Here is a 56,959-nt window from a genome sequence, read left to right on the forward strand (position 1 = left end):
CGTGTCCTGCACGGCGCGCTCCTCCTCGGTCAGCAGGGAGCGGGTGTCGTACAGGTCGTAGGGATTGAGGGACATGGCGGACTCGTGCGCGAAAACGACCATTGTAAGCAGCGCGCCCGATTTAGCGCACGTCTCACACAACACGCAAAACGCGAGGGGGCCGGAATATCCGGCCCCCTCGATAGGTCATCCGCTGTGGCAACAACGATCAGCCACGCGGTGTGCCGGCCACGGAAGCGGTCTGCACCACGACTTCCCCGTCGATCACCGGCAGGCGATCACCGGGGCGATCGTTCATCCGCACGGTGCGCTCCTGACCTTCGAAGCGGTAGGTGACGTCGTAGCCCACCACCTCGTCCCGGCTGCCAAGCGAGATGCGATCGCCGGGCTTGCTGCCCATACGCTTGCTGCCGGTCGTGCCATCCGGGTTGCGGAAGGACACGTCATACCCCACCACGCGGCTGGACTGGGAGGTGTCGGACACCGTGCGGCACTGCCGGTCCACCCGCTCCACTACCCGGCCACCCACGTGGTTACGGTCGACCCGGTTACCAACAAAGCCGCCTGCCACAGCGCCCGCCGCCGTGGCCGCCCTGCGCCCTCTGCCCTTGCCGACCTGGTTGCCCAGAACACCGCCAATCACAGCGCCCGCAACGGTGCCGCCGACATTGCCATCGCGCTCAGGTAGGCGCTCCTGCACAACAACGTCCTCACACACCTGGCGCGGACTGGATACGGTGCTGGTTTCGCGAACCGGCTCGACCCCGGTAACGACAGCGTACAGGTCTTCTTTCTTCGTCACTTCGTCGATATCGATCACATCCGCGTAATCCAGACGCGCCGCGGGCGCCTGAGCCAGCGTCGCAATGGATCCGTCCGCCCCCGCATCACCGCTGAAGGAGGCCACGCCGGCTTCTCCGGCGACAGGCGAAAGATTCGCTCCAGCGACATCCTGCCTCGCCGGCTGGTCGAAGGAATTGTAGGCGGCGACCGCAACGCCGCCCACCAGCAACGCGGCAACAGCAACGGCAAGCATGTTCTTGTTCATCTCTCCACCTCATCCAAGCGGGGACGCCCGCGACGTCAACTGTGCCCATTCCACCATCACCGCGCTGAACGGACCCGCACTTTGCGTCACATATTGCCAAATCACGTCTGCACAGCCACGACATGGCGACTGCGATACTGATGGCAGACGATCACGCATCCACGAGGACACCCATGGCCAACCCCCTTTTACTGCCATTTCTCGGCTGGGCGCGGAAGCTCCGCTTCCCGACCCTGTTCAAGGTCACCGCCGCGCTGTTCGTCCTGTCGGTACTGATCCCGGACCCACTGCCTCTCGTCGATGAAATCCTGCTGGGGCTGGGGACCCTCCTGCTGGCGCAATGGAAACAGCGCGGGCAGGTGATCGACGCGCCTCCCGAGGCGCGTCGTTGATGTGGCCGGGCGGGTAGATGCACTGTGCTCGTAGACACGCATTGCCATCTCGATGCTCCCGAATTCGATCAGGACCGCGCGGCGGTGATCGAGCGCGCCCGCGCTGCCGGTGTCAACCGGCAGGTGATCCCGGCGACGATCGCCGCCGGCTGGCCGGGACTGCGTGACGTGTGCGCCTCCGGCGCGGGCCTGCATCCCGCCTACGGCCTGCACCCGATGTTCCTGGACGCACACCGGCGCAAACACATCGCTGAGCTGAAGCAGTGGATTGAAAGCGAGAAGCCGGTGGCTGTGGGGGAATGCGGGCTGGACTTTTTCATCCCGGATCCGGATCGCGACGAACAGGCCTGGTACTTCGAGGCCCAGCTCAAGCTTGCCCGCGACTTCGACTTGCCGGTGATCGTCCACGCGCGCCGCGCCGTGGACCAGGTCATTGCAGCCATCCGCAGGATCGGCAATCTTCGCGGCGTCGTCCACAGCTTCCCAGGCAGCCTTCAGCAGGCGGAGATCCTCTGGGAACATGGCTTCATGCTCGGGATCGGCGGGCCCGTCACCTACGAGCGCGCCAAGCGACTGCGGAAGATCGTGGCAACGATGCCGCTGGAGTGGCTGCTGCTGGAAACCGACGCACCCGACCAGCCGGACGCCGCCCGACGCGGCAGGCGCAACGAGCCCGCGCGCCTCACCCACGTGCTGGAAACCATCGCCCTGCTGCGGGACATGTCCCCCGAGGACCTGGCCGCTGCGACCACGGCCAACGCCGAACACCTGTTTAGCCTGCCCCGCACCCCGCAGCCTTCCTGAGACGCCACCACCCCCGCCGCTCGTGCACAATCGGCTGAAGCGAGGGGAGCGGACATGCGATCAGTAGAGGGAAGAATCGTTCTGGTAACCGGCGCCGCGATGGGCATGGGACGGCTGTACGCAGAGCGTGCGATCTCCGAGGGGGCGAAGGCTGTGGTGCTCTGGGATCTGGACGGGCCAGCCCTGGCGGCCACCCGGGACGAAATTGGCAAGCCGGGCACGCAGGTGCACGCATACGTTGTCGATGTCGCCTCGCTGTCTGACATTACGACCGCCGCGGCCCGCGTACGCAGCGAGGTGGGCGACCCCGACGTGGTCATCAACAACGCCGGCATCGTGCGCAGCAAGCTGTTCTGGGAACACGACCACACACGCGACATCGCTGCCGTCATGGACGTCAACGTGCTCGCATTGATGCATATCGCACGCGAGTTCCTGCCGGCGATGATCGGGCGCCCCGGGCCGGCGCGACTGCTCAACGTGGCGTCCGCGTCGGGCATGCTCGCGGTGCCCCGGATGAGCGTCTACACCGCGTCCAAATGGGCGGTGATTGGCTGGAGCGATTCGGTGCGGCTGGAGCTGCTGCGCGCAGGTCACGGCCACGTGCGCGTGACGACGCTGATCCCCAGCTACACCACCACCGGCATGTTCGCCGGCGCGCGGGCGCCGCTGCTGACACCACTGATGGCGCCCGAAGACGTCGTCGATCGGGCCTGGCAAGCCATGAAACGCGGCAAGCCACGACTGATGATGCCGTGGTCGGTCTGGTTCAGCGGCGCCCTGCGGGGGGTGCTGCCGCAGCCCGTGTGGGACGTGCTGGCTGACAAGGTGTTCCGCGTGTACTCGTCGATGGACTACTTCACCGGGCGCGGACCCAAACGCGGCCCATGAAAAAAGCGGGCCGAAGCCCGCTTTTCTGCAATCAAGCGATGGCGCCCGGACGGATCACTCCGCCGGCGTGCCCTCACCTTCGTCCACTGCCTTCATCGACAGGCGGATGCGACCCTGCTTGTCGACTTCCAGCACCTTGACCTTGACCACGTCGCCTTCCTTGAGCACATCGCTGACCTTCTCGACGCGATCGTTGGAAATCTGCGAGACGTGGACCAGCCCGTCCTTCCCGGGGGAGATCGTCACGAACGCACCGAAGTCCATGATCTTGGCGACCTTGCCCTCGTAGATGCGGCCCGGCTCGACGTCGGAGGTGATCTGCTCGATGCGATCCTTGGCGGCCTGACCGGCAATCGCATTGACCGAAGCGATCGTGATCGTGCCGTCGTCCTGGATGTCGATCTGGGTGCCGGTTTCCTTGGTGATCGCCTGGATGACCGAGCCGCCCTTGCCGATCACTTCGCGGATCTTGTCGGGGTGGATCTTGATGGTGATCAGACGCGGCGCGAACTCGCTCAGCTCGCCGCGCGGGCTGGTCATCGCATTGGCCATCTCGCCCAGGATGTACAGACGACCGGCCTTGGCCTGCTCCAGTGCGGTCTTCATGATCTCCTCGGTGATGCCCTGGATCTTGATGTCCATCTGCAGCGCGGAGATGCCTTCACTGGTACCGGCCACCTTGAAGTCCATGTCGCCCAGGTGATCCTCGTCACCGAGGATGTCGGACAGCACGACGTAGTCATCGCCTTCCTTGACCAGACCCATCGCGATACCAGCCACCGGCGCCTTGATCGGCACACCGGCATCCATCAGCGCCAGCGAGCTGCCGCAGACAGACGCCATCGAGGAGGAGCCGTTGGATTCGGTGATTTCCGAGACCACGCGGATGGTGTACGGGAAAGCTTCCATGGTCGGCATCACGGCCAGCACGCCGCGCTTGGCGAGGCGGCCGTGGCCGATTTCGCGACGCTTTGGACCCATCATGCGGCCCGCTTCGCCCACCGAGTAGGGAGGGAAGTTGTAGTGGAACAGGAAGTGGTCCTTGTACTCGCCGCCGACGGCGTCGATGACCTGGCCATCACGCGCGGTGCCGAGGGTGACCGCAACGATCGCCTGGGTCTCACCACGGGTGAACAGCGCCGAGCCGTGCACGCGCGGCAGGATGCTGACCTTGGAGCTGATTCCGCGCACAGCGTCCGGCGCACGGCCGTCGATGCGGACCTTGGTGCTGAGCACGGTGTCACGCAGGGTGCTGTATTCCAGCTCCGAGAACTGCTTGGAAACCTCGGCACTGGTCCAGCCGTTGGCTTCGATCTGCTCGGCCATCGACGCGATGACGTCCTTCTTCAGCGCCGAGATGGCGTCCTTGCGCTCCAGCTTGTCGCGCACGGCGAAAGCCTGGGTCAGACGGTCGCCCAGCGCGGTCTTCAGCGCAGCGACCAGCGACTCGTCGGCCTCCGGGGCGGACCAGGTCCACTTGGGCTTGCCGGCTTCTGCAACCAGCTCGTTGATCGCATTGATCGCGACCTGCATCTGCTGGTGCCCGAACATCACCGCGCCAAGCATGACGTCCTCGGACAGTACGTCGGCTTCGGACTCGACCATCAGCACGGCGTCGGCGGTACCGGCGACGACCAGCTCGAGCTTGGAATCTTCCAATTCCGAGACGGTGGGGTTGAGCAGATACTCGCCGTCCTTGTAACCGACCTTGGCAGCCGCGATCGGGCCGTCAAACGGCGCGCCGGAAAGGGCCAGCGCGGCGGAGGCACCGATCAGGGCCGGGATGTCGCCGTCGATTTCCGGGTTCAGCGACATCACCGTGGCGATGATCTGGACCTCGTTGCGGAAGCCATCGGGGAACAGCGGGCGGATCGGGCGGTCGATCAGTCGGGAGATCAGCGTCTCCTTCTCGGTCTGGCGACCTTCGCGCTTGAAGAAGCCACCGGGAATGCGGCCGCCGGCGTAGAACTTTTCCTGATAGTCGACGGTCAGGGGGAAGAAATCCTGGCCCTCGCGCGCGGTCTTGTTGGCAACCGCGCTGACCAGCAGCACGGTGTCTTCAACGCGGACGATAACGGCACCGCCGGCCTGGCGGGCGATCTCACCGGTCTCCAGGGTGACCTGGTGTTTTCCGTACTGGAAGGTCTTGGTAATTTTTGACACGTTGAATTCCTATCGGTGCGGGTGCGATCCGGCTGTGGTCCGGGACTGGCCCGGTCGGTCGCCGGCTAGCGACCTGTTGCTGGTTCTACCACGGCCTTCCGACCGCGGAAACGCATCGCGGCGCTCTGAAGCGCCGCGATGGGAAAAGTTTAGCGACGAAGGCCGAGCTTCGCGATCAGTGCCTTGTAACGAGCCACGTCCTTGCGGTGCAGATAGTCCAGCAGGCTGCGACGGCGGTTCACCATCATCAGCAGGCCACGACGGCTGTGGTGGTCCTGTTTGTGCTCCTTGAAATGGCCCTGGAGCGTCTCGATGCGCGCGGTCAGCAGGGCAATCTGGACTTCCGGGGAGCCGGTGTCGTTCTCACCGCGCTTGTTCTCTTCAATGACTTTCTGGGTATCAATGGACATTTTGCTGCCTCGTAGACGCGCGACCCGCAGAACGCAACCGGCACTGGAAAAAAGTGCCGGCGCACCACAATGGTCCGCCGCTGGATGGTAGGAAATTGTTGGAACGGAGGTTGCCTGAAAAAGGCAAGGCGAATTGTAGCCTTCCGCCAAGGTGACAACAAGGCGCGGGGAACGATTTTACCGCTGTGGGGCGATCGCCCAGGCGAACAGCCGTTGCGGATGGACCCAGCCGGCATGGTCGATGCGACCAATCCCGAGCACGCGGCGATCCTGATCGTGGACCGCGACCGTGGTGCCCGCGGCCACTTGCGGCTTCGTTGCCGGTAGCGCCGGCTGCCCGTAACTGAGCGTACGGGTCTGGGCCTCGTCCAGGTCCACCCGTGCGAAGTCAGCAAGGCCAGCCTCAATGGGCAGCAGTGCGGAATCCAGGACGGCATCACCCTGCCCCGCCAGCGCTTCCAGCTCTTCCAGGGTGAACATCCGCGGCTGCCGGAACGGATCCACCCAGGTACGCCGAAGCTGCTCGACATGCGCACCGCACCCCAACGACTCGCCCAGGTCACGCACGAGGCTGCGAATGTATGTACCTGAACCGCACTCCACACTGAGCTGCAGGCGCTCGTTTTCGCGCTCCAGCAACCGCAGCGAGTGCACTGTGATATTGCGCACAGGTGCCTCGATCGCCTCGCCGCGGCGCGCCTTGGCATACAGGGGTTCGCCGCCCTGCTTGAGCGCGGAATACATGGGGGCACGCTGCTCGATCTCGCCGCGCAATGGCACAAGCGCTGCCTCGATGTCGGCATCGTCCAGTGGCGGAACGACGCGCTGACGCAACGTTACGCCGTCCGCATCATCGGTATCGGTGGTGATGCCCAGTACCGCCGTCGCCAGATAGGCTTTGTCGGCGCCGAGCAAAAGCCCGGCGATCTTGGTCGCCTCCCCAAAGCAGATCGGCAACAGGCCTGTCGCCAGTGGATCAAGGCTGCCGGTGTGCCCCGCCTTGCGGGCGCGAAAGATGTGGCGTGCGCGCTGCATCGCCTGGTTCGAGCTGAGGCCAGCAGGCTTGTCCAACAGGAGCAGGCCATCCAGCGGGCGAAACCGGGTACGGGGACGTTTTCCCGCGCCGGTCATTCGTGCGGATCTTCCCCGTCATCGGTGGCCAGAGGCGGATTCTCCCGCAGCAACGTGTCAATGCGCTCGCCGCGGTCAACCGAGTCGTCGTAGTGGAAGTGCAGTTCCGGGACGTGGCGCAACTTCATCGCCCGCCCCAACTCGTAGCGCAACGGCTTGACCAGTTCCTTCAAACCGGCCATCGCCTCTTGCGCACGCTCGGCCTGCAACGCAGTCACAAAGACCTTGGCGTGGGCCAGGTCGCGTGTCACTTCTACATCAGACACGCTCACGGAAGGCAGACCGTGCTCGCGCACGGCTGCATGCACCAGCGTCCCCAGCTCACGCCGGAGCTGGGCTGACACGCGGTCGGAGCGATGGAAGGTCTTCATCGGCTCAGAGCGTGCGCTGGACTTCGATGCGCTCGAAGCACTCGATAACGTCGCCCACCTGGACGTCGTTGTACTGCTTCACGCCGATACCGCACTCGGTACCACTGCGGACTTCGTCCACGTTCTCCTTGAAGCGGCGCAGCGATTCCAGCTCGCCCTCGAAGATCACGACACTGTCGCGCAGCACGCGGATCGGCTTGGTGCGCTTGACCACGCCCTCGGTGACCATGCAGCCGGCGACCGCACCGAACTTGGAGCTGCGGAACACATCGCGGACCTCAGCGTTGCCGATGATCTCCTCGCGGATTTCCACGCCCAGGATGCCGGACGCGACCTGCTTCACCTGATCGATCACGTCATAGATGATCGAGAAGTAGCGCAGGTCGACGCCGTTGGTCTCGATGACCTTGCGCGCGGAGGCGTCGGCACGCACGTTGAAGCCGATGATGGTGGCTTTGGAGGTCGACGCCAGCTGGGCGTCGGACTCGTTGATTCCGCCCACGCCCGAACCGATGACGTTGATGCGGATATCGTCGGTCGACAGCGCAGTCAAAGCCTCGCGCAGCGCCTGCACGGAGCCCTGCACGTCCGCCTTGATGATCAGCGGAAGACTCAGCTGATCGCCCTGGCCGATCTGGGCCATGATGTCTTCCATCCGGTTGCCGCTCTGGGCTACCAGACGCGACTCCCGGCGCTGGGCGTCACGCTGTTCGGCGACATCCTTGGCCAGCCGCTCGTCCTCGACGACAACGAAATCATCGCCGGCATCGGGCACGCCTGACAGGCCCAGCACCTGGACCGGGATTGATGGCCCCGCGGAGTCGACCTGTTCGCCGGCCTCGTTGAACAACGCCCGCACGCGACCATATTGCACGCCGCACACCAAGTAGTCGCCCTTCTTGAGTTCGCCCTGCTGGACCAGCACGGTGGCCACGGCGCCGCGACCCTTGTCCAATGCGGATTCGATGACGACACCGCTGGCGCGGCCATCGGCAACCGCCGACAGCTCGAGAACCTCGGCCTGCAGCGTGATGGCGTCCAGAAGGCCGTCGATGTTCTGACCGGTCTTGGCCGACAGCTCGACGAACTGGGTGTCGCCACCGAACTCCTCGGCGACGACCTCATGCTCGAGCAACTCGTTCTTGACCCGCAGCGGGTCCGCCTCGGACTTGTCGATCTTGTTGATGGCCACGATCAGCGGGACGCCGGCAGCCTTCGCATGCTGAACCGCTTCCACGGTCTGCGGCTTGACTCCATCATCGGCGGCAACCACCAGCACGATGATGTCCGTCAGCTTGGCGCCGCGGGAACGCATCGACGAGAACGCGGCGTGACCCGGGGTGTCCAGGAAGCTGATGATGCCCTTGTCGGTTTCGACGTGGTACGCACCAATATGCTGGGTAATGCCACCCGCTTCGCCGGTCGCGATCTTGGTGCGACGGATGTAATCCAGCAGCGAGGTCTTGCCGTGGTCGACGTGACCCATGATCGTCACGACCGGCGGGCGGGGCGTCTGCTCGCCGTCGAGATTCTCGACGTGGGCCAACAGGACGTTCTCCACGTCGGCGGCATCGGCACGGACCACGTTGTGGCCCAGCTCCTCGGTGACCAGCGCCGCGGTGTCGTGATCGATGCTCTGAGTGATCGTCGCCATGACGCCCATCTTGAACAGCGCCTTGACCACTTCACCGCCCTTGAGCGACATCTTCTGCGCGAGATCGGCGACAGTGATGGTCTCGCCAATGGCGACATCACGCACGATCGGCGCCGTGGGACGCGTGAAACCGGTGCCGGTGCGGCTCTGGTCGCTCTGGCGACGCGGCTTGGCGCGGCCACGGGTATTGGTGGAACGGCGCGCCCGGTCCGACGCGCTCAGGTGCATCTGGCCGGCGAAACGCTTCGCGCCACGGTCATCATCGCGGCCAGCCGGCGCCACGGCGCCACGACCCTTACGGGGCGCTGCCGGGCGGTCATCACCGCGCGCGGGAGGCTTGGGATGGCCGTGGCCATGCGTTGGTGTCGGCTCAGGAATCTCGTCGGGCGTTGCAACAACCGGCGCTGCTTCGGCAGCCTTGGCTTCTTCGATCTTGCGGCGCTTGGCCTCTTCGGCTTCGCGCTTGGCCTGCTCGGCCTCTTCAGCGCGGCGCTTGTCGGCCTCGGCGAGTGCCTTCTGCTCGGCCAGATTGCGCTGACGCGACTCCTCCAGCTTGCGCAGGATCTCGGCGCGCTCATCATTGGGATCCACCACGCCGGCATCGGGCCGCACCACGGTGACCTTCTTGCGCACGACGACGTCGACCGTCGAACGGCTCTTGCCACCGCCGACGGTCAGTTCCTGCCGGCGGCTGCGGTTGAGAGTGATCTTTTTCGGGGCCTCGCCCTTGGCGCCCGAAGTTTCCGGCTTGCCATGGGTGCGACGCAGGAACCCGAGCAATTTGACCTTCTCGGTACTGGTGACGGCCTGGTCCGGGCCACTGAAGGGCATGCCGGCCTCGGCCAACTGCTCCAGTAGCTTCTCGACCGGCGTATTCACCAGTTCGGCCAACTTGCGGATGGTGGTTTGCTGCGACATTCGGTTTCCGTGTCCTGTGGCACGGACCAGTGCCCGTGCGTGATGATGCATTGTAGCGGCTGGGTTGCTTGAACCCGGTCAAAAAACCTCGCCGCGTTACTCGAACCAGTGTTTGCGCGCTTCCATGATCAATGCGGAGGCGCGTGCCTCTTCCAGGCCTTCCACGTCGGCGAGCTCGTCGGTGGCAAGGTCGGCCAGGTCATCCCGGGTGACGATGCCCCGCGCAGCGAGCGCCAGGGCCAGATCCTCGTCCATCCCCTCAAGCGTGAGCAGGTCCTGGGAAGGCGCGCCGTCGTCATCCACCGCCTCTTCCGCGGCCAGCGCGTCATCCAGCAGCGCATCGCGGGCGCGGGTGCGGAGTTCTTCGACGATGTCCTCGTCGAAGCCTTCCACTGCCAGCAACTCGCCGACCGGGACGTAGGCGATCTCCTCGACTGTGCTGAAGCCTTCGGCGACGAGGATCGATGCGATTTCCTCGTCGACCTCCAGCTTCTCCTGGAACAGCTGGCGCGCGGCCGACTGCTCCGCTTCCGACTTCTCAGCAACCTGGTCCTGGGTCATCACGTTGAGCTGCCAGCCCGACAAACGGCTGGCAAGGCGCACGTTCTGGCCGCCCTTGCCGATCGCCTGGGCGAGGCGATCTTCAGCGACCGCCAGGTCCATCGAGTGCTTGTCCTCATCGACAATGATCGACTGGACCTCGGCCGGCGCCATCGCGTTGATCACGAACTGGGCCGGGTTGTCGGACCACAGGACGATGTCCACGCGCTCGCCATTGAGCTCGTTGGTGACCGCCTGCACGCGTGAACCACGCATGCCGATGCAGGCACCGATCGGATCGGTACGGTTGTCGTGCGCGAGCACCGCGATCTTGGCGCGGTCGCCGGGATCACGGGCGCAGCCCATGATCGACACCAGACCCTGGCCAACCTCGGGAACCTCAAGCTTGAACAGTTCCATCATGAACTCGGGAGCGGCGCGGCTGATGAACAGCTGAGGTCCGCGCGGCTCGCTGCGCACGTCGTAGAGGTAACCACGAACGCGATCGCCGGCACGCAGGACGTCGCGGGGGATGCCCTTGTCCTTGGTGATGATCGCCTCGGCGTTGCCGCCCAGGTCCACATAGATGTTGCCGCGCTCGACGCGCTTGACGATGCCGGTCACCAGCTCGCCGACGCGATCCTTCCACGCATCGATGACCTGCGCGCGCTCGGCCTCGCGCACACGCTGCACGATGACCTGTTTGGCGGCCTGCGCTGCGATGCGCCCGAACTCCGGATTGTCGATCTGCTCGTCGATGTAGTCGCCCACCTCGACGCCCTCGACCTCGTCAACGGCGTCCATCAGCCGGATCTGCCGGTCGGGTGACTCCATGACCACGTCATCGGCGACCACTTCCATGCGCCGGAAGGTCTCGTAGCTGCCGTCGTCGGGATTGATCTTGACCCGGACCAGCACGTCTTCATCGAGGTAGCGCTTCTTCGCCGCGGACGCCAGCGCCGCCTCGATGGCCTCGAGGATCACTGACTCCGGCACGCCCTTCTCATGGGCGACCGCGTCCACGACCAGCAACAATTCCTTGCTCATCTCGTCACTCCGCCGTGGGCGGTTCATCCGCCGTGGGCTTGTTGGTTGATTTTCTGGTTGGATTCTTTCGAACGCCCGGCTTGGCGCCGGGCTTGCTTGGCGCCAAACCCAGCGCGGCCCAATCGGGAACCAGGCGCGCCTTGTCGATATTGTCTGCGGCGACCGCGAACTCAGCGCCATCCACGAGGAACGATACGCCCTCAGCATCGACCCGGCTGATCACGCCGGTGAGTCGACGGCGTCCGTCAATCGGCAGTCGCAGGGTGACCTTGGCGGTCTCGCCAATGAACCGGGAGAACTGCTCCTGGCTGAAAAGCGGCCGATCCAGTCCGGGCGATGACACCTCGAGCGTGTAGTTGCCGGCGATCGGGTCCTCCACATCGAGCTGGGCGGAGACCTCGCGGCTCACCGCCTCGCAGTCCTCGATCGACACCGATCGCGGCAGTTCGTCACCGTTGCCGGTCCCGGCGGGAGCAGCCTCGTCGGCCGGCACGTCGATGTACAGCCGCACCACGGCACCGCCCGGTGAAGGGAGGTACTCGATGCCAAGCAGCTCGACTCCCAACGAAGACACAGTGGGAGCGAGAAGGCGGCTGATTTCGGCGGCTTTGTCCGTCACGCGTGGCTGACTCCTGCGATGGCGAGTGGCACGTGGATATCTGCAAACCATTCCAGCAAAAACAACAAAGGACCCAATGGGCCCCTTGTCCAAATACCTGGATGTCGGTGTGACACGCGAGCAGAGCGCGTCACCAAGCCCAGGCTTCGATCATCACGAGCGAGACTCCATGTGGTGTCTGGCACGCGGATCGCCGATAGTCCGGCAATCGTGATCTGAAGCTGGTAGCGGGGGCAGGATTTGAACCTGCGACCTTCGGGTTATGAGCCCGACGAGCTGCCAGACTGCTCCACCCCGCATCAGGCCGCCCATTGTATCGGCGGACTTGAAACTTCGCAAGACCCCAACAAGACACTGGAGGGATTTCCCGCTCGACGGACGATGTCCGCCGGTGTTGCCCGAAGCCCGTTTTATCGGACGTCGTACCCTCTCGGGCCGAGCATCATAACCGTTCGCCGCGGAAATAGAAACTTCAATCGTCTTTCCAAGCTATGTGCGCAGGATCTGGCACCGGGCGCAACCGGCAGGGCGTGTTCAGATGCCGAACGAGCGCTGGCACCACTCCATCACCGGGCTCCAGGCCAGGCCCAAGGCGAGCAGGATCATCGCGTTGACCCCGAACACGATCCGCAGCGGCCGGTTGCTGGAAGGAGGATGCACCGCACCTACCGGCTCGTCGAAGTACATGACCTTGACCACGCGCAGGTAGTAGAACGCGCCAATGACCGCGAAAACGATACCGACGATCGCCAGCCAGAGCATATCGCCCTGCACCGCCGCCTGGAGTACGGCCAGCTTGGCCCAGAAGCCGATGAACGGAGGCACGCCGGCGAGGGAGAACATGACCAGCAGGATCATCCCCGCCATCCACGGATTGCGCGAGTTCAAGCCACGGTAATCGATGATCTCGTCAGCCTCGAAACCGCGACTGGACATCACCACGATCGCGCCAAAGGCAGCAGCCGCCATGAGGGCGTAGCTGATCGCGTAGAACATCGCCGCCGCGTAACCGCCGGGGGTAGCGGCGGCGAACCCGATCAGCAGGAAGCCCACGTGGGAAACGGTCGAATACGCCAGCATCCGCTTCAGGTTGACCTGCATGAGCGCGCCGAGGTTGCCGATGGCCAGGGACAGGACGGCAAGAACGCCCAGCATGATCCGCCAATGGTCGTCCAGCGGACCCATGCCCTGCTCCAGCAGCCGGTAGGTCAAGCCGAAGGCCGCCAGCTTGGGCGCCGAGCCGATGAACAGGCTGATGGGGGTGGGCGCGCCGTGGTACACGTCCGGCAGCCACATGTGGAACGGCGCGGCGCCGAACTTGAAGGCGATGCCCGCAACCACGAACACAAGCCCGGTCGCCAGCAGCATGGGCGACTCGGTAACCTGCGCGGCCATCGCGACCGCTTGGATGTCCAGTACGCCAGTGGCGCCGTAGATCAGCGACAGGCCGTAGAGCAGCAAACCGGAAGCCAGCGATCCCAGCACGAAGTACTTGATGCCCGCCTCGGACGCCATGGAGTTGTCGCGGTCTATCGCCACCAGCGCGTAGGAACACAGCGCGAGCATCTCCAGGCCGATATAGATCATCACCAGGTTGCCGGCCGACACCAGCAGCATCATGCCCAGCGTCGCGAACAGCATCAACACGGACATCTCGCCCTTGTAGATGCCCCGCTCACGCATGAACGGCCACAGGTAGACCATCGACAACGCCGACGCCAGCGCGATGCCGATCTTCAGCACATCCGCCAGTGTGTCCCGCACGAACATGCCGTCGAACACGACTCCCTGACCTCCCACACCGGCGGCCAGCATCGCCGCCACGGCCAGCAACAGGGCAATCGACAGGACATGGATGACGGCGCGGCGGGTCTCGTCCAGGAATAGATCGAGCATCAGCAGCGCGAAGGCACCGCCAACCAGGACCAGCTCTGGGAGCAGCGGCAGCAATTCGGCGGCGGAACGTACGTGGATCATTGGCTATCTCTGATTGGTCAGGCGCAGGTCGCGCGATTGGCCGACTGGACTGGTTGCAACTTGCTTAGAACTTGGACGCGGCGATCTGCATCGCCAGATTGGCGATCGTGGGTTCCATCATGTCGGTCAGCGGCTGGGGCCACACGCCCAGCGCCAGGGTAAACACGGCGAAAACACCCAACACGAACATCTCGCGGCCGTTGAGGTCCTTCATCGCCGCGACCTTTTCATTGGCCACCGGGCCCCACAGCACGCGCTTGACCAGCCACAGGCTGTAACCGGCGCTGATGATCAGGGTCAGCGCAGCCACAAGGGCGATCAATGGGTGCTTCTGGAAGCTGGCGACGATGACCATGAACTCGCCGACGAACCCGGAGGTTCCAGGGAGCCCGGAGTTGGCCATCGCGAACAACACGTAGAACACCGCGAAAGCAGGCATCAGGTTCGCGACGCCGCCGTAATCGCTGATCCGGCGGGTGTGCAGGCGGTCGTAGAGCACACCAATGCTGGTGAACAGTGCCGCGGAGATGAATCCGTGGCTGACCATCTGCACCATCGCGCCCTGCAGGCCGAGGCGTGCGGCATCGACGTTGCCGAATTCGCGCACCAGGCCAAATGCGATGAAGGTACCCAGGGTGACAAAACCCATATGGGCGACCGAGGAGTACGCAATCAGGCGCTTCATGTCCGACTGTGCCAGTGCGACCAGCCCCACATAGACCACCGCGATCAGGCTGAGCGCGATCAGCAACCACGCCCACTCGGCGCCGGCGTCCGGCACGATTGGCAGCGCGAAACGGAGGAATCCGTAGCCACCGATCTTCAGCATGATCGCGGCCAGGATCACCGAGCCCGCGGTCGGGGCCTCGACGTGCGCATCCGGCAACCAGGTATGTACCGGGAACATCGGAATCTTGATCGCGAAGCCGAGCAGGAAGCCGAAGAAGATCCAGGTCTGCTCCGTGGCCGACAGCGACAGCTGCACCATGTCGGCGATCTGCCAGCTGCCACCCTTCATGTACAGGTAGATCAGCGCGATCAACATGAACACCGACCCGAGGAAGGTGTAGATGAAGAACTTGAGCGCAGCGTAGACCCGGCGCGGCCCACCCCAGACGCCGATGATGATGAACATCGGGATCAGCATGCACTCGAAGAACACGTAGAACAGCATCGAATCGAGCGCACAGAAGATGCCAACCATCAGCCCTTCCAGAATCAGGAAGGAGGCGTAGTACTGGCTGACGCGCTTGTCCACGCCCCAGGCGCCGATCAGCACCAGCACCGAGGTCAACGTGGTCAAGCCGATCAGCGGCACCGAGAATCCGTCCACACCGAAGTGGTAGCGGATGTCGAATGCCGGGATCCATGGCTTGTTCTCGACGAACTGCATTGCCGCAGTGCTGTAGTCGAACCCGGTGAACAGCAGGAGGCTGAGCACGAAGGTGAGGGCGGCGACACCGGTGGCAAACCAACGGGCGGGAACGGCCCGCTCGTTGCCAAGGGCGAGGGTAATCAGGCCACCGATGATCGGCAGCCAAACAAGCAGGCTCAGCAAAGGAAGCGCGCTCTGGAAGGGCTCGGGGGTCACGTCGCGGTCCTTGTCAGATCAGGTTACGGATGAGAGCGGCCAGCATCACGATCAGGCCGATAATCATCACAAAGGCGTAGTGGTACAGGTAGCCGGACTGGATCCGGCGGCTCAGGGCGGCAACCAGCTCGACAACCCGGACGCTGCCGTTGACAAACACCCCGTCAATCAACTTGCTGTCCACCGCGCTGGAGGCCTGGCCCACCTTGAGGCTGCCACCGGCCAGGCCCTTGATCCACAGCGTGTCGAAACCGTACTTCTCCTCCAGGATGCGGACCGGCACGGAAAATGTTGCGCGGGCCTTGGCAGGCAGCTCGGGCTTCCACACGTACATCACTGTCGCCAGGGCGAACCCACCCAGGGCGAGCCAGAACGTCGGTGCCGTGAGGCCATGCAATGCGAACTTGACCGGGCCATGCCAGACCTCGGCGGCAAGCGCGGCGACCACGTCGCGCGCGGCACTCACGTCGATGGAGCCGAGGAAGAACGGCGCCTGTTCGATGCTGCCGCTCCAGTTGGTCCCGAACAGCATCGGCCCGGCGGTGAAAAAGCCGATCAGCACCGAGGGAATCGCCAGCAGGACCAGCGGCAGCGTCACCGACAGCGGAGACTCATGCGGCTCGTGGACTTCGTGGTCGGCGTGCGGCAGGGCGTCGCCGTGGACGGCGGCCGGGATCTGGCGGAAACGTTCCTCGCCGTGGAAGGTCAGGTACAGCAGGCGAAAGCTGTAGAACGCCGTAACGAACGCACCCAGCAGCACCGCCCAGTAGGCGTACTGGTGAACCCAGCTGCCACCGGCGCTGGCATGGTGTGCCGCCTCGATGATGGTGTCCTTGGAGTAGAAACCGCTGAGGAACGGCGTACCGACCAGGGCGAGCGTGCCGATCAGCATGGTCCAGTAGGTAACGGGCATGTATTTACGCAGCCCACCCATCCGACGCATGTCCTGCTCGTGGTGCATGCCGATGATTACCGAGCCCGCACCGAGGAACAGCAGCGCCTTGAAGAACGCGTGGGTCATCAGGTGGAAAACACCCGCGCTGTACGCCGACACGCCCAGGGCAACCGTCATGTAGCCCAGCTGGGACAAGGTGGAATACGCGATGACGCGCTTGATGTCGTTCTGAACGATGCCGATCAGGCCGGTGAAGAACGCTGTCGTCGCACCGATGAACAGGATGAACTGCAGTGCGGTGTCGGAGAGCTCAAACAGCGGCGACATCCTCGCCACCATGAAGATCCCGGCCGTGACCATGGTCGCGGCATGGATCAGGGCGGAGATCGGCGTCGGGCCCTCCATGGAGTCCGGCAGCCACACGTGCAGCGGCACCTGTGCCGACTTGCCCATGGCGCCGATGAACAGACAGATGCCGATCACCGTCGCTATCGACCACTCATGCCCGTCGATCACCGACATGGTCTGGCCGACCAGGCTGGACGAATTGGCAAACACGGTCGCGTAGTCCAGCGAGCCGAAATGCCACGCCACCGCGGCGATACCGAGAATGAAGCCGAAATCGCCCACCCGGTTGACCATGAACGCCTTGAAGTTGGCGAACACCGCCGTCGGGCGCTTGAACCAGAAACCGATCAGCAGGTACGACACCAGGCCCACTGCTTCCCAGCCGAAGAAAAGCTGGAGGAAGTTGTTGCTCATCACCAGCGCCAGCATGGAGAAGGTGAACAGGCTGATGTAGCTGAAGAAGCGCTGGTAGCCGTCGTCGCCGGCCATGTAGCCGATGCTGTAGATGTGGACCAGCAGTGATACGAAGGTCACCACCACCATCATCATCGCGGTGAGCTTGTCGACCATGAAGCCAATGTGGGCCTCAAAGCCGCCCACCTTGAACCAGGTGTAGAGGTTCTCGTTGAACGGCGCAGCACCCTGCCCTACCAGCTGCCACAGCACCCAGACCGACAGTGCGCAGCTGATCGCCACGCCCAGGATGGTGACGCTGTGCGCCCCAGCCCGGCCGATCCTGCGACCAAAGAACCCGGCACTGATCGTGCCCACCAGTGGCGCGAGGACGATGGCCAGCAGCGCCGACTTGGAAACGACGAATTCCATACCCGACATCGGATCAGCCCTTCATCAAATCGATTTCGGCGACGTTGATCGTGCGCCTGTTACGGAACAGCGTGACGAGGATCGCCAGGCCAATGGCGGCTTCAGCCGCAGCCACGGTCAGGATGAAGAACACGAACACCTGACCGGAGGGATCGCCAAACTGACGCGAGAAGCCGACGAAATTGACATTGACGGCGAGCAGCATCAGCTCGATCGACATGATCAGGACGATGACGTTCTTGCGGTTGAGGAAGATGCCCGCGACCGAGATGCAGAACAGCACCGCGCCCAACGCAAGGTAGTGGCCCAGGGCCAGGCTGGAATCGACCATTTCCATTACGCGCCCTCCTCCGGGTTGACGTCGGGGGCAACCGCATCACGCAGGTTTGCCGGCGTTGACGAATCCATCTTCACCATCCGCAGGCGATCGGCGACGCGCACCTTGACCTGCTCGCTGGGGTTCTGCTTCTTGCCACCCTCGCGAATCGGCCGCAGGGTCAGTGTCACCGCCGCGATTACCGCCACCGTCAGGATCACCGCCGCGGTTTCAAACGGCAGCAGGAATCGGGTGAAGAGCTCGGTGGCGACCCACTGGGTATTGCCTATTCCTGCCGCCTCGGCCGCATCGACCGGGAAGGGCTGCGCCATCTTGGCCCGCGCGCCGATCAGCATGAGCATCTCGATCAGCATCACCACGGCAACCACCAGGCCAACCGGGAGGTAACGCACATAGCCCTCGCGCATGCCCACGATATCGATGTCCAGCATCATGACCACGAACAGGAACAGGACCATCACCGCGCCGACGTAGATGACGACCAGGGCCACGCCGAGGAACTCCGCGCCACCGACGATCCACACGCAGGCGACCGAGAAGAAGGTGAGAACCAGCGAAAGCGCGGAATGCACCGGGTTGCGGACGCTGATGACTGCGACCGCCGCCGCGGTGGCAGCGATTGAAAAAGCGATGAACGCGATGAAGACGAAATCCATGGGGTGCACTCAGCGGTAGGGCGCGTCGGAGGCGCGACGTTCGGCGATTTCGGCCTCGAGCCGGTCGCCAATTGCCAGCAGCTGTGGCTTGGTGACGATGTTCTGTCCGCGCTGGTCGAAGTGGTATTCGTGGATGTGGGTCTCGACAATCGAGTCCACCGGGCACGACTCCTCGCAGAAGCCGCAATAGATGCATTTGAACAGGTCGATGTCGTAACGCGTGGTGCGACGGGTGCCGTCCTCGCGTCGCTCCGAATCGATCGTGATCGCCAGTGCCGGGCACACCGCCTCGCAGAGTTTGCAGGCGATGCAGCGCTCTTCACCGTTGGGATAGCGGCGCAGCGCATGGATGCCGCGGAAGCGGACCGACTGCGGCGTCTTCTCCATCGGATACATGAGCGTGTACTTGGGCTTGAACGCATACTTGAGCGTCAGGCCCATGCCTTGCAGCAACTCGATGAGCAGCAGGCTTTTGAAGAAGGAAACGATGCGATTCATGCCTCTACCCTATTGCCCCGGCTCGAAGACGCCGAAATACGCCATGACCGCAACCACCGCGATCCATGCGATCGCCAGCGGAACGAAGACCTTCCAGCCCAACCGCATGATCTGGTCATAGCGGTAGCGCGGGAACGAGGCGCGGAACCAGATGAAGCAACTGGCGAAGAAGAACACCTTGGCCGCCAACCACCACCAACCGTCCACCGACAGCAGCGGGATGCCCATTCCCTGGAACGGGCTCAGCCAGCCGCCGAGGAAGAAGATCGGGACCAGGAAGCTGATCAGGATCATGTTGGCGTATTCGGCGAGGAAGAACAGCGCGAAGCCGGCGCCGGAGTACTCGACCAGATGTCCACCGGTGATCTCCGATTCGCCCTCCACCATGTCGAATGGCAGACGGTTGGTCTCGGCAACCCCGGAGACAAAATAGATCACGAACAGCGGTAGCAGTGGCAACCAGAACCATTCCAGAAGGCCAGCGTTGCCCGACTGCGCCATCACGATCTCGGTCAGGTTCAGGCTGCCGGCGGCCAGCATCACGCCGACCAACGAGAAGCCCATGGCGATCTCGTAGGCCACCATCTGCGCTGCACCGCGCATCGCGCCAAGCAATGCGTACTTGGAGTTGGTCGCCCAGCCCGCAAGGATCACTCCGTACACGCCAAGCGAGGTCATCGCCAGTATGTAGAGCAGACCGGCGTTCGCGTTGGACAGGACCACCTTGGCATCGAACGGAATGACCGCCCAGACTGCGAGCGCCGGTATGAGTGCCAGCAGTGGCGCCAGCCGGTACAGGAACGGCGACGCGGCAGCGGGTTGCAGCATCTCCTTGAACAGCAGCTTGAACACGTCGGCGAACGTCTGCAGGAAGCCGCCAAAGCCAACGTACTTCGGCCCGACACGCACGTGCATCCAGCCGATCAGCTTGCGTTCCCACAACACGTAGAACGCGACCGCCAGGATCAGCGGCAAGCAGATCGCCACGATCATCAGCACCAGCCACGCGATCGTCCCTAGCGGACCGAACGACACCAGCCAGGCGTGAAACGGGTCGATAACGCTGTTCATCATGCCGACGCCCTCCCGACCGTCACCCGCCCGGATCCCAGCGGAGCAGTGGCGCCGTGGCCGCTCTCTATCCAGACCGTCCCGCGCGCCACCGTGTCTTTGACGAAGACCGGCAGTGCAGCCGTTCCGGCCGCCGTGCCGAACTTGCCTGTTGTTCCATCCTCCAGTCCAAGCTCGCGCGCATCCTCGGGGTGGAGGCTGGCGTGCGGGCCGACGTTCAAGGGATGTGCCTGCAGCGCAGCGGCGCGGCGGACCACAGAGTCGCAGCGGTAGATGGCGGTGGCCAGTGCCACTTCCAATCCGTCGCCGTTGACCATCGGCGCCTTGCCTGCCACGGGAGTTACCTCGCGCTTGACCAGACTGTCGCGCAGGCCGGCAAGATCAATGAAATCAAAGCCCGGCAGCGCCAGGTCGCCGGCCAATGCACGCAAAACGCGCCAGCCCGGCTCCGCCTGGCCCGGCAGCTTCCCGCCGGCGACGGAAACCTGTTCGCGACCTTCCAGATTGGTCAGGGTCGCATCGATTTCCGGCAGCAGGCCGATCGGCAGGATGACGTCGGCCACCGCCCGCGTTGATTCGCAGGCGAAGTGACTGAAAGCCACCACCTTGGCACCCGACAACGCCTTCAATGCCGTGGCGGTATCGGCAAAGTCGAGGCCCGGCTCGATGCCGTAGAGGACGTACGCGGCGCGCGGCTCGGCCAGCATCGCGTTCGCGTCGCGCGAGGTCGGCAACACGCCATGATCGGTCAGGCCGACGGCGTTCGCGCCCTGCGGAATGCGGCACACGTGGGCACCGGTTGCGGCAGCGAAGTCGGCAACCGCGCCGCGGAGGGCCGCGGCATGCGGACCGTTTTCCGCCAAGGCACCAACAAATACGGCCGCATTCTTCGCGCCTGCGATGGCATCGCGCAAACCGGCATCACCGAGTGCCGCGGCCATCTGCGACGGCGCCACGATGTGCTTGCCAACCACGTCAAAGGTCTGGTCGAAGTCGACCGGATTGACGACGTAAACCTTGGCACCCGCCTGCCACGCCTTCCGCACACGGACGTTGACCAGCGGTAGCTCGTGACGCAGGTTCGAGCCGACGATGACGATGGCGTCGGCGCTTTCGATGTCGGCAACACGGGTGGCGAACACCTCTGCCACCGCGGCATCCGACAGGTCGGCCTGGCTGAGGCGGTGATCGATATTGCCGGTCCCCAGCGCTTCGGCAAGGCGCGCCAGCAGCGCGCCTTCTTCGTTGGAAGTGGCCGGATTGACCAGCACGCCCAGATTGTCACCGGAATTGTCGCGAAGCACCCGGATGGCTTCGGCGAGCGCCTCTTCCCAGGTCGCCTCGCGCCACTGGCCGCCTTCCTTGAGCATCGGCGCAATCGCCCGATCAGCGGCGTACAGCCCCTGGTGCGAATAGCGGTCGCGATCAGACAGCCAGCACTCGTTGACCATCTCATTGTCGCGCGGCACGGTGCGCATCACCTCGCCCCGGCGCACGTGCAGGAACAGGTTGCTGCCCAGCGCATCGTGGTAACCCAGCGACTCGCGGGCAACCATTTCCCACGCGCGGGCGCGGAACTGGAACGGCTTGTTGGTGAGCGCGCCGACCGGGCACACATCGATCACGTTGCCGGACAGTTCCGTGGTCAGCGGCTTGCCGTCGTAGGTCCCGATCTGCAGGTTTTCGCCGCGGTACATACCACCCAGCTCGTAAGTGCCGGCAATCTCCGCAGTGAAGCGGATGCAGCGCGTGCAGTGGATGCAGCGGGTCATCTCGGTCGCCACCAGCGGACCGATGTCCTCGTCTGCCACCACGCGCTTGCGCTCGTTGAAACGGCTGACCGAGCGCCCGTAACCCAGCGACAGGTCCTGCAGCTCGCACTCGCCGCCCTGGTCGCAGACCGGGCAGTCCAGCGGATGGTTGATCAGCAGAAACTCCATCACGTTGCGCTGTGACTTGAGCGCCTTCTCGCTGCGCGTGCTGACCTTCATGTTGTCCATGACCGGCGTCGCGCACGCGGGCGCCGGCTTGCCCATCTTCTCCACGTCGACCAGGCACATGCGGCAGTTGGCGGCGATCGACAGCTTGTCGTGGTAGCAGAAACGCGGAATCGGAATACCGATCTTGTCGGCGGCCTGGATGATCATCGAACCCTTGGGCGCGAAGGTGGCCACGCCGTCGATCTCGATCGACACGTAGCCTTCCGGCACGACTGGCGCGTCTGCGGTGGGTTTGTCCGGAGTGGTGCTCATGCCGCTGTCTCCACAACCCGGCCGTCGCGCTGGTCATCGACCAGGAAACGCTTGTTCAAGATCGCGTACTCGAATTCGTTCCAGAAATGGCGCAGGAAGCCCTGCACAGGCCAGGCCGCAGCCTCACCGAACGCGCAGATGGTGTGTCCTTCAATCTGGCCGGCCGATTCGCGCAGGACATGCAGGTCCTCGACGGTCGCACGCATGTCGACCACCCGGCTGATCATGCGGTACATCCAACCGGTACCTTCGCGGCACGGCGTGCACTGGCCGCAGCTTTCCTGGTAGTAGAAGCGCGAGATGCGCTGGCACGCGCGGACCATGCAGGTGGTCTCGTCCATCACGATCACCGCGCCGGAGCCGAGACCGGAGCCGGCCTTCTGCAGCGCGTCGTAATCCATGGTCAGGCCCATCATGGTCTCGCCCGGCAGCACCGGCATCGAGGAACCGCCGGGGATCACGCCCTTGATCCGGTTGCCGTTGCGCACGCCGCCGGCGATCTCTAGCAATTCAGCAAAGGGCGTGCCCAGGCGGACCTCGTAGTTGCCCGGCTTGTTGACGTGGCCGGACACCGAGAACGCTTTCGCGCCACCGTTGTTGGGCTTGCCCAGGTTGAGGAACCAGTCGGCGCCGTTGCGCACGATTGCCGGCACCGAGGCATAGGTTTCGGTGTTGTTGATCGTGGTCGGCTTGCCGAACAGGCCGAAGTTGGCCGGGAACGGTGGCTTGTACCGTGGTTGGCCCTTCTTGCCTTCCAGCGATTCCATCAGCGCTGTTTCTTCACCGCAGATGTAGGCGCCCGCGCCAAGCGCGTTGTAGATGTCGACATCGATGCCCGAGCCAAGGATGTCCTTGCCCAGCAGCCCGTTCGCGTAGGCGTCCTTGAGCGCCTGCTCGATGCGCTCGAAAGGCTCATGGTGGAACTCGCCGCGCATGTAGTTGTAGGCGACGGTGGATCCGGTCGCGTAGCAGGCGATCGCGATGCCCTCGAGCACCGCGTGCGGGTTGTAGCGCAGGATGTCGCGGTCCTTGCAGGTGCCCGGCTCGGATTCGTCGGAGTTGCACAGGATGTACTTCTGCACCCCGTCGTCCTTGGGCATGAAGCTCCACTTCAGGCCGGTCGGGAAACCCGCGCCACCACGACCGCGCAAGCCGGATTGCTTGACCATCTCGATGACGTCAGCGCGCGGGATCTTCTCGGCGAGGATCTTGCGCCAGGCGCTGTAGCCGCCGATCTGGACATAGTTGTCGTAGGACCAGGGTGTGTCGAAGTGCAACGTGGTGTAGACCACGTTGTGCTCCTGGGGAGCCGGCCCGACCGGACCGGTGCTCTTGGAATAATCGTGGTGCGACATCTTCTGCCTCACTCCAGACCAGCGAGGATCGCGTCGACGGCGGCAACGTCGAGCTTCTCGTGGTAATGACCGTTGACCAGCATCACCGGGGCACCGCAGCAGGCGGCGACGCACTCTTCCTCGCGCTTGAGGAACACCCGGCCATCCGGGCTGGATTCGCCCAGCTTGCAACCCAGGGTCTTCTCGGCATGTGCGACCAGATCCTCGGCGCCGTTGAGCCAGCAGCTGATGTTGGTACAGAAAGCGACGTTGTTGCGACCGACCGGCTCGAGCACGAACATCGAGTAGAAAGTCGCGACCTCATAGGCCAGCACCGGGGGCAGCCCGAGGTAGCGGGCAACCGCGGCGATCAGCTCGTCGCTCAGCCAGCCGCCGTTCTGCTCCTGGGTCGCGAACAGCGCCTGGATCACCGCCGAACGCTTGCGGTCGGCCGGGAACTTGGCCACCCAGTGGTCGATGAACGCGCGCGTCGCATCGGACAGCACGACCATCGGGTCGACGTTTCGGCACGCCTCGAAATTTCCAGTCGCTTTCATTCTTTCAGATCCTCAGCGATCGCCTTGTCAGCGATCCACCTCGCCAAAAACGAGGTCATAGGTACCGATCATCGCCACCGCGTCGGCCAGCATGTGCCCGCGGATAACAGCGTCCATCGACGACAGGTGGGCAAAGCCAGGCGCGCGCAGCTTGACCCGGAACGGCTTGTTGGCGCCGTCCGACACCAGGTAACAGCCGAACTCGCCCTTGGGCGCCTCGACCGCGCAATAGGTCTCGCCAGCAGGCACGCAGTAGCTCTCGGTAAAGAACTTGAAGTGATGGATCAACGCTTCCATCGACTCCTTCATCTCCTCACGCGCCGGCGGCCGGACCTTGTAGTTGTCGACCATCACCGGACCGGGATTGACCCGCAGCCAGGCGACGCACTGCTTGATGATCCGGGTTGACTGGCGCATCTCGGCGATGCGGACCAGATAGCGGTCATAGCAGTCGCCGGCAGTGCCGACCGGAACGTCGAAATCCATCTCTGCGTACTTCGCGTACGGCTGCTTTTTGCGCAGGTCCCATTCGATGCCAGAACCGCGCAGCATCACGCCGGACATGCCCCACGCCTTGGCCAGCTCCGGGCTGACTACGCCGATACCGACGGTGCGCTGCTTCCAGATCCGGTTGTCGGTGAGCAGGGTCTCGTACTCGTCGACGCGGTGCGGGAAGTCGTCGCAAAAGGAGTCGAGGTAATCGAGCATCGAGCCTTCGCGCCAGGCGTTGAAGCGCTTGAGCTTGCCACCCTTGCGCCACGGCGATTCCTTGTAACGCGGCATGACGTCGGGCAGATCGCGGTAGACACCGCCGGGGCGGTAGTAGGTCGCGTGCATGCGCGCGCCCGACACCGCCTCGTAGACGTCCATCAGCTCTTCGCGCTCGCGGAACGCGTAGAGCATCACCGCCATCGCGCCCAGATCGAGAGCGTTGGAGCCCAGCCACATCAGGTGGTTCAGCAGTCGGGTGATCTCGTCGAACATGGTGCGGATGTACTGCGCGCGTTCCGGCACCTCCAGCCCCATCAGGTTCTCGATGGCGCGCACGTAGGCGTGCTCGTTGCACATCATCGAGACGTAGTCGAGGCGGTCCATGTAACCGATGGACTGGTTGAAGGGCTTGGATTCGGCGAGCTTCTCGGTGCCGCGGTGCAGGAGGCCCACGTGTGGATCGACCCGCTGCACGACCTCGCCGTCCATCTCCATGATCAGGCGCAGCACACCATGGGCGGCCGGATGCTGCGGGCCGAAGTTCATGGTGTAGTTGCGGATCTCCGCCGAGCCGGTGACGCCGCCGTGTGGATTGTCGGTGGTCTGGTTGATCAACGGCATGGTGGTCGCAGGTGTGTTCATGGCTTCACCCCCAGACGCGCAGCCGATTCATCGGCGGCGGTCAGGTAACGCGAGTCATCGCGGATCACGCGCGGAACCAGCACGCGCGGTTCGATGGATACCGGCTCGTAGATCACGCGCTTGCGCTCGGCGTCGTAACGCACTTCGACGTTGCCGATCAGCGGGAAGTCCTTGCGGAACGGATGACCAATGAACCCGTAGTCGGTGAGGATGCGGCGCAGGTCCGGGTGACCCTCGAACACGATGCCGAACAGGTCGAACGCCTCCCGCTCGAACCAGTTGGCACCGGCCCACACGGAGGTCAGCGAATCGACGATAGGCATCTCGTCATCGGCTGCGAAGGTGCGCATGCGCAGACGCTGGTTGTGCTGGAACGACAACAGGTGCGCTACTGCGGCAAAGCGTCGCTTGGGCGCATCGGCAGCGCCACTAGGCATCTGGCCCCACACAAAGCGACCCGGACCGGCGCCTTCCACGCCACGGGAGAACCCCTCGGAGGAAGGCTCGGTGTTCCATTCGTCGCTGCCCCAGGTCAGGTAGTCGACGCCGCTGACATCGGTCAGCTGCTCGAAACCGAACTCGTCGCGCAGCGCGAACGCCGTGGCGAGCCACTGCGCGGGATCGACCTCGATACCGACCTCACCGCGCGGCTCGGCGACGGTGACCGTGCAGTCCGGGAAACGTGCGCGCAGGCGATCGACGTACGCGGTGATCGACTCACTCATCGCGGACACCGGTCTTGTTGTCGCCAAAGTTGGTGCCGCGGCGGATCTTCTTCTGCAGCTGCAGGATGCCGTACACCAGCGCCTCGGCCGTGGGCGGGCAACCGGGCACGTAAATATCGACCGGGACGATCCGGTCACAGCCGCGCACCACCGAGTACGAGTAGTGGTAGTAGCCGCCGCCGTTGGCGCAGCTGCCCATCGAGATGACCCACTTGGGATCGGGCATCTGGTCGTAGATCTTGCGCAGCGCGGGCGCCATCTTGTTGACCAGCGTTCCGGCCACGATCATCACGTCGGACTGGCGTGGCGACGGGCGGAAGATGACGCCATAGCGGTCAAGGTCCAGCCGTGCCGCGCCGGCGTGCATCATCTCCACCGCGCAACAGGCCAGGCCGAACGAGACAGGCCACATCGAACCGGTGCGCGCCCAGTTCCACAGCGCGTCCAGGCTGGTGGTGACGAAGCCCTGCTGCAGCAACGGGTTGTCATCGCCGGGGAGCAGGATGTCGTCCAGGCGCCCTTCGGGCACCGGGTTGTGCATCAGGCCCGAGATGGTCTCACTCACTCCCATTCCAGCGCTCCCTTCTTCCACACGTAGATGAAGCCGAGCAGCAACATGCTCACGAAAATTCCCATCTCTACCAGGCCGACCACACCCAGGTCACGGAACACCGTCGCCCAGGGCACCAGGAAGATGATTTCAAGATCGAAAATGATGAACTGGATGGCCACGAGGTAGTAGCGCACGTCGAACTGCATGCGCGCGTCTTCGAAAGCCTCGAAGCCGCATTCGTATGGGGACAGTTTGGCCAGGCTCGGGCGCTTGGGCCCCAGCAGGTGTCCCACCACCAGAAGGGCGACGCCAATGCCGCTGGCGACGATAAGAAACAACAAGGTCGGCAGATATTCGCCCAGCACTTCTGTTCTCTCGGCTACACCACGCTTGTGCGTGGCCTTGGCTCGGCGGCATCAATGCTGCCTGTGGCAGCAGCCGATGCCGTTGACGGTACAACTGTGGAGTGGTGCCCAAGGGGGGACTCGAACCCCCACGACCTAAGCCGCTACCACCTCAAGGTAGTGCGTCTACCAATTCCGCCACCTGGGCACATGTTCCAGCTCTACGCCTCCTGCTCCGAATCCAACCGCTAACGGTGGACCCGGCTTCCGGCAATGAAGACCGGGCACCCGCGCATCCATGCCGGATGTAACTGCTTATCTTATCGCGAATAACTTAATTCTGGACCGGTTCGGACGGTGCCGAATCCGTCGCCTCGGGAGCGGCCGGGGCCACAGGGACCTCAGGAACGACGGCCGGGGCCGGCGCATCCGCCGGCGCCTCACCCGGGACTACCGGCACGGCGGGCGCGGGATCCACGGGCACCTGCGACATCACGCCCAAGCCTTGCCCCGTCGTCGGGCCGACGGCCCTGTGGGTGGCCTGCCAAGCCATGAACATCGCAATCACGAAGAAGGAGATGGCAAGCCACTTGGTGGCCTTGGACAAAAAGCTGGACGCGCCGCGCGCACCGAATACCGTCGCGGAGGCGCCACCGCCGAAACCGGCGCCGGCCTGGGCGCCAGAGCCGCGCTGCATCAGGATCAGCACGATCATGGACGCGGCAATCAGCACATAGATGACGTTGAGAAACAACAGCATCGGAAGACTCTTTGGTAAGTCGCCCGGGCCAGGCCCGGAACAGGTCAGGGTGCCAGCGCGGCTGCGATGGCGTTGAAGTCGGCGGCCACCAGGGACGCGCCTCCTACCAGGCCGCCGTCGACATCCGCTTGTGAGAACAAGGCGGCGGCATTGTCGGCCTTTACGCTTCCGCCGTACAGGATCGGAAGCGAGCCAGCGATTCTATCATCGTGCGATGCAACTCCGCTACGGATGAATGCGTGTACCGATTGCACCTGCTCGGGGCTGGCGGTCTTTCCGGTACCGATGGCCCAGACCGGCTCGTAGGCGATGATCGCGCCGTCGAGCGCCTTCGCACCGTCGACCAGCAGCGGGGCCAGCTGTTCCTGCAGACGTGCCTCGGTCTGGCCGTCCTCGCGTTCCTGCAGGCTTTCGCCCACGCACAGGATGGGAATGATGCCTGCAGCCTTGGCTGCCCTGAACTTGGCCGCGACCAGCTCGCTGGTCTCGTGATGGTATTGGCGGCGCTCGGAGTGACCGACGAGGCAGTAGCCGGCTCCCACGTCCGCCAGCATCTGCGCGGAGATCTCACCGGTATAGGCGCCGCTGGCATGCTCGCTGACGTCCTGGGCGCCAAACTCCAGGCCCGTGGCTGCATAGCGGGCGATCAGCTCTGCCAGGTACAACGCGGGCGGGATGATGATGCGCTGCACACCGGGGGCACCCTCGCCGGCAGTCACTGCATCCAGCAGCTCCGCGGAGAATCGACGATCTCCGTTCAACTTCCAGTTACCAGCGACAATCCTGCGACGTGCCATGCCTACCCCCGCGAGTGAAAGACAGGATTCTACCGCACCGTGGATGATCGGCGACCTACGGGGGGGTTCAACGGACCGTTTCCGGCACCGCCCCGCCCCGCCCGGGTCGGCTGAAACCTACTTGAGCTTGATCTCCCGCAGCCGCTCTTCCAGATACCCCTGGGCGGTGATCGGCTCGGGGTAGCGGCTCGGGTTGTCAGCGGTGACCGTTCCCGGCAGCACATCGATGAGGAAGTCGGGGTTGGGGTGGAGGAAGAACGGGGTGGAGTAGCGCGGCTGGCGCGCCTTCTCGCCCTGCGGATTGACCACGCGGTGCGTCGTGGACGGGTACACGTGATTGGTGAGCCGCTGCAGCATGTCGCCGATGTTGACCACGATGGTGTCGGCGTCGGCGGTGAAAGGCACCCACTCGCCCGCGTGGGAAAGCACCTCCAGGCCCTCTGCGCTGGCGCCCACCAGCAAGGTGATCAGGTTGATGTCCTCGTGCGCGCCGGCGCGCTCGTTGGGCACCTCGAGGCTGGTGATCGGGGGGTAGTGCAAGGGGCGCAGGATCGAATTACCGCTGTCGATCTTGTCGTCGAACCAGTGCTCGTCCAGGCCGATATGCAGTGCCAGCGCACTGAGCACTCTGGCACCGAGTCGGTCCAGCGACTGGTACAGGCCGTAGGCGACCTCGCGGAACTCCGGCAGCTCCTCGGGCCATACATTGGGCGGCATGGACTCGGCGTAGCGCGAGTCCCGGGGGATCTCGCGGCCGACGTGCCAGAACTCCTTCAGATCGAAGTGCTGTGCGCCTTTGGCGGTCTCGATACCGAAGGGCGTGTAACCACGCGCGCCGCCGCCGCCGACGACGTGGTACTTGCGCTTGACGTCCTCGGGCAGCGCGAACAGGCGTTGGAACACCTCGTAGCTGCGGTCGACCTGCGACTGCGCGATGCCGTGTCCACGCACGCCGGCGAAGCCCCACTCCCGGTAGGCGGCGCCCAGTTCGGCGACAAAGGCGTCCCGCTGGGCGGGATCGTCGAAGCGACTGATGTCGAAGATCGGGATACGGGTCGGGCTCATAGGGTCTGAAACCTCATCAAGGAAGCGGAGCCGGCGGCGACCGGCGACGGCCTATCGGGCCGCTTCGCGCACCGCGCCGGCAAGGCGATCCAGGGTCGACTGCATCAGGCCGTCATCATCGGCCTCCACGGTGACCCTGACCACCGGCTCGGTTCCGGACGGGCGAAGGAAAGCACGCCCGCGGCCGGCGACCGCCCGCTGCGCTTCGGCCAAAGCAGCTTGTACGGATGGCAGCTCAGCGGGCTTCACGGCGTCGCCGCAGCGGACATTCACGGTTTTCTGCGGCACCCGTTCCAGACCGGCGAGTGCCTCTTTCAGGCCGATGCCGCGGCGGCGCAGCACTTCCAGCACCTGCAATGCACTGACGATGCCATCGCCGGTACTGGTGCGGTCCACGCACAGCAGATGGCCGGACGCCTCGCCGCCCAGTACGCCACCGTGCTCGACCAGCTTCTGGTGCACGTGGCGGTCACCGACCTTGGCACGCAGGAACTCGATTCCCGACTGCTCGAAGGCGCGTTCCAGTCCGTAGTTGGTCATCAGCGTGCCCACCACCGGGCCCTGAAGCCGGCCGCTCTCGCGCCAGTCGTTGGCGAGCACGTAGATCAGGTCATCGCCGTCGTGGACGGTCCCGTCGGCATCGACAAACATCACCCGGTCGCCGTCGCCGTCGAAGGCGATACCCAGGTCGGCGCCGGTGCTGCGAACGCGCTCGGACAAGGCCTCCGGGTGGGTCGTGCCCACGCCGTCGTTGATGTTGAGGCCGTTGGGATCCACGCCGATCGTATCCAGCTTGGCCCCCAGTTCGCGCAGGACCAGCGGCCCGAGCTGGTAAGTCGCGCCGTGCGCGCAGTCGAGCACGATGTGCATGCCGCCCAGATCAAAACCCTTGGGTACGGAGGTCTTGCAGGCCTCGACGTAGCGGCCGATGGCATCGCGGGTGCGTGCGGTCTTGCCCAGCTCGGCGGACGGTACGGTGCTGAAAGGCTCATCCAGAGCAGCTTCGATGGCCAGTTCAGTGGCGTCGTCGAGCTTCTCGCCTTCGGCCGAGAAGAACTTGATGCCATTGTCGTAGTGCGGATTATGCGAGGCGGAGATCACGATGCCGCCGTCGGCGCGCATCGAGCGGGTCAGGTGGGCGACCGCCGGGGTCGGCATCGGACCCATCAACTGCACGTCCACGCCAGCCGCCACCAGGCCGGCTTCCAGAGCCGCCTCGAACATGTAGTTGGATATGCGCGTGTCCTTGCCGATAATCACCACCGGCTTGCGCCACGCCCGACCGGACTCGACCGAGCGCTTGAGCGCGTGGCCGTAGGCATTGCCCAGGCGCAGGAGGAAGTCGGCGGATATGGGGCTCTCGCCTACCCGGCCGCGGATGCCATCGGTGCCGAAATAACGACGTCCCATTACGCGTTCTCCCCCGCATCGTCGACTGGCTCAGGCTGGCGCATCATCATGGCGAGCAGGTCGGCGAGCCGGTCGCGCATCTCGCGACGGTCGCAGATCTGGTCGATGGCGCCATGCTCCAGAAGGAATTCGCTGCGCTGGAAACCTTCCGGCAGGGTCTCGCGCACGGTCTGTTCGATCACGCGCGGGCCCGCGAAGCCGATCAGTGCTTCGGGCTCGGCGATGTTGATGTCGCCCAGCATGGCCAGCGACGCGGACACGCCGCCGGTGGTGGGATGGGTGAGCACCGCGATGTAAGGCAGGCCCGCGGCGCGCAGGCGACCCAGCGCGGCGGAGGTCTTGGCCATCTGCATTAGGGAGAACAGGCTCTCCTGCATGCGCGCGCCACCGGTGGCGGTGAAGCACACCATTGGGCAGCCCGCCGCCAGCGCGGCTTCGGCTGCGAGGGCAAACCGCTCACCGACCACCGAGCCCATGGATCCGCCCATGAACGCGAAGTCGAACGCGCACGCCACCAGCGGACGCTGCTTGAGCTCACCCTTCATCGCTATCAGCGCGTCGCGCTCGCCGGTGGCTTTCTGCGCAGCCTTGATACGGTCCGAATAGCGCTTCTGGTCGCGGAACTTGAGCACATCGGTGGGACCGAGCTCCGCGCCGATCTCACTGGTGCTGCCAACGTCCAGCAAGGCGGTCAACCGGGCACGCGCGCGGATGGCGCGGTGGTGGTTGCACTTCGGACAGACTTCCAGGTTTTCTTCGAGCTCCGGGCGGTAGAGCACCGCGCCACAGCGATCGCACTTTTCCCAAAGGCCTTCGGGGACGCTGCGGCGCTTGGCGACAGGCGTCTCGGTGCGGATGCCGGAAGGCATGAGTTTCTTGAGCCAGGACATGCGTTGCGGATTCCCTGTAATTGGTCCGGTGCAATGATCCGGAGGTGTCTGTGCCCGCCTGCCGCCACAAAATGGCGGCGGGCGGTTGCCGGTACCGCCGGCGAACGCGGCAGTTTACCGCAGGCGTTCGTCCGGCCGTTCGTCAGGCGCCGGGCAAGCCGTCGAGGGCTTCACGCAAGGGCAGCAGGAACGCGGCAGCGTTGCGCGCCGCATCGGCGGGATCCAGCGCGTCGGCCATGGCGGCGACCAGCGCGCTGCCTACGACCACACCGTCGGCGTGCACGGCCATGGCAGCGGCACTGGCGGCATCCTTGATGCCGAAACCTGCAACCACCGGCACCTTGTCGAGCGCGCGGATCAAACGCAGGCGGTCGCCGGCGGCGCCGGTGTCGAGATGGTCACCGCCCGTCACACCGGCGTAGGTCACGTAGTACAGATAACCGGTAGCCAGCGTGCACAGGCGCTGCATGCGCTCTGCCGAGGTGGTCGGGGCGGCGAGCAGGATCAGCGCCAGGCCGTGACGATCGAACGCCTCGCGGTACTCGACCGCTTCCTCGGGAGGCAAGTCCACGAGCAGCGCGCCGTCGACCCCGGCGGCGACCGCCTGCGCGGCATAGGCTTCCGGACCGCGGATCTCGACCGGGTTGAGGTAACCCATGAGTACCACCGGGGTGTCCTGGTTGTCCTCGCGAAACTGGCGAACAGTCTCGAACACGTAGTCCATGTCGGCCCCGCGAGCGAGTGCGCGCTCGGAGCTGTGCTGGATGGTGGTGCCGTCGGCCATCGGATCCGAGAACGGGACGCCGATCTCGATGACGTCCGCGCCGGCGGCGACCAGCGCGTGCATCACCGGCATCGTGGCCTCCAGCGACGGATCGCCAGCGGTGATGAAGGGCACCAGCGCCTTGCGCCCCTGTGCCTTCAGCGCGGCGAAGCGGGTGGCGATGCGGCTCATAGCACCATCCCCTCGCGCTGCGCGATCGTATGTACGTCTTTGTCACCCCGGCCGGACAGGTTGCACAGCACGATCGCATCGGCCGGCAATTCGCGCGCCAGCTTCACCGCCTGGGCCACCGCATGGCTGGACTCCAGCGCCGGCAGAATGCCTTCGGTACGGATCAACCGGTGGAACGCATCGAGCGCTTCCTCGTCGGTGATTCCCGCGTACTCGGCGCGCCCGGTGTCCTTCAGGAACGCGTGTTCGGGCCCGACACCGGGGTAGTCCAGCCCGGCGGAGATCGAATGGGTCTCGATGACCTGGCCATCGTCGTCGCACAGCAGGTAGGTGCGGTTGCCGTGCAGGACACCCGGCCGGCCAGCGGTGAGTGAGGCCGAATGGCGCCCGCTGTCCATGCCCTCGCCCGCCGCCTCGGCACCGACAATACGGACACCCGGATCGTTAAGGAACGCATGGAAGATGCCGATCGCGTTGCTGCCCCCACCAACGCAGGCAGTCACCGCATCAGGCAGGCGGCCGTATTCGGCCAGCATCTGCGCGCGCGCCTCGCGGCCGACCACCGCGTTGAAGTCGCGCACCATCCGTGGGTACGGGTCCGGGCCGGCTACCGTGCCGATGATGTAGAAGGTGTCGGCGATGTTGGTCACCCAGTCGCGCATCGCCTCGTTCAGGGCATCCTTCAGCGTGGCCGAGCCGCTGGTCACGGGCACCACGCGGGCACCGAGCAACTGCATGCGATAGACGTTGATCTTCTGGCGCTCGATGTCCGTGGCACCCATGTACACCACGCACTCCAGGCCGAGCCGGGCGGCAACGGTGGCCGATGCCACGCCGTGCTGGCCGGCGCCGGTCTCGGCGATGATGCGGGTCTTGCCCATGCGGCTGGCCAGCAAAGCCTGGCCGATCGTGTTGTTGATCTTGTGCGCGCCGGTGTGGTTGAGGTCCTCGCGCTTGAGCAGGATGCGTGCGCCGCCCACTTCTTCGCTCAGGCGGCGGGCATGGTAGATGGGACTCGGTCGGCCAACGTAATGGGCCAGGTCGTCCTCGAAGGTCGCGATGAATGCCGGGTCAACGCGCGCCGCATCATAGGCATCGGCCAGCTCCTGCAGCGGCCCGACCAGGGTCTCGGCAACGAAGCGACCGCCGAAGCGCCCGAAGTGTCCGTTCTTGTCGGGATAAGCGTGGTAGTCGATGGGGATATCGGATGGCAATGGGGAGGTCATGACTCGGTTTCACCGGGGGAGGTTTGGTGACCGCGGGCGAAGATGCACGCGGTGTCTGGGCGTATCGGGATATGGACCAGACGGAAGCGTCAGTCCAGGACGTGGCAATCGGCGTGGCGCACCTGTTCGACGAAGCGGCGCATCCGGTCGCCGTCCTTCAGCCCGGGCGCGCTTTCAATGCCGCTGGAGACATCCACCGCCCACGGCATCGTGGCGATGATCGCCTCGAACACATTGTCCGAGGTCAGGCCGCCGGCCAGCACGAAGGGTTTCTGTACGCCGGCGGGAATGCGCGCCCAATCGAACACTTTGCCACTACCACCACTGGTACCGGCGCCGTGGCTGTCGAACAGGAATCCCGCCGCGCCCGGGTATTGTTGGTGCAAGGCGGCAGGATGTTCCTTGCTGATCGGGCTGCCCATCGCGATGGCTTTGAGGTATGGCACACCGAACGCGCGACAGAACGCATCGTCTTCGCTGCCGTGGAACTGCAGGAGGCTGGGACGGATCTGGCGTACGACCTCGCGGACCTCTTCGGCGGGGTTGTCACTGAACAAGGCGACCGAGTCCACCATCGGTGCCAGCGCCTGGCGCATCGCCCGCGCCTCCGCCGGGGCAATCCGGCGGCTGCTGCCGTGCGCAAACACGAAACCGATCGCGTCGGCGCCCAGCTCGCAGGCAAGCCGCACATCACCCGGCCGGGTGAAACCGCAGAACTTGATCCGGGTGCGGAACAGGGTCCGCTTCAAGACAACATCCTCAACACTTGCTCCTGATGACCGGTTTTTCCGGCCGCTCCGCGTTGGGCGGGACCATGAATATAGTCTGGAAGCACACGCACGTCGCGTCGCTCACAGGGTGACTTCTGCGGGCAATTGCCAACGGGCGGGATAACGCGGGCCGACGAACACCAGTCCGGCCGAGGGCGCGGTGGGTCCGGCCCGGCTGCGATCGCGCCCGTCCAGGACCTCCTGCAGCCAGCTGGCCGGGCGCTCCCCCTGCCCGACCAACAGCAGGCTGCCGACGATGTTTCGCACCATGTGGTGAAGGAAGGCGTTGGCCTGGACTTCCACGGTGACGAGGTCGCCGTCGCGCGATACGGCGATATGGTGCAAGTCGCGGCGCGCGTGCGGCGCCTGGCAGTGCACGGTCCGGAACGCGGAAAAATCATGCTCGCCGACCAGATGCTGGGCCGCCTGGTGCATCGTGTCCGTATCCAGCGGCTTGCGCGCCCAGCTCAGGTATTGGTGCTGCAAGGCGGGCCGAATCGCGCGATTGAGGATGGTGTAGCGGTATCGCCGCGCTCGGGCGGAAAACCGCGCGTGAAACTCATCGGTGGTGGGCACACACCATTTCACGCATACCGACGGCGGCAGGTTGCTGGTGGCGCCCAGTACCCAGCCACGCGGATCACGCTGCGCGGGGCCATCAAAGTGCACCACCTGGGTCGCGGCGTGCACGCCGGCGTCGGTACGCCCCGCGCACACCACGCCAATCTCCCGGCCCGCGACGATGCTCACGGCCTGTTCCACTGCTGCCTGCACGGTGGGTTCCACGCGCCGCTCCGGCTCGTCGCGCTTGTTGAGGCGCTGCCATCCCGAGAAGCTGCCGCCGTCGTACTCCACGCCGAGCACCCAACGACGTTGCGTCGGCGGGCTATCCGCAGACCTCGCGGCCGGGGAATCGGGCGGAATCGGGTCGGGCAGCGTTCCGTTTTCCGTCGGCACCGCTTACCCCAGCTCCCGCAACAGGCGCGTGGCCTGTTGACGCGCCTCCAGACTGCCACTGACCTGCAACTCGCCGAGCAATTGCCGCGCGCTGCCCTCATCGCCGAGGTCGAGGTAGGCGCGCGCCAACTCCAGCCGTTCCATGCCGGGCGCATCATCCCCACCGACGGGGCGTGAAGTCGAGACTGCGTGCCCGCGCGGCGCGTCGGACGATGCATCGGCGACGGACAACGGGGCAGTCAGGCGGGTCTGGCCGGTTGCGGTCGGGGCACCGTGCCATGCGGGTACCGCCGCCGCAGCAGTATCGGTCGATGCAGCGCTGGCTACCGGCGCCGGCCCCGGGCCCGGGGTGTCTGCGTCGACAGCAACGGCGGGTTGCACACTCCTTTCAGCGGTCCGATCCACCACGTTCGGGGTCAGCAGGCTCCGCTCCGGATCAGGCGCAGAGGCAGGGGCTTCCGAGCCGGCAGCAAATCCGCGCACAGGGGTTGAAGCCGCGCGCGCGGGTGCCACGGGGGCGCGGAAGCGCGGCACCGAGTCGGCGCGTCGCCTCCACCACCAGACAGCCACAAGCGCCAGCACCAGCACCGTTCCGCCCAGAAGCCACGGCACCGCCGCCCCCCCGGCCGGGTCCGCCTGGGCGGCGGCCTGCGTGGACTGCGCCTGGGCCAACTGCTCCTGCGCGGATGCAAGCTCGGCGTCCTTCATCGCGAGCAACTTCTGCTGGTCGGACTGGAGCTGCTCGAGGGTGTCGATGCGACTCTTGAGATCGGCCAACTCCGCATCCCGCGCCGCCAGGGTTTCCGTGGTTGTCTGCAATTCCTGTCGCACCATGTCGCCCTCGCCTCCGGCACTGAGGCCTGATTGGGTACCTGCGCGCGACGCATCACTGGCGCCGGGCGGAACAATTTCCAGTCGCGCACCGTCGGCAGGCGCGGCAGCAGTAGCGGCAGCCACGGTATCGCCCGCGGCCGAAGCCTCGCCCACCGCGTCCGCCACCTGTGGCTGCGGCACCGGCTGGGATGCCACCCGCCAGGCGCGGGTCTGTTCGCGCACCTGCGCGGCTGCCTGGGCTGCAGTGATCGCCGCGACCTCGTCAGCTCCGGGAATCCGCAGCACCGCACCCTGCTTGAGCAGGTGGATGTTGCCGCCGATAAAGGCTTCCGGGTTGGCCTGCAGCAGCGCGATCATCCGCTGCTGGAGGTTGCCGTCCATCTCCAGACCCTCGGCGATCTTCGACAGGTGTTCCCCGCTTTGCACCGCCCCATAGCGGGTCGGCGGTGGGGTCGGTTGCGCGGGCACCGTCATACCGGGCGGCGTATCACCCGCGACCGGGCGCTCGTCGCCCGCGCCCTCCGCAACGAATCCAGTGACCGCGGACGGCTCGGTTTGATCTGCCACTGCGTCACGCATAATCGCGTTGCTTTGCGCCTGCGTCGGTGCCTGGATCGACGGCTGCGCGGAGGCTGCCAGCGTCCTCGGCGCGTCCATGAGCGTGGAGTATTCGCGGACCAGTCGGCCCTGGCCCCAATCAACCTCGATCAGGAAGCTCAGCAGTGGCTGCTCGATCGGCGCCACGCTGGTGACCCGGATCACCGGACGCCCGGCATCGTTCAGCGCCTGGGTGAACTGCAGATCCGCGACTGCGCCCTGGGGAAGATCCAGACCGATGCGGGCAAACGTTTCCGGCGAGGCGAGGCCGGCGCGCAGACCCTCCAGCTCGGACGGATCGCTGGAAACGATCATGATCTCGGCCAGCAACGGCTCGCCCAGCTTGGATTTCAACTGGATCTGACCCAGCCCGAGTGCCGCGGCCGTCCCGCTGGCAACCATCAGGACCAGCGCCAGCGCGACGCGCATCAATCCATTCACAGCCATCCCCTAGATTCCCCTGACGGCGACTCTAGCGGCGCAGACAGTGGGCAGCAATGCACTCGCGGGAACGTCATCGATGCTCCGCAACGACCAGCTCGGCCAGCTGCACCGCGTTCAGGGCCGCGCCCTTGCGGATGTTGTCCGCCACCACCCACAGCGACAGGCCACGCGGGTGGGAGATGTCCTCGCGGATGCGCCCGACATACACCGGATCATTGCCCGAGGCATGGGTAACCGCGGTTGGATAGCCGCCATCAGCGTGCTCGTCGATGACTTCCAGCCCCGGCTGTGCCCGCAGCAGTTCGCGGGCTTCCTCGGCCGTGAGCTTGTCCTTGGTCTCGATATGGACGGCTTCGGAATGACCGTAGAACACCGGCACGCGGACCACGGTGGCGTTCACCCCGATGGTGTCGTCGCCGAGGATCCGGCGCGTCTCCCAGACCAGCTTCATCTCCTCGGTGGTGTAACCGTTGTCGGTGAAGTCCCCGCCATGGGGGATGACGTTGAACGCAATCTGGACCGGATAGACGTTCGCTTCGACGTTGCGGAAATTGAGCATGTCGGCAGTCTGCTTGCCCAGCTCGTCCATCGCGGCGCGACCGGTGCCCGATACCGACTGGTAGGTGGCGATGTTGATCCGCTCGATCGTCGCGCGGCGGTGGATCGGAGCGAGCGCGACCATCAACTGCATCGTTGAGCAGTTCGGGTTGGCGATGATGCCGCGCGGCCGGTCACGCAATGCTTCCGGGTTGACCTCGGCCACCACCAGCGGCACGTCCTCGTCGCCACGGAACTCGGACGAGTTGTCGATGACGACGGCACCCGCCGCGGCGAACTTCGCGGCGTACTCGCGAGACACACTGCTGCCGGCGGCAAACAGGGCGATGTCCACGCCGCTGGGATCGAACTGGGCGATATCGCGGACGACCAGTTTGCGCGCGCCGTATTCGATCTTCTCGCCGGCCGAGCGCTCGCTGGCCAACAGGTGCAGCTCCCCGATCGGGAACTGGCGCTCGGCGAGGATCGCCAGAAGGGTTTCGCCAACCGCGCCGGTGGCACCGGCGATGGCTACGTTGAAGAGCTTGCTCATGACAGGACTATCCGGGAATTGCTGCAGGGGAAGGGAGCTCAGGTACGACGACATCGCCGCATTGGGCGCGGTGCCGCAGCGCCTGGTCCATCAGGACCGCGGCCACCATGGCCTCGCAGATCGGGGCGGCGCGGATGCCGACGCAGGGATCATGGCGGCCGGTGGTGACCACTTCAACGGTGTTGCCATGGATGTCCAGGCTGTCCACCGGCAGGCGCAGGCTCGAGGTCGGTTTGAATGCGACCGAGCACGTGACCCGCTGACCGCTGCTGATGCCGCCCAGGATGCCGCCGGCATGGTTGGAGGCGAAACCGTCGGGGCCCAGCTCGTCGCGATGCTCGCTGCCCTTCTGGGCGACGGCGTCGAACCCCGCGCCGATCTCCACGCCCTTGACCGCGTTGATGCTCATCAGGGCGCAGGCGAGTTCACCGTCCAGCTTGCCGTAGATCGGCTCGCCCCAGCCGGCCGGGACACCGTCGGCCCAGACATCCACGCGTGCGCCGACCGAGTCGCCGGACTTGCGCAGCGCGTCCATGTACGCCTCCAACTGCGGGACCTGGGCAGCATCGGGCCAGAAGAACGGGTTGTCCTCGACCACCGCCAGGTCCAGCGAGTTGGGCAGGATGTCGCCGAGTTGGGAGAGGAAGCCCTGGATGCGGATGCCGTGGCGCTGCGCCAGCCACTTCTTGGCGATCACCCCGGCAGCGACGCGCATCGTGGTTTCGCGCGCGCTCGAACGCCCGCCACCACGCGGGTCGCGGGTGCCGTACTTGTGCCAGTAGGTGTAGTCGGCGTGGCCGGGCCGGAACTGCTCGGCAATCTTTGCGTAATCGCGACTGCGCGCATCGGTATTGCGGATCAGCAGCGCGATCGGAGTGCCGGTGGTGCGTCCCTCAAAGACACCGGATAGGATCTCGACTGCGTCACTCTCGCGCCGCGCCGAGGTATGCCGGGACTTGCCGGTCGCCCGGCGCTCAAGATCGTGGCGGAAGTCCGCGGCATCGATCTGCAGTCCCGGAGGGCAGCCGTCCACCACGCAGCCGATCGCCGGCCCGTGGCTCTCGCCGAAGGTGGTTACCGCAAACAGCTTTCCATACGTGTTGCTGGCCAAGATAGTGCCTCCACTGGGACGACGGCCGGGCCGGGGCCGCACCCGATGATGATTCAGCCGCGAGCGTCGGCCAAGTCCTTGATCCTCGCATGATGCGCGACGAGATCGGCGCGTTCGGCGACAAAAATCCCCATCTGGCCCACCTTGAACTCCACCCACGCCAGCGGCAGCTCCGGCAGCAGCTCGCCCAGTGCGCGCTCCGCCTCGCCGACCTCGCAGATCAGCAACCCGTCGGTGGACAGGTGCTCGGGCGCGTCACGCAGGATCTTCAGCGCCAGGTCCAGGCCATCCTCGCCGGCGCGCAGGCCGAGCTCGGGTTCGTGGGCGTACTCGGCCGGCAGTGCGTCGGTCTCATCGTGGGTGACGTAAGGCGGGTTGGTCACGATCAGGTCGTACACCTCGCCCTGAAGATCGTTGAACAGGTCGGATTTGCGCAGGCGAACGTTGTCGGCCAGCAGGCGTTGCCGGTTTTCCGCCGCCAGCGACAGCGCGTCGTCATCGATGTCCACGCCGTCGACCTGCCAGTGCGGATGGTAGTGGGCAGTGGCGATGGCGATGCAGCCCGAGCCGGTGCACAGGTCGAGGACGCGGTTGACCTCGCGCCCGCCCAGCCACGGCTCGAAACCGGCTTCGATCAACTCGGCGATCGGTGAACGTGGCACCAGCGCGCGCGGGTCGGACTTGAAGCTGAGCCCGGCGAACCAGGCCTCGCCGGTCAGGTACGCGGCGGGAATGCGCTCGTTGATGCGCCGCTCCAGCAACCCCATCACGCGCTGCTTCTCATCAGTGGTGACGCGCGACGCACCGTAGACGGGGCTGAGGTCATGCGGCATTGACAGCGCGTGCAGCACCAGCTGGGTCGCCTCGTCCAGGGCGTTGTCATAGCTGTGGCCGAACGCAAGGCCGGCCTCGCCCAAGCGGCTGCCGCCGAAGCGGATCAGGTCGATGATCGAGATCTGCTCGAACTGGGCGGAGCCGAAATCGGCGCGGTCGACGGTCATGGCGGCAGGCTCTGCGGAAGACCGGCGATTATAGCGGCAGCGGGCGGCTATCATGGCCGCTGATCCGCTCCACCACCGGGCTGTCCATGTTCAACCGCAGCACCCTCATCATCCTGTTCGTTGCCCTGGCCGCGGGACTGGGCCTGCTCGCATCGAAGCATTTCTTCGGCCAGTCGGCGCCATCGGCATGGCCGCAGACCAGCGCGGTCAAGCTGTTTGACCCGCCGCGGCCACTGCCGGACTTCAACCTGCGCCAGTCCGATGGCACCCAACTGGTGCCGGGCGAGCTCAACGGGCACTGGACGCTGGTCTTCCTGGGATTCACCCACTGCCCGGACATCTGCCCGCTGACCCTGTCCCAGATGGCCCAGGCGCAGGCGCAGTGGGAGTCGATTCCCGAGGCGGTGCGTCCACGCGTGCTGTTCGTCTCGGTGGATCCGGAGCGCGACACGCCCGACCGCATCGGCGAGTACGCCCACGCTTTCCACAAGGACACCCTGGCGGCAACGGCGGACATTCCCTCGCTGGAGAAGTTCGCACGCTCGCTGAGCCTGGTGTTCGCCAAGGTGCCACCGGAAGACGGCGCACCGGCGGACCAGTATTCGGTCGACCACAGCGCGACCATGGCCGTGCTGGATCCGCAGGGCCGCATGTCCGGCGTGGTCCAGCAGCCCTTCGACCCGGCCGCGCTTGCCGCCGACTTCGCTGCATTGACCACCGCCAGCGCACCTTGAGACTGCCATGAGCCTCACCACCAGACTCACCTATGTGTTGCCGCACCGGCTGCTCTCGTCGATGGCGCGCCGCCTTGCCTACTCCGACAATCCGCGCCTGCGCGCATGGCTGATCGACACGGTCACGCAGCGGTTCGGCGTTGACCTGTCGGAGGCGGCGAAGTCCGATCCGGCCGACTACCCGACCTTCAATGCGTTTTTTACCCGCGCACTGAAGCCCGGCGCGCGCGTCGCCGACCCCGATCCGCGCGTGCTGGTGATGCCGGCAGACGGGCGGGTCAGTCAATGCGGCGCAATCACCGCCGATGCCGATGGCAGCGGCCGGATCTTCCAGGCCAAGGGCCAGTCGTTCACCACCGCCGAACTGCTGGGCGACGCGGACGCGGCGCACGCGTTCGACAACGGGATTTTCGCCACGGTCTATCTCTCGCCGCGCGACTATCACCGCGTGCATATGCCCTGGACGGGGCGCCTGCGCGAGACCGTGCACGTCCCGGGGCGCCTTTTCAGCGTCGGCCCGGCGGCCGTGCAGCATGTGCCGCGGCTGTTTGCCCGCAACGAACGCCTGGTGTGCCATTTCGATACCGACTTCGGTCCCATGGCGGTGGTGATGGTGGGTGCGCTGCTGGTCTCGGGTGTGGAAACCGTCTGGAGCGGCGAGGAAATCCCGGCCTACGGCACCACCACCACGGTCAAGGACTATCGGGGCGAGGACATCACGGTGGACCGTTTCGACGAAATGGCCCGCTTCAACTACGGCTCGACCGTCATCGTGCTCTTGCCCGCCGGCGTCGCCGAACTGGCCGCCGGCCTGGGCCCGGAGACGCCGGTCAAACTGGGTCAGGCCCTGGCGAAGTTGCTCCCCTGATCGCGCAGGCGCAGCTTCGCGCAGTCACCCCATAAAGAGCGATCACTCGATCGACGTGCACCCGGTCAGCTTCAGCTTCTGACCCGGGCGCAAGGCATAGCGTGGCGGGCGGACGCCGTTGGCGCGGGCAAGCTGCCCGAGATCGCAACCGAACTTCTTGCTGATGGTGGTGAGCGTCTCGCCGCGCTGCACCGGGTAGTTGCGCGGCTGCGAGGTCGTATTCGCCACGGCGGCGACAACGGGCGCCGGGACGGGCCGGGTTGGCGAACCTCCCTTGACCACGGCCATGCTTGGATCGCTCGCAACAAGCTCCCGCGCCATGTCCGCACGCGGGCCACGCACACACTGGCGTTTATACAATCCGGCGATCTGCGTGGTCGCCTGCAGGGTGGTGCCGGCGGGCAGCCGCTCGTCGGCCTGGTAGCGCGGGTTGTAGTTGCGCAGCGCGCGCATGTAGCCCTCGCGCACGCCCCGGTTGCCCAGGCAGATCGTCAGCTGATAGATCGACGCCGGCTGCTCGAGGCGCAGCTGTGCCGGCTTGGGATCGACCCTCGGCAGCGTCAGCCCGTACTCGTCGGGATGCAGGAACAACCATGCCGCTGCGATCACCATCGGCACGTAGTCGCGGGTCTCCGGTGGAAACTGCGCGTACACATCCGCATCCCAGAACCCCTTGCCGCCCGCGCCCTGATAGACCCGCAATGCGCGCCCTTCCCCGCCGTTGTAGGCGGCAAGTGCCAGTTCGATGTTGCCGTTGAGCTCGCGCATCCGCTCGTTGAGGTAGGAGACGCTGGCCTCGGAGGCAGCGTAGGCGTCGTAACGGGTGTCAAAACCGGTACCGTCGTCGCCCAGGCCGAAACGCTTGCCGGTGGCGTACATGAACTGCATCGGCCCGGCGGCGCCCGCGCGCGAGGTGGAGTGCACCCGGCCGTTGGATTCCTTGGCGAGGATGCCGAAGAGCAAGGCCTCCGGCAGCCCGGCTCGCTCGTACTGCGGCCACATCAGATGGCGCATGTACTGGTAGTTCTCGTAACTGGTCAGCAGCGAGCCGCGCATGTCGGTAAGCCAGCGGCGGATGCCTTCCTGCACCGCCGGGTTGTACTGGACGATGCGGTCGAAGTGGTGACCGTCGTCGTCCAGCAGGGCCGCCGCGCGCGCTGCCTCGGGCACGTCATCGGCGAACGAGGTGATGTGGTGGCCCGCCGTGCCGGGCGGTAGCTCGTCAAACAACAGGTCGCTGCCCTCGATATCGGCGGTCAGCTTGAGCAACCGCTTGTAGGTGCTCAGCAGCGCCGGCACGGAACAGCCACGCTGGCCCGAGCAGGCCGCTACCACATCCTCCATGTCCTCCAGCGCCTTGTCGGCTTCGCCGCTGCCGGCCGGATCGGCGTTGCCCATCTTGACCAGCGCCTGCTTGTAGGCGGTTTCCGCGGCCTCCATGCGGGCCGTGATGGCATCGACCGCGGCCTGGTCGCGACGTGACAGGGCGGAGGCATCCACTGACATAGTCAGCAGGGCGACGCCGAAAACAGCGGCGAGCAGGCGGGAAAAGCAGTGTTGTACTGGCATGGGGTCAGATAGGAGGAAGCGACATGCAGGGTAGTCTGTGGCAAGCGGGCACCGCAATCGACCGCCTGCACCGCCGCCGCGTTAGGCCATAGAATCAGCCGCAGTCCCGCCCCGGAAACCAGCATGCCCACTCTCCCTCCAGTGCTCGTCGGCAAGGCCGTCACCACGCCCCACGCACTGCCCGAAACCCAAGGGCAGGTGTTCCTGCTGCCACGACTGGGGAACCGCCATGGCCTGGTTGCCGGCGCGACGGGCACCGGCAAGACCGTCACTCTGATGACGCTGGCGGAGGGATTCTCGCGGATCGGGGTGCCGGTGTTCCTGGCCGATGTGAAGGGCGACGTCGCCGGCCTGGCCGTCCCCGGGACGATGAACGAGAAACTGCAGGCCCGGATCGACGAAATCGGCGTGGACGGCTATACCAGCGAAGGCAGTCCCACGCTGTTCTGGGACCTGTTCGGCAAGCTCGGCCACCCGGTGCGCGCCACCGTAACCGAGGTCGGTCCGACCCTGCTCTCGCGCATGCTGGAGCTCAATGACACCCAGTCGGGGGTAATGGACATCCTGTTCAAGGTCGCCGACGACCGCGGCCTGCTGCTGCTCGACCTGGCCGACCTGCGCGCGATGCTCAACCTGCTGGCGGCGGAGCGCAAGACGATCTCCACCGAGTACGGCCTGGTCAGCAGTCCGTCGATCGGCGCGATCCAGCGCGCCCTGCTGCGGCTGCAATCGGACGGCGGCGAGCACTTCTTCGGCGAGCCTGCGCTCGAGCTTTCCGACCTGATGCGGACCAACATCGATGGTCGCGGGATGATCAGCATCCTTGCCTCCGACAGCCTGATCCTGAAACCGCGACTGTATTCCAGCTTCCTGCTCTGGCTGCTGTCGCAGCTTTTCGAGCAACTGCCCGAGGTCGGCGACCTCGACAAGCCCAAGCTGGTGTTTGTGTTCGATGAGGCGCACCTGCTCTTCAACGACGCCCCGCCTGCGCTGCGCCAGCGCGTGGAACAGGTCGTCCGGCTGATCCGATCCAAGGGCGTGGGGGTGTATTTCTGCTCGCAGTTTCCCGACGATGTGCCCGACAACATCCTCGGCCAGCTTGGCAACCGTGTGCAGCACGCCCTGCGTGCCTTCACGCCGCGCGACCAGAAAGCGGTACGCACGGCGGCGGAGACCTTTGTCGCCAACCCGGCTCTGGACGTCGCCAAGGCGATTGGTGGCCTCGGCACCGGTGAGGCCCTTGTCTCCACGCTGCAGGACAAGGGCGTGCCGATGCCGGTCGAGCGCACCCTCATTGCGCCGCCCCGCTGCCGCATGGGGTCCATCACTCCGGCTGAGCGCGACCAGGTCCGCGCGGGCAGCCCGATCGGCGCGAAGTACGACAAACGCGTGGACCGCGAATCGGCGATGGAGCTGCTGGCGCGCAAGGCCGACGCCGCCGCGAACCAGGCCAACGCCCCCAACGCCAAACCGATCACCGAGGAGACCGGCGGCTTCGGCCAGTCGATCCGCGACATTGTGTTCGGTACCAAACGCCGCCAGGGCATGGTCGAGACCATGGCGAAGCAGAGCGCACGGACCGTTGGCAACCAGGTCGGCCGGCAGATCCTGCGCGGCGTCATGGGCGGACTGTTCGGCGGCAAGAAATGAATCACCGGAAAACCAAGGACGTCAATCAATGAACCAGAACCTGATCGCCCTCGCCTGCATTGCCGCGCTCGCGCTGGCCGCCTGCGCCCAGCAGCCCCCCGCACCGTCGACCGGCGCAGCCGTTGATGAGACCCCGGTAGAGGCCTCCCAGCCTGCCGCCGTGGACGTGGTTCCCACCGGTGAGGGTGAAGCAGCAACCTTCGACCCACGAGACTTCGCCGGGACGTTCACCGGCACATTGCCCTGCGCGGACTGCCCCGGCATGGACGTCACCCTCACGCTGGAACCCGACGGCACCTACCGCACCACCCACGTCTACCAGGAACGTCCCGATGGGACCTGGACGATTGACGGCCACTGGTCGGTCGAGTCCGACGACGGGGTGATCCGTCTTGACCCCAACAGCAAGACCGAGCAGGACCAGCTGTACGCGATCGAGTCAAGGGAGCGCATTGTCATGCTCGACGCCGACGGCAACAAAGCGGACTCGGGAGTGGACTACGGCCTGACGCGCCAGGGCGCGCAGTAAGCTTGCGGAGTCGCCCATGAGCCGTTGGCGCCCGCCGGTCGCAGCCAGCACCGCACTGATTACCCGCGCCGGCCACGAGCGGCTCAAGGCCGAGCTGGACGAGCTGTGGCGGGTGAAGCGCCCGGAAGTGGTCCGCGCCCTGGCTGCCGCGGCCGCGGAGGGCGATCGCTCCGAGAATGCCGAGTACACCTATCGCAAGAAGCAGCTGGGTGAGATCGACCGCCGCGTGCGCTACCTGAGCAAGCGCATTCCGGCGCTTCGGGTTGTGGATACCACGCCGGAGGATCGCCAGGCGGTGTTCTTCGGGGCGACGGTGGAGGTCGAGGACACCGCCAGCGGCGAGACCCGCACCCACCGCATCGTCGGCCCCGATGAAACCGACGCCGCCCTTGGCTGGATCAGCATCGACTCACCGCTGGCGCGGGCGATGCTCAAGAAACGCGTGGAGGATGAGTTCGACGCGGAGCTGCCGGGCGGCAGCAACCGCTTTGCGATCGTCGACGTCTCCTACGACGAATGAGGCGTTCGGCCTCAATCCTCGAACGAGACCTCACCGTAGAGGTCGTGCTCGTCGCTGCCCATGATGTGGACATCGGCGAAGTCGCCCGGCTTGAGGCCGGCAAAGTAGCCGTTCTGGATCTGCACCACGCCGTCGATCTCCGGGGCGTCGGCCATTGAGCGACCGATCGCCAGCTCGCCGTCGACCGCGTCGATTATGCAACGCTGCACGGTGCCGACCTTGGCTTCCAGCTTCAGCGCGGAAATCTCCGCCTGCCGCTCCATGAATCGGCCCAGCCGCTCCTGTTTGACCGCCTCGTCGACCGGATCGGGCAACTCGTTGGCCTTGGCACCGGTCACCGGCGAGTAGGCGAACGCACCCACGCGATCGAGCTGGGCCTCGTCGAGGAAATCGAGCAACTCCTCAAACTCGGCCTCGGTCTCACCCGGGAAGCCGACGATGAAGGTCGAGCGGATCGTCAGGTCCGGACACACGTCGCGCCAGCTCTGGATGCGTGCCAGCGTCTTGTCGATCGCACCGGGACGCTTCATCAGCTTGAGGATCCGCGGGCTGGCGTGCTGGAACGGGATGTCCAGATACGGCAGGATCGTGCCCTCCGCCATCAGCGGAATGATCTCGTCCACGTGCGGATACGGATACACGTAGTGCAGGCGGGTCCACAGGCCCAGCTCGCCCAGGCCCTCGCACAGCGCCTTCATGCGGGTCTGGTAGGTCTTGCCGCGCCATTCGTGCTCGGCGTAGCGCACATCCACGCCGTAGGCGGACGTGTCCTGGGAGATGACCAGCAACTCCTTGACCCCACCCATGGCGAGTTTCTCCGCCTCGCGCAGGACCTGGTCAATCGGCCGCGACACCAGGTTGCCGCGCATCGACGGAATGATGCAGAAGCTGCAGCGATGATTGCAGCCCTCGGAGATCTTCAGGTACGCGTAGTGCTTCGGGGTCAGCTTGATACCGACGCCCTCGACCTGCATGTCCGGCAACAGGCTGATGAACGGGTCGTGTCGCGGCGGCACGGCCAGGTGCACCGCGCTCAGGACACTGTCGTAATCCTGCGGGCCGCTGATCGACAACACGCCCGGGTGCGCCTCGCGGATCACTTCCGCGCGCTTGCCCAGGCAGCCGGTCACGATCACCTTGCCGTTCTCGGCCATGGCCTCGCCAATCGCATCCAGCGACTCGGCCACCGCGGAATCGATGAAGCCGCAGGTGTTGACCACCACCACGTCGGCATCGTCGTAGCGCGGCACCAGGTCGTATCCCTCGACGCGCAACTGGGTGAGGATGCGCTCTGAATCCACCAGCGCCTTGGGGCAGCCAAGGCTGACGAAACCGACCTTCGGATTTTTGGACAAAGTGTCTTGCACGGGCATGGAGTAACCAGTCAGCGGAATAGCGCAAGGCTCCGGGCACGAGTGCCTGGAGCCATCGCAGTGTTCGGGGACCGCGATTATAGCCTTGGCGCTAGAATCAACTCGTAGCCCAAGCTGCCGGACAGCTGAACGGAGCACCGCATGAACCGCTGGATCGATCTGGATACCCCGCATGGCTGCATCCGCGCCTGGCGCAGCGAGCCCGCCGGACCCTCGCGCGGGGCCATCGTGGTGCTGCAGGAGATCTTCGGGGTCAATGCGCATATCCGCGACGTCACCGACCGTTTCGCCCAGGCAGGCTTTGTGGCGCTGGCACCGGCCCTGTTCGATCCGGTCGAGCGCGATGTCGAGCTGGAATACGACGCCTCCGGTATTGCCCGCGGACTCGCGCTGACGCGTGCGCTGGGCATCGACCGCGCCGTCGACCTTGCCAACGCCAGCGCGAGCCTCCTGCAGGCCGAGGGACTGCGCACCGGTGCGGTTGGCTTCTGCTGGGGCGGCACCATCGCGCTGCTCGCCAACACCCGCCTGGGACTGCCGTCGGTGAGCTACTACGGCGGCCGCAACGTGCAGTTCCTCGACGAGCCGCTGCGCGCACCGATGATGTTCCATTTCGGCAGCCAGGACCGCAGCATCTCCGCAGCCGACGTCGAGCAGCACCGGGAGAAATATCCGGCCGCCACCGTGCACGTCTATCACGCTGGGCATGGCTTCAACTGCGAACCGCGCGCCGACTACGACGCCGCCAGTGCGGCTCAGGCCTGGCAACGCAGCATCGACTTCTTCGAGGAGAACCTGCGATGAGACCGCCGCGTGACCTGGGCTGGCGGCTGGACCCCCGCCTCGCCGACGACACCCACCCCGTCACCAACCTGGAGCTGAGCGAAGTCCGCTTGATGGATGACGCCAACCACCCGTGGCTGATCCTGGTGCCACGCGTCGAGCACGCGGTGGAATGGATCGACCTGGACGCCGAGCAGCAAGCCTGCTTGACCCGCGAGATCGACCGCTGCAGTCGTGCGCTGCGGAGCGCGTTCCAGCCGCACAAGCTCAACGTCGCCGCGTTGGGCAACCAGGTAGAGCAACTGCACATCCACGTGATCGGCCGCTATCGCGAGGACATCGCCTGGCCGCGGCCCGTCTGGGGCAGTGCGACCGCCCTGCCCTACAAACCCGAGCTGTTGATAAAGCGGATTGAGCTCCTGCACGCCGCGCTCGACTGAAGACGCCTATACGTTGGCGCCCGACCGCGCTCAGGTACGCGGCAGGGTAACGCCGCGCTGGCCCTGGTACTTGCCGCCACGATCAGCGTAGGAGGTCTCGCAGATGTCATCCGCCGCGGCCTGGAAGAACAGCATCTGCGCCACCCCTTCGTTGGCATAGATCCGGGCCGGCAACGGGGTGGTGTTGGAAAACTCCAAGGTCACGTGGCCCTCCCACTCCGGCTCCAGCGGCGTCACGTTGACGATGATCCCGCAGCGCGCGTACGTGCTCTTTCCCAGGCAGACCACCAGCGTGTCGCGCGGAATACGGAAGTACTCCACGGTGCGCGCCAGCGCGAAGGAGTTGGGCGGGATGATGCATTGATCCGCCTCCACGTCGACAAAACTGCCGGGATCGAAATTCTTCGGATCCACGATCGTGGAATTGATGTTGGTGAAGATCTTGAACTCGCGCGAGCACCGCACGTCGTAGCCGTAGCTGGACGTGCCGTAGCTGACGATGCGCTCGCCGTTGAGGTGCTTCACCTGCCCCGGTTCGAACGGCTCGATCATGCCTCCGTCTTTTTCGGACATGCGGCGGATCCAGCGGTCGGACTTGATGCTCATGCGTTGGGTTCCCCGATACGATCGGCTCCGGTCGGGCGGAATCCCCGGCGGAAAACATTCGATTGTAGACCGCGGCGGTGCCGGTGGCAGCCGCGGCCGTTGTCTGCGTCCACTATCAGAGCAGCGACGCCGAGATCGATGGGGTTACCCGCGGCCGCTTGGCCAATGCCACAGCGATGCGGCGCGCAGCGTCCTTGTAGGCGGCTGCTGCGGCCGAATCAGGCTGCGCCAACACGATAGGTACGCCCGCGTCACCCTGTTCACGGATCTCACGCTGCAACGGCAGGCTGCCCAACAGCGGCACGTCGTACTGGCTGGCCATGCGCTGCCCGCCACCCTCGCCGAAGATGTGCTCGGCGTGGCCGCAGTTGCTGCACACATGCACCGCCATGTTCTCGACCAGACCCAGCACCGGCACCTCGACCTTCTCGAACATCTTCAAGGCCTTCTTCGCGTCCAGGGTGGCGATGTCCTGCGGCGTGGTGACGATGACCGCGCCGGCAACCGGGATCTTCTGCGCCAGGGTCAGCTGGATGTCGCCCGTGCCGGGCGGCAGGTCGACGATCAGGTAATCGAGGTCGCCCCAGCGGGTGTCGTTGAGCAGCTGGGTCAGTGCCGAGGTCGCCATCGGACCGCGCCAGATCATCGGCGTGTCCTGCTCGACCAGGAAGCCGATTGACATGGTCTCCACCCCGTGGGCCCGCATCGGCTCGATGGACTTGCCGTCGGGGCTGTCCGGTTTGCCCGACAGGCCCAGCATCATCGGAATGCTGGGGCCGTAGATGTCCGCATCCAGTACCCCGACGCGCGCGCCTTCGGCGACCAGTGCCAGTGCAAGGTTCACCGCCGTCGTCGACTTGCCGACGCCGCCCTTGCCCGAACCCACCGCAATGACGTTGCGCACGGTAGGCAGCGGGGAGAGCTTGGGCTGAACGGCATGACTGGTGATGCGTTGGCCAAGCTCGAGACGGGCCAGCTGCGACCCTTCGGCCTGGATCGCCGCGCGGATCGTGGCTTCAAGTTCGCTGCGCATGCCTTCAACCGGCACTCCCACGTCCACGGACACCGCCACATTGGCCCCATCGCGGGCAACCCGGATCCGTGCCTGGGTGGCGGCCAGGGATGTATCGGTGCCAGGCAGCAGCACGCTGCCGATCAGGGCTTGCAAAGAATCGGTCACGGCGTTCCTCGTGCGGGTATTGCGGAACACGCATTGTCGCAGCGGCGCACTGGAATGGGGTGACCTGGATCAACGCAAGGACGAGAAGGCTGGACATGCTCTGTCCGCAGGATGCGTCGGTAGGACCTGACCGGCAGCCTCCTTACCGGATTAAGCCATCGTCCGAATATCGCTGGATACGGTATAACGAACCAGTTCCAGCGCCTCGTGCCTGGCACCCACACTGTCTTCCGGAGGGAAACATGCACAGGAAAATCTCCATCTTGCTGGTACTTGCGGTGGCTCTGATGGCCGCGCCGCTGGCCGCGCTTGCCCAACAGACGCCGGTCGGTACCTGGACCACGATCGATGACAAAACCAACCAGCCCAAGTCGGTCGTGGAGATCTACGAGACCCAGGACGGCAGCCTGGCGGGTAAGGTCCTGGAAGTGCTGCAGTCCGACAAGGGCCCAAACCCCGTGTGCAGCGACTGCGAGGGTGATCGCAAGGACCAGCCGATCAAAGGCATGGTGATGCTGTGGGACGTTGCCCGCACCGGCAATGAGTGGAAGGGCGGCAAGATCCTGGATCCGGCCACCGGCAAGGTCTACTCGGTGAAAATGAGCCTGGCCGACAACGGCCAGAAGTTGGAGGTCCGGGGCTTCATGGGGTTCTCGCTGCTGGGCAAGACCCAGACCTGGCAGCGCCGCTAGACGATTGCCCAGGGCCGCACGGCCCGAACGCACGACGACAACGGTCCGCTGACGCGGGCCGTTGCCGTTTATGGCTGACCCGAAGCCCCGGGTCATGGACGCCGCGACGCATGCGATACTCACCGGCTCCGTCGCCACAGCCATATCCATGTCCCGCGAGCTTGTCGTCACCTGCGCCCTTCCCTACGCCAACGGCCCCCTGCACCTGGGTCATCTGGTCGGTTACATCCAGGGCGATGTGTTTTCCCGCGCCCAGCGCCTGGCCGGAAACACGGCCTACTTTGTCTGCGCCGACGACACCCACGGGACGCCGATCATGCTGGCGGCCGAGAAGGCCGGAACCACGCCCGAGGCCTATATCGCCGGCATCCAGGCCAGCCATGAGCGTGACTTCGCCGACTTCGGCGTGGCCTTCGATCACTACGACTCGACTCACTCGCCGCGCAACAAGGCACTGACCGAGGCGATCTACAGCACGCTCGATGCCAACGGCCATATCCAGCGCCGCTCCGTCGCCCAACTGTATGACCCGGTCCGTGGCATGTTCCTGCCGGACCGCTTCGTCAAGGGCATCTGCCCAAGCTGCGGCACGCCCGATCAGTACGGCGACAACTGCGAGAGCTGCGGCGCGACCTACTCGCCGACCGAGCTGAAGGAGCCGCGGTCGGTCGTCAGTGGCGCGGAGCCGGAGCTGCGCGAGTCGGAGCACTTCTTTTTCGAGGTCGGTGACTTCACTGCGTTCCTGCGCCAATGGCTGGCCGGTGACGTCGCCAACGCCGGCGTCAAGGCCAAGCTGAAGGAATGGCTGGACGCCGAGGGTGGCCTGCGCGCCTGGGACATCTCCCGCGACGCGCCGTACTTCGGATTCCAGATCCCCGGCCATCCGGGCAAGTACTTCTACGTCTGGCTGGACGCACCGATCGGCTACCTGGCCAGTTTCCAGGCCCTGTGCGAGCGCGAGGGCCTCGACTTCAACAGCTATCTGGCCCCGGACAGCACCGCCGAACTGCACCACTTCATCGGCAAGGACATCGTCAACTTCCACGGCCTCTTCTGGCCGGCAGTTTTGCACGGCGCGGGATTCCGCGCGCCAACCCGGCTGCACGTCAACGGTTACCTGACGGTCGACGGTGCGAAGATGTCCAAGTCGCGCGGCACCTTCGTGATGGCGCGCACCTATCTGGAAGCGGGGTTGGATCCGGAGGCGCTGCGTTACTACTTCGCTGCCAAGACCTCCGGCGGGGTGGACGACCTGGACCTCAACCTGGGCGACTTCACCGCTCGGGTGAACGCCGATATCGTCGGCAAGTTCGTCAATCTGGCCAGCCGATGCGCGGGCTTCATCAGCAAGCGCTTCGACGGCATGCTGGCTGACAGCCTGCCGGACCCGGCGATGTACGCCCGCTTCGTCGAGCAGCTGGCACCCATTGCAGCGGCCTACCAACGCAATGAGGCGGCCACCGCGCTGCGCCTGACGATGGCGCTGGCCGACGAGGCCAACCGCTACATCGATGACCACAAGCCGTGGGTGATCGCCAAGCAGGACGGCGCCGACGCGCAGCTGCAGGCCGTGTGCAGCCAAGGACTGAACCTGTTCCGGGTGCTCAACGCAGCGCTCAAGCCGGTGCTGCCGCGGGTCACTGCCCAGGCGGAAACGTTCCTCAACGCGCCGATCGCCCACTGGGACGACCTCGCCGCGCCGCTCACCGCGCACCGGATCCAGCCCTACACGCCGCTTTTCACCCGTATCGACCCCAAACTCATCGACGCCATGACCGAAGCCAGCAAGGAATCCCTGCAACCCACCGACGCCCCGGCAGCGGCCACGCCAGCGGCAGCCGCACCGTCGACTGCCGAGACCGGCGCGACCGAATCAGCCACCCCGATCATCGGCATTGACGATTTCGCAAAACTTGATCTGCGGGTGGGCAAGGTGCTGGAGTGCGGGTTTGTCGAGGGCTCCGACAAATTGCTGCGCTTCCAGCTGGATGCGGGCGAGCTGGGGCAGCGGCAGATCTTCTCCGGCATACGCGCGAGTTACGCCGACCCGGACGCACTTGTCGGGCGCAACGTCGTGTTCATCGCCAACCTGGCGCCGCGCAAGATGCGTTTTGGCATCAGCGAAGGGATGATCCTTTCAGCCGGCTTCGATGCCGGTGCCCTCGCCCTGCTGGGCACGGACAGCGGCGCCAGCGCAGGAATGCCGGTGCGGTGATTCGATGCAGCCGCCGGACGACGCCGAACGCCTGACCGAGCGCCTCGACCGCCTGCTGCCCCAGACGCAGTGCGGTCAATGCGGCTATGCAGGTTGCCGGCCGTACGCTGAGGCGATGGCGCTGGGAGAGGCGGAGACCGATCGCTGCCCGCCCGGTGGTGACGCCGGTGCGCTGGCGCTCGCCCTTGCGCTCGGCACGCGCCCTGTGCCCTTTGACCGCCGCCGCGGCGACTACAATCCGGGCCTGGTCGCGCTGGTGATCGAGGAGGACTGCATCGGTTGCACCAAGTGCATCCAGGCCTGCCCGGTGGACGCGATCATCGGCGGTGCCAAGCGCATGCACACCGTGCTGGCGTCGCTGTGCACCGGATGCGAGCTGTGCGTTCCGGCATGCCCGGTGGACTGCATCGAAATGGTCGCCGGCGATCGACCGCTGGACCCTACGATCCGCTCGGAACGCTGACCGGTTCGCGAGACGCTTCAAGCCCGGGATGCTCCAAGCCGGCGCAGGCGCTGCAGACGCGCTCCACCGTGTAATCCGCCTGCGCGAGCAACGCGAGAAGCCCGTCGTCACCGAGCAGATGCATCGCCCCGACGACGACCAGCACGTTGTCACGGCCACGCCCGTCGAGCATTCCCCGCAGCAGCGGCAGCCATGCCTGATTGCGCTCCACGTTCACCATTTGATACGTGCGCGGCGTCTTGACCATCATCTCGTTGAGCGCGATGGCTTCAAGCCTGGACACGTCCCCCGCCCGCCATGCCTCGTGCAGTTCGGCGAGCTCACCCGGCATTGCCTGCGGACGGTCGAGGAAGTCCTCCAGGCCCACCACCTGCTCGGCAATCGGCGCGTCAGCCAGTGCACGCAACTGGTCGTCTATCGTCTCCAGACCGGCGGTGGGTTTGCCTGCCTCCTGTGCGCGTTGCATCAGGTACTGGTCCACGCCGAGCTCGGCGCTGAAACCCAGCGAGTGCGACAGACCCAGCATCAGCGAAAGGTTCACGAACCAAGGGCTGTACTGATTGACCTGTTCCAATGATCCGCCCTGACGGGCCAGCAGGCGATGCAGTTTCTCCCGCAGCCGGGGTGAGATCAGGTCTGACAGGGTACGACCGTCGGGCAGTTTGGCCGCCTCCCTGAAGCTCGCGCTGGCTTCGGGGCTGCCCAACTCTTCCGGGGACACCTCGAATATGACCCGGGCAGCGTCATCGAAAACGGCATCGATGTCAGCCGACAACGGGTAATCGTCTTCCTTCAGCAAATGGATCGAGCCAAGCAGGTACACCGCGTTGTTCCGGTCCGACACCTTCCACAGCAACGGTACCGGCGGCACATGGGTCGGAGACTCGGCCTGCGTCCGCAATGCGTCGGTGCTGTCGGTGGACGTCCAGCGGTCGGGCGCCACGACTGCGAGCGCGGTGCCGCACAGCAGCACAAGGCTGGCAATCAGGAGTTTTGTCTTGCGCATGGTTTTTTACCGGATACGGCGACGGGCTACCTTGGGCTGGCTGGCGGCACGTAGAGCTTTTCGCCGGCAGTGACGGCCAGATCGAGGCGGTTCTGCGGCGGCGGCAACGGACAGGTCGCAAAGTCGGAGAAGGCGCACGGTGGGCTGTAGGCGCGGTTGAAGTCCAACAGCACGCCGTCGTCCGCATCCGGCATCGGCGCGTCAAGGAAGCGTCCCGCGCCGTAGCTGCCGTGGCCGTTCGTGCGGTCCGCAAACACCAGGAACAGTCCACCGCTGCCGTCGTCAATCGTCTCCAGCCGGTAGCTCACTCCGTCACGCTGGAATTCCACCAGTCCGGGATTGGGCATCGCGTCGAACGAACCAATGATGTTGGCGATCTCGATCGTCTGCCCCGGCGGATGCGGAATGAACCGGCCACTGATCACCCAGTCCCGGTCGGCGGGCCAGTACTCCAGAGTGCCAAATCCCTTCCGTGTCGGCGCGTCCGCGTGGCGAACCCGCAACGCGTGGCGGTTGTCGCGCAGGATGACCGTCGCCTGTCCGCGGCCACCGTCAAAACCGAGCACGCTCGGGCCGGCGGGGTCGTCATCACTTCGCAAGACGACCGAACCCTTGACCGGCACTCCATCAACGCTCTGGTCGCCGCCGGACTCGGGAACAAAGCGCACCTTGCCCTCGCGCAGGTCCAGCATGCCCAGGTGCGCCGGGCCCATCGAGAGCTGGATGCCGTTGCCGGGATTGCGGCCCACGTAATGCGCGCCCGGGGTGATCCAGTGCAGGCCGACCAGGGTTGTCCAGCCGTCCGGTGCCACCAGCGCGGCGCGGCGCTGTTCGCGCCAGGATTGCTGGTAGGCCTCGAAATCAATTTGTTGGGCAGCCACATCAGGCTCCTGTTTGGCGTTGAAGAGGCGGTTGCCGTCGCATGCGCCGACGGCGAACAGGAGGCCTGCGGCCAGCGCAAGCGCTGGGATGGAAATGCGATGCCCTGGTGCGCAGCTCATCTCAACGTCCTCGCAGGAACCAGCGGTCGATCTCGGCCAGGCTGAAATGCGCCCAGGTCGGTCGGCCGTGGTTGCACTGCCCTGAGCGTTCGGTGATTTCCATCTCGCGCAGCAACGCG

55 protein-coding genes and 2 tRNA genes (1 of these 57 cut by a window edge) are annotated in these 56,959 nt (G+C 65.4%); 13 read left to right on the plus strand and 44 right to left on the minus strand.

Going from position 1 to position 56,959, the window contains the following annotated elements; genetic code table 11:
* Positions 1-208: 208 nt before the first annotated feature.
* Positions 209-1,048 carry a glycine zipper 2TM domain-containing protein gene (locus tag KZ491_RS04740; RefSeq protein ID WP_281421650.1) on the minus strand — a complete coding sequence of 280 codons (840 nt, stop codon included), beginning with the start codon at positions 1,046-1,048 and terminating at the stop codon, positions 209-211.
* Between the two features lie 173 nt (positions 1,049-1,221).
* On the opposite strand from KZ491_RS04740, the gene KZ491_RS04745 reads away from it, so the two are divergent.
* From KZ491_RS04745 to KZ491_RS04755, 3 genes are read left to right on the plus strand one after another with little or no spacing between them, the layout of a single operon-like run.
* A complete protein-coding gene (locus tag KZ491_RS04745; protein ID WP_222564758.1) occupies positions 1,222-1,440 on the plus strand; it encodes a DUF6116 family protein in 219 nt (72 codons plus the stop codon).
* A gap of 24 nt (positions 1,441-1,464) precedes the next feature.
* Complete coding sequence (locus tag KZ491_RS04750; RefSeq protein ID WP_222564759.1) at positions 1,465-2,244, plus strand: TatD family hydrolase; 780 nt, start codon at positions 1,465-1,467, stop codon at positions 2,242-2,244.
* A 54-nt stretch (positions 2,245-2,298) separates the two neighbouring features.
* The gene (locus tag KZ491_RS04755) at positions 2,299-3,135 is read left to right on the plus strand and encodes an SDR family NAD(P)-dependent oxidoreductase (protein ID WP_222564760.1); all 837 of its coding nucleotides are present in this window, start codon (positions 2,299-2,301) and stop codon (positions 3,133-3,135) included.
* Positions 3,136-3,189: 54 nt separating this feature from the next.
* Here the strand turns inward: KZ491_RS04755 and pnp are convergent, their stop codons facing one another.
* The 36 genes from pnp to prmB all read right to left on the minus strand — a co-directional run bounded on the left by pnp (position 3,190) and on the right by prmB (position 41,211).
* Positions 3,190-5,298, minus strand: coding sequence for a polyribonucleotide nucleotidyltransferase (gene pnp / locus KZ491_RS04760; protein WP_222564761.1), 2,109 nt, complete (start codon positions 5,296-5,298; stop codon positions 3,190-3,192).
* Between the two features lie 149 nt (positions 5,299-5,447).
* The gene (gene rpsO, locus KZ491_RS04765) at positions 5,448-5,708 is read right to left on the minus strand and encodes a 30S ribosomal protein S15 (RefSeq protein ID WP_222564762.1); all 261 of its coding nucleotides are present in this window, start codon (positions 5,706-5,708) and stop codon (positions 5,448-5,450) included.
* Positions 5,709-5,885: 177 nt separating this feature from the next.
* Positions 5,886-6,839: a tRNA pseudouridine(55) synthase TruB gene (gene truB / locus KZ491_RS04770; RefSeq protein WP_222564763.1), complete on the minus strand. Its 954-nt coding sequence runs from the start codon at positions 6,837-6,839 to the stop codon at positions 5,886-5,888.
* Positions 6,836-7,210, minus strand: a complete 375-nt coding sequence (gene rbfA, locus KZ491_RS04775) for a 30S ribosome-binding factor RbfA (RefSeq protein WP_222564764.1) — start codon at positions 7,208-7,210, stop codon at positions 6,836-6,838. The genes truB and rbfA overlap by 4 nt, the downstream gene beginning before the upstream one ends.
* 4 nt (positions 7,211-7,214) lie before the next feature.
* Positions 7,215-9,782 (minus strand): translation initiation factor IF-2, encoded by a 2,568-nt coding sequence (gene infB / locus KZ491_RS04780; protein ID WP_222564765.1) that lies wholly within the window; start codon positions 9,780-9,782, stop codon positions 7,215-7,217.
* A 96-nt stretch (positions 9,783-9,878) separates the two neighbouring features.
* Positions 9,879-11,369 (minus strand): transcription termination factor NusA, encoded by a 1,491-nt coding sequence (gene nusA / locus KZ491_RS04785; RefSeq protein ID WP_222564766.1) that lies wholly within the window; start codon positions 11,367-11,369, stop codon positions 9,879-9,881.
* Between the two features lie 4 nt (positions 11,370-11,373).
* On the minus strand, positions 11,374-11,988 hold the full coding sequence (locus tag KZ491_RS04790) for a ribosome maturation factor RimP (RefSeq protein ID WP_222564767.1): 615 nt from the start codon (positions 11,986-11,988) through the stop codon (positions 11,374-11,376).
* Between the two features lie 222 nt (positions 11,989-12,210).
* Positions 12,211-12,287, minus strand: a tRNA-Met gene (locus tag KZ491_RS04795).
* A 235-nt stretch (positions 12,288-12,522) separates the two neighbouring features.
* The gene (gene nuoN / locus KZ491_RS04800) at positions 12,523-13,965 is read right to left on the minus strand and encodes an NADH-quinone oxidoreductase subunit NuoN (RefSeq protein WP_222564768.1); all 1,443 of its coding nucleotides are present in this window, start codon (positions 13,963-13,965) and stop codon (positions 12,523-12,525) included.
* Positions 13,966-14,029: 64 nt separating this feature from the next.
* Complete coding sequence (locus KZ491_RS04805) at positions 14,030-15,556, minus strand: NADH-quinone oxidoreductase subunit M (protein WP_222564769.1); 1,527 nt, start codon at positions 15,554-15,556, stop codon at positions 14,030-14,032.
* A 13-nt stretch (positions 15,557-15,569) separates the two neighbouring features.
* Positions 15,570-17,624: an NADH-quinone oxidoreductase subunit L gene (gene nuoL, locus KZ491_RS04810; RefSeq protein WP_222564770.1), complete on the minus strand. Its 2,055-nt coding sequence runs from the start codon at positions 17,622-17,624 to the stop codon at positions 15,570-15,572.
* Positions 17,625-17,637: 13 nt separating this feature from the next.
* A complete protein-coding gene (gene nuoK, locus KZ491_RS04815) occupies positions 17,638-17,955 on the minus strand; it encodes an NADH-quinone oxidoreductase subunit NuoK (RefSeq protein ID WP_222565472.1) in 318 nt (105 codons plus the stop codon).
* Positions 17,956-17,960: 5 nt separating this feature from the next.
* Complete coding sequence (locus tag KZ491_RS04820; protein WP_222564771.1) at positions 17,961-18,617, minus strand: NADH-quinone oxidoreductase subunit J; 657 nt, start codon at positions 18,615-18,617, stop codon at positions 17,961-17,963.
* Positions 18,618-18,626: 9 nt separating this feature from the next.
* A complete protein-coding gene (gene nuoI / locus KZ491_RS04825; protein WP_222564772.1) occupies positions 18,627-19,115 on the minus strand; it encodes an NADH-quinone oxidoreductase subunit NuoI in 489 nt (162 codons plus the stop codon).
* Between the two features lie 9 nt (positions 19,116-19,124).
* The gene (gene nuoH / locus KZ491_RS04830; protein WP_425493093.1) at positions 19,125-20,189 is read right to left on the minus strand and encodes an NADH-quinone oxidoreductase subunit NuoH; all 1,065 of its coding nucleotides are present in this window, start codon (positions 20,187-20,189) and stop codon (positions 19,125-19,127) included.
* Positions 20,186-22,438 carry an NADH-quinone oxidoreductase subunit NuoG gene (gene nuoG, locus KZ491_RS04835; RefSeq protein WP_222564773.1) on the minus strand — a complete coding sequence of 751 codons (2,253 nt, stop codon included), beginning with the start codon at positions 22,436-22,438 and terminating at the stop codon, positions 20,186-20,188. The genes nuoH and nuoG overlap by 4 nt, the downstream gene beginning before the upstream one ends.
* The gene (nuoF, locus tag KZ491_RS04840; RefSeq protein ID WP_222564774.1) at positions 22,435-23,793 is read right to left on the minus strand and encodes an NADH-quinone oxidoreductase subunit NuoF; all 1,359 of its coding nucleotides are present in this window, start codon (positions 23,791-23,793) and stop codon (positions 22,435-22,437) included. The genes nuoG and nuoF overlap by 4 nt, the downstream gene beginning before the upstream one ends.
* Before the next feature lie 8 nt (positions 23,794-23,801).
* On the minus strand, positions 23,802-24,329 hold the full coding sequence (gene nuoE, locus KZ491_RS04845) for an NADH-quinone oxidoreductase subunit NuoE (RefSeq protein ID WP_222564775.1): 528 nt from the start codon (positions 24,327-24,329) through the stop codon (positions 23,802-23,804).
* A 27-nt stretch (positions 24,330-24,356) separates the two neighbouring features.
* Positions 24,357-25,661 carry an NADH-quinone oxidoreductase subunit D gene (locus KZ491_RS04850; RefSeq protein ID WP_222565474.1) on the minus strand — a complete coding sequence of 435 codons (1,305 nt, stop codon included), beginning with the start codon at positions 25,659-25,661 and terminating at the stop codon, positions 24,357-24,359.
* A 17-nt stretch (positions 25,662-25,678) separates the two neighbouring features.
* Positions 25,679-26,407: an NADH-quinone oxidoreductase subunit C gene (locus KZ491_RS04855; RefSeq protein WP_222564776.1), complete on the minus strand. Its 729-nt coding sequence runs from the start codon at positions 26,405-26,407 to the stop codon at positions 25,679-25,681.
* Positions 26,400-26,978: a NuoB/complex I 20 kDa subunit family protein gene (locus KZ491_RS04860; RefSeq protein ID WP_222564777.1), complete on the minus strand. Its 579-nt coding sequence runs from the start codon at positions 26,976-26,978 to the stop codon at positions 26,400-26,402. The genes KZ491_RS04855 and KZ491_RS04860 overlap by 8 nt, the downstream gene beginning before the upstream one ends.
* Positions 26,969-27,325: an NADH-quinone oxidoreductase subunit A gene (locus KZ491_RS04865; RefSeq protein WP_193983602.1), complete on the minus strand. Its 357-nt coding sequence runs from the start codon at positions 27,323-27,325 to the stop codon at positions 26,969-26,971. Before KZ491_RS04865 ends, KZ491_RS04860 begins: the two co-directional genes overlap by 10 nt.
* A 102-nt stretch (positions 27,326-27,427) precedes the next feature.
* Positions 27,428-27,512, minus strand: a tRNA-Leu gene (locus KZ491_RS04870).
* 126 nt (positions 27,513-27,638) lie between these two features.
* Entirely contained in the window at positions 27,639-28,064 is a 426-nt protein-coding gene (secG, locus tag KZ491_RS04875; RefSeq protein ID WP_222564778.1) for a preprotein translocase subunit SecG, read from the minus strand.
* A 44-nt stretch (positions 28,065-28,108) separates the two neighbouring features.
* Positions 28,109-28,861, minus strand: coding sequence for a triose-phosphate isomerase (tpiA, locus tag KZ491_RS04880; protein ID WP_222564779.1), 753 nt, complete (start codon positions 28,859-28,861; stop codon positions 28,109-28,111).
* A gap of 117 nt (positions 28,862-28,978) precedes the next feature.
* Positions 28,979-29,926 carry an isopenicillin N synthase family dioxygenase gene (locus tag KZ491_RS04885; protein ID WP_043957214.1) on the minus strand — a complete coding sequence of 316 codons (948 nt, stop codon included), beginning with the start codon at positions 29,924-29,926 and terminating at the stop codon, positions 28,979-28,981.
* 51 nt (positions 29,927-29,977) lie between these two features.
* Positions 29,978-31,336: a phosphoglucosamine mutase gene (gene glmM, locus KZ491_RS04890; RefSeq protein ID WP_222564780.1), complete on the minus strand. Its 1,359-nt coding sequence runs from the start codon at positions 31,334-31,336 to the stop codon at positions 29,978-29,980.
* A complete protein-coding gene (accD, locus tag KZ491_RS04895) occupies positions 31,336-32,226 on the minus strand; it encodes an acetyl-CoA carboxylase, carboxyltransferase subunit beta (protein ID WP_222564781.1) in 891 nt (296 codons plus the stop codon). The genes glmM and accD overlap by 1 nt, the downstream gene beginning before the upstream one ends.
* Before the next feature lie 142 nt (positions 32,227-32,368).
* Positions 32,369-33,181, minus strand: coding sequence for a tryptophan synthase subunit alpha (gene trpA, locus KZ491_RS04900; protein ID WP_222564782.1), 813 nt, complete (start codon positions 33,179-33,181; stop codon positions 32,369-32,371).
* Complete coding sequence (trpB, locus tag KZ491_RS04905) at positions 33,178-34,407, minus strand: tryptophan synthase subunit beta (RefSeq protein WP_222564783.1); 1,230 nt, start codon at positions 34,405-34,407, stop codon at positions 33,178-33,180. The genes trpA and trpB overlap by 4 nt, the downstream gene beginning before the upstream one ends.
* An 89-nt stretch (positions 34,408-34,496) precedes the next feature.
* Entirely contained in the window at positions 34,497-35,156 is a 660-nt protein-coding gene (locus tag KZ491_RS04910; RefSeq protein WP_222564784.1) for a phosphoribosylanthranilate isomerase, read from the minus strand.
* Between the two features lie 102 nt (positions 35,157-35,258).
* Positions 35,259-36,101, minus strand: coding sequence for a tRNA pseudouridine(38-40) synthase TruA (gene truA, locus KZ491_RS04915; RefSeq protein ID WP_222565475.1), 843 nt, complete (start codon positions 36,099-36,101; stop codon positions 35,259-35,261).
* 36 nt (positions 36,102-36,137) lie between these two features.
* Positions 36,138-38,012 (minus strand): type IV pilus assembly protein FimV, encoded by a 1,875-nt coding sequence (locus KZ491_RS04920; protein ID WP_222564785.1) that lies wholly within the window; start codon positions 38,010-38,012, stop codon positions 36,138-36,140.
* 67 nt (positions 38,013-38,079) lie between these two features.
* Positions 38,080-39,099, minus strand: coding sequence for an aspartate-semialdehyde dehydrogenase (locus tag KZ491_RS04925; RefSeq protein WP_222564786.1), 1,020 nt, complete (start codon positions 39,097-39,099; stop codon positions 38,080-38,082).
* A gap of 7 nt (positions 39,100-39,106) precedes the next feature.
* Entirely contained in the window at positions 39,107-40,210 is a 1,104-nt protein-coding gene (aroC, locus tag KZ491_RS04930) for a chorismate synthase (RefSeq protein ID WP_222564787.1), read from the minus strand.
* A gap of 53 nt (positions 40,211-40,263) precedes the next feature.
* Positions 40,264-41,211: a 50S ribosomal protein L3 N(5)-glutamine methyltransferase gene (gene prmB / locus KZ491_RS04935; RefSeq protein WP_222564788.1), complete on the minus strand. Its 948-nt coding sequence runs from the start codon at positions 41,209-41,211 to the stop codon at positions 40,264-40,266.
* An 86-nt stretch (positions 41,212-41,297) separates the two neighbouring features.
* Between prmB and KZ491_RS04940 the strand changes: the two genes are divergently transcribed.
* Positions 41,298-41,945, plus strand: a complete 648-nt coding sequence (locus KZ491_RS04940; RefSeq protein WP_222564789.1) for an SCO family protein — start codon at positions 41,298-41,300, stop codon at positions 41,943-41,945.
* 7 nt (positions 41,946-41,952) lie between these two features.
* Positions 41,953-42,813, plus strand: a complete 861-nt coding sequence (gene asd, locus KZ491_RS04945) for an archaetidylserine decarboxylase (protein WP_222564790.1) — start codon at positions 41,953-41,955, stop codon at positions 42,811-42,813.
* A 42-nt stretch (positions 42,814-42,855) separates the two neighbouring features.
* Here asd and KZ491_RS04950 read toward each other — a convergent pair whose 3' ends face one another.
* Positions 42,856-44,382 (minus strand): transglycosylase SLT domain-containing protein, encoded by a 1,527-nt coding sequence (locus tag KZ491_RS04950; protein ID WP_222564791.1) that lies wholly within the window; start codon positions 44,380-44,382, stop codon positions 42,856-42,858.
* Between the two features lie 123 nt (positions 44,383-44,505).
* On the opposite strand from KZ491_RS04950, the gene KZ491_RS04955 reads away from it, so the two are divergent.
* From KZ491_RS04955 to greB, 3 genes are read left to right on the plus strand one after another with little or no spacing between them, the layout of a single operon-like run.
* Positions 44,506-46,032, plus strand: a complete 1,527-nt coding sequence (locus KZ491_RS04955; RefSeq protein WP_222564792.1) for a helicase HerA-like domain-containing protein — start codon at positions 44,506-44,508, stop codon at positions 46,030-46,032.
* Positions 46,033-46,060: 28 nt separating this feature from the next.
* Positions 46,061-46,561, plus strand: a complete 501-nt coding sequence (locus tag KZ491_RS04960) for a copper resistance protein NlpE (protein WP_222564793.1) — start codon at positions 46,061-46,063, stop codon at positions 46,559-46,561.
* Between the two features lie 16 nt (positions 46,562-46,577).
* On the plus strand, positions 46,578-47,081 hold the full coding sequence (gene greB / locus KZ491_RS04965; RefSeq protein ID WP_222564794.1) for a transcription elongation factor GreB: 504 nt from the start codon (positions 46,578-46,580) through the stop codon (positions 47,079-47,081).
* A gap of 11 nt (positions 47,082-47,092) precedes the next feature.
* Here the strand turns inward: greB and rimO are convergent, their stop codons facing one another.
* Positions 47,093-48,454 carry a 30S ribosomal protein S12 methylthiotransferase RimO gene (gene rimO, locus KZ491_RS04970; RefSeq protein ID WP_425493094.1) on the minus strand — a complete coding sequence of 454 codons (1,362 nt, stop codon included), beginning with the start codon at positions 48,452-48,454 and terminating at the stop codon, positions 47,093-47,095.
* A 141-nt stretch (positions 48,455-48,595) separates the two neighbouring features.
* Between rimO and KZ491_RS04975 the strand changes: the two genes are divergently transcribed.
* Positions 48,596-49,258, plus strand: a complete 663-nt coding sequence (locus KZ491_RS04975) for a dienelactone hydrolase family protein (protein ID WP_222564795.1) — start codon at positions 48,596-48,598, stop codon at positions 49,256-49,258.
* The gene (locus KZ491_RS04980) at positions 49,255-49,677 is read left to right on the plus strand and encodes an HIT family protein (RefSeq protein ID WP_222564796.1); all 423 of its coding nucleotides are present in this window, start codon (positions 49,255-49,257) and stop codon (positions 49,675-49,677) included. Before KZ491_RS04975 ends, KZ491_RS04980 begins: the two co-directional genes overlap by 4 nt.
* 30 nt (positions 49,678-49,707) lie before the next feature.
* Here the strand turns inward: KZ491_RS04980 and dcd are convergent, their stop codons facing one another.
* Together dcd and apbC are read right to left on the minus strand one after the other, a co-directional pair.
* Positions 49,708-50,283 (minus strand): dCTP deaminase, encoded by a 576-nt coding sequence (gene dcd, locus KZ491_RS04985; protein WP_222564797.1) that lies wholly within the window; start codon positions 50,281-50,283, stop codon positions 49,708-49,710.
* 115 nt (positions 50,284-50,398) lie between these two features.
* Positions 50,399-51,463, minus strand: a complete 1,065-nt coding sequence (apbC, locus tag KZ491_RS04990) for an iron-sulfur cluster carrier protein ApbC (RefSeq protein ID WP_343225551.1) — start codon at positions 51,461-51,463, stop codon at positions 50,399-50,401.
* A 242-nt stretch (positions 51,464-51,705) separates the two neighbouring features.
* Between apbC and KZ491_RS04995 the strand changes: the two genes are divergently transcribed.
* The 3 genes from KZ491_RS04995 (at position 51,706) to rnfB (ending at position 54,833) form a co-directional block, all read left to right on the plus strand.
* Positions 51,706-52,155, plus strand: a complete 450-nt coding sequence (locus KZ491_RS04995; RefSeq protein ID WP_222564798.1) for a DUF2147 domain-containing protein — start codon at positions 51,706-51,708, stop codon at positions 52,153-52,155.
* A 148-nt stretch (positions 52,156-52,303) separates the two neighbouring features.
* The gene (metG, locus tag KZ491_RS05000) at positions 52,304-54,370 is read left to right on the plus strand and encodes a methionine--tRNA ligase (protein ID WP_222564799.1); all 2,067 of its coding nucleotides are present in this window, start codon (positions 52,304-52,306) and stop codon (positions 54,368-54,370) included.
* A 4-nt stretch (positions 54,371-54,374) separates the two neighbouring features.
* On the plus strand, positions 54,375-54,833 hold the full coding sequence (gene rnfB, locus KZ491_RS05005; protein WP_222564800.1) for an Rnf electron transport complex subunit RnfB: 459 nt from the start codon (positions 54,375-54,377) through the stop codon (positions 54,831-54,833).
* On the opposite strand, the gene KZ491_RS05010 is transcribed toward rnfB, so the two are convergent.
* The 3 genes in view from KZ491_RS05010 to mutL are tightly spaced (at most 26 nt apart) and all read right to left on the minus strand, a layout consistent with a single transcriptional unit that may run on beyond the window.
* Positions 54,811-55,839, minus strand: a complete 1,029-nt coding sequence (locus KZ491_RS05010; protein WP_222564801.1) for a TraB/GumN family protein — start codon at positions 55,837-55,839, stop codon at positions 54,811-54,813. The genes rnfB and KZ491_RS05010 overlap by 23 nt on opposite strands.
* A 26-nt stretch (positions 55,840-55,865) precedes the next feature.
* Positions 55,866-56,840: a DUF1684 domain-containing protein gene (locus tag KZ491_RS05015; RefSeq protein ID WP_222564802.1), complete on the minus strand. Its 975-nt coding sequence runs from the start codon at positions 56,838-56,840 to the stop codon at positions 55,866-55,868.
* A gap of 1 nt (position 56,841) precedes the next feature.
* Positions 56,842-56,959: the 3' portion of a DNA mismatch repair endonuclease MutL gene (mutL, locus tag KZ491_RS05020; RefSeq protein WP_222564803.1), read on the minus strand. Its footprint extends 1,760 nt past the window's final position; 118 of the gene's 1,878 nt are visible here — the last part of the coding sequence; its start codon lies beyond the right edge, outside the window — the gene reads right to left on this strand; the stop codon is at positions 56,842-56,844.

The organism is Novilysobacter antarcticus, from assembly GCF_019802285.1.
In the GTDB taxonomy this organism is placed as follows: domain Bacteria; phylum Pseudomonadota; class Gammaproteobacteria; order Xanthomonadales; family Xanthomonadaceae; genus Novilysobacter; species Novilysobacter antarcticus.

Excerpts from the sequence above, each read along its gene's own strand:
- KZ491_RS05015 (WP_222564802.1), bottom strand. The coding sequence starts at position 56,840 with ATGAGCTGCGCACCAGGGCATCGCATTTCCATCCCAGCGCTTGCGCTG.
- KZ491_RS04740 (WP_281421650.1), bottom strand. The coding sequence starts at position 1,048 with ATGAACAAGAACATGCTTGCCGTTGCTGTTGCCGCGTTGCTGGTGGGC.
- KZ491_RS04755 (WP_222564760.1), top strand. The coding sequence starts at position 2,299 with ATGCGATCAGTAGAGGGAAGAATCGTTCTGGTAACCGGCGCCGCGATG.
- asd (WP_222564790.1), top strand. The coding sequence starts at position 41,953 with ATGAGCCTCACCACCAGACTCACCTATGTGTTGCCGCACCGGCTGCTC.
- KZ491_RS04980 (WP_222564796.1), top strand. The coding sequence starts at position 49,255 with ATGAGACCGCCGCGTGACCTGGGCTGGCGGCTGGACCCCCGCCTCGCC.
- rpsO (WP_222564762.1), bottom strand. The coding sequence starts at position 5,708 with ATGTCCATTGATACCCAGAAAGTCATTGAAGAGAACAAGCGCGGTGAG.
- metG (WP_222564799.1), top strand. The coding sequence starts at position 52,304 with ATGTCCCGCGAGCTTGTCGTCACCTGCGCCCTTCCCTACGCCAACGGC.
- trpA (WP_222564782.1), bottom strand. The coding sequence starts at position 33,181 with ATGAGCCGCATCGCCACCCGCTTCGCCGCGCTGAAGGCACAGGGGCGC.
- KZ491_RS04820 (WP_222564771.1), bottom strand. The coding sequence starts at position 18,617 with ATGGATTTCGTCTTCATCGCGTTCATCGCTTTTTCAATCGCTGCCACC.
- nuoG (WP_222564773.1), bottom strand. The coding sequence starts at position 22,438 with ATGAGCACCACTCCGGACAAACCCACCGCAGACGCGCCAGTCGTGCCG.
- accD (WP_222564781.1), bottom strand. The coding sequence starts at position 32,226 with ATGTCCTGGCTCAAGAAACTCATGCCTTCCGGCATCCGCACCGAGACG.
- nuoH (WP_425493093.1), bottom strand. The coding sequence starts at position 20,189 with ATGATGAACAGCGTTATCGACCCGTTTCACGCCTGGCTGGTGTCGTTC.
- KZ491_RS04925 (WP_222564786.1), bottom strand. The coding sequence starts at position 39,099 with ATGAGCAAGCTCTTCAACGTAGCCATCGCCGGTGCCACCGGCGCGGTT.
- KZ491_RS04745 (WP_222564758.1), top strand. The coding sequence starts at position 1,222 with ATGGCCAACCCCCTTTTACTGCCATTTCTCGGCTGGGCGCGGAAGCTC.
- infB (WP_222564765.1), bottom strand. The coding sequence starts at position 9,782 with ATGTCGCAGCAAACCACCATCCGCAAGTTGGCCGAACTGGTGAATACG.
- KZ491_RS04855 (WP_222564776.1), bottom strand. The coding sequence starts at position 26,407 with ATGAGTGAGTCGATCACCGCGTACGTCGATCGCCTGCGCGCACGTTTC.
- KZ491_RS05010 (WP_222564801.1), bottom strand. The coding sequence starts at position 55,839 with ATGCGCAAGACAAAACTCCTGATTGCCAGCCTTGTGCTGCTGTGCGGC.
- nuoF (WP_222564774.1), bottom strand. The coding sequence starts at position 23,793 with ATGTCGCACCACGATTATTCCAAGAGCACCGGTCCGGTCGGGCCGGCT.
- KZ491_RS04940 (WP_222564789.1), top strand. The coding sequence starts at position 41,298 with ATGTTCAACCGCAGCACCCTCATCATCCTGTTCGTTGCCCTGGCCGCG.
- KZ491_RS04850 (WP_222565474.1), bottom strand. The coding sequence starts at position 25,661 with ATGCCGTTGATCAACCAGACCACCGACAATCCACACGGCGGCGTCACC.
- KZ491_RS04885 (WP_043957214.1), bottom strand. The coding sequence starts at position 29,926 with ATGAGCCCGACCCGTATCCCGATCTTCGACATCAGTCGCTTCGACGAT.
- greB (WP_222564794.1), top strand. The coding sequence starts at position 46,578 with ATGAGCCGTTGGCGCCCGCCGGTCGCAGCCAGCACCGCACTGATTACC.
- rbfA (WP_222564764.1), bottom strand. The coding sequence starts at position 7,210 with ATGAAGACCTTCCATCGCTCCGACCGCGTGTCAGCCCAGCTCCGGCGT.
- glmM (WP_222564780.1), bottom strand. The coding sequence starts at position 31,336 with ATGGGACGTCGTTATTTCGGCACCGATGGCATCCGCGGCCGGGTAGGC.
- secG (WP_222564778.1), bottom strand. The coding sequence starts at position 28,064 with ATGCTGTTGTTTCTCAACGTCATCTATGTGCTGATTGCCGCGTCCATG.
- nuoI (WP_222564772.1), bottom strand. The coding sequence starts at position 19,115 with ATGAATCGCATCGTTTCCTTCTTCAAAAGCCTGCTGCTCATCGAGTTG.
- KZ491_RS04950 (WP_222564791.1), bottom strand. The coding sequence starts at position 44,382 with ATGCCAGTACAACACTGCTTTTCCCGCCTGCTCGCCGCTGTTTTCGGC.
- tpiA (WP_222564779.1), bottom strand. The coding sequence starts at position 28,861 with ATGGCACGTCGCAGGATTGTCGCTGGTAACTGGAAGTTGAACGGAGAT.
- nuoE (WP_222564775.1), bottom strand. The coding sequence starts at position 24,329 with ATGAAAGCGACTGGAAATTTCGAGGCGTGCCGAAACGTCGACCCGATG.
- truB (WP_222564763.1), bottom strand. The coding sequence starts at position 6,839 with ATGACCGGCGCGGGAAAACGTCCCCGTACCCGGTTTCGCCCGCTGGAT.
- nuoN (WP_222564768.1), bottom strand. The coding sequence starts at position 13,965 with ATGATCCACGTACGTTCCGCCGCCGAATTGCTGCCGCTGCTCCCAGAG.
- KZ491_RS04955 (WP_222564792.1), top strand. The coding sequence starts at position 44,506 with ATGCCCACTCTCCCTCCAGTGCTCGTCGGCAAGGCCGTCACCACGCCC.
- KZ491_RS04995 (WP_222564798.1), top strand. The coding sequence starts at position 51,706 with ATGCACAGGAAAATCTCCATCTTGCTGGTACTTGCGGTGGCTCTGATG.
- rimO (WP_425493094.1), bottom strand. The coding sequence starts at position 48,454 with ATGCCCGTGCAAGACACTTTGTCCAAAAATCCGAAGGTCGGTTTCGTC.
- KZ491_RS04975 (WP_222564795.1), top strand. The coding sequence starts at position 48,596 with ATGAACCGCTGGATCGATCTGGATACCCCGCATGGCTGCATCCGCGCC.
- trpB (WP_222564783.1), bottom strand. The coding sequence starts at position 34,407 with ATGACCTCCCCATTGCCATCCGATATCCCCATCGACTACCACGCTTAT.
- KZ491_RS04960 (WP_222564793.1), top strand. The coding sequence starts at position 46,061 with ATGAACCAGAACCTGATCGCCCTCGCCTGCATTGCCGCGCTCGCGCTG.
- nusA (WP_222564766.1), bottom strand. The coding sequence starts at position 11,369 with ATGAGCAAGGAATTGTTGCTGGTCGTGGACGCGGTCGCCCATGAGAAG.
- nuoK (WP_222565472.1), bottom strand. The coding sequence starts at position 17,955 with ATGGTCGATTCCAGCCTGGCCCTGGGCCACTACCTTGCGTTGGGCGCG.
- KZ491_RS04920 (WP_222564785.1), bottom strand. The coding sequence starts at position 38,012 with ATGGCTGTGAATGGATTGATGCGCGTCGCGCTGGCGCTGGTCCTGATG.
- KZ491_RS04860 (WP_222564777.1), bottom strand. The coding sequence starts at position 26,978 with ATGGGAGTGAGTGAGACCATCTCGGGCCTGATGCACAACCCGGTGCCC.
- rnfB (WP_222564800.1), top strand. The coding sequence starts at position 54,375 with ATGCAGCCGCCGGACGACGCCGAACGCCTGACCGAGCGCCTCGACCGC.
- prmB (WP_222564788.1), bottom strand. The coding sequence starts at position 41,211 with ATGACCGTCGACCGCGCCGATTTCGGCTCCGCCCAGTTCGAGCAGATC.
- nuoL (WP_222564770.1), bottom strand. The coding sequence starts at position 17,624 with ATGGAATTCGTCGTTTCCAAGTCGGCGCTGCTGGCCATCGTCCTCGCG.
- dcd (WP_222564797.1), bottom strand. The coding sequence starts at position 50,283 with ATGAGCATCAAGTCCGACCGCTGGATCCGCCGCATGTCCGAAAAAGAC.